This window comes from Mesorhizobium sp. ESP-6-4 (assembly GCF_020164735.1).
Taxonomy (GTDB): domain Bacteria; phylum Pseudomonadota; class Alphaproteobacteria; order Rhizobiales; family Rhizobiaceae; genus Mesorhizobium.
In genome coordinates this window covers 54921-107611 of record NZ_JAIUGS010000017.1, presented here as the reverse complement: position 1 = coordinate 107611, position 52691 = coordinate 54921, and the positions used below count along the sequence as shown (strand labels likewise).

Genomic DNA, 52691 nt, shown 5'->3' with positions numbered 1-52691 from the left:
CGCGATGCGCGAGCGGCGGGGAACGGATGACGACCGGCTGCTCTGCTCCGGTCCCGGCAAGCTCTGCCAGGCGCTGGACATCGACGGTTCGCATAATGGGCTCTCGCTTACCGCGCCGCCGTTCGAGTTCGCCCGTTCCGAGGCCGACCCGGCCGCAATCCTCGCCGGTCGCCGGATCGGCCTCACCAAGGGCGTGGAAGCCGAGTGGCGCTTTGGCCTCGGCGGATCGGCCTATCTCAGCCGCAGGTTCTGAGCCGCGACCTATCCGTTCCCTGTCCCCGTCACGGATCATTCGCGGCCAGCGCGCGTTTGAACAGATGACGGAGGATCGGACAATGGCGACCGACAAATACGAACGCATCAAGCGCCGCGCCTATGAGATCTGGCAACGCAGCGGCGAAGCGAATGGCCAGGACGAGGAGCACTGGCATCAGGCCTGCGAGGAAATCGAGCGCGAGGACAACGGCTTGGGCGAGCAGCCGGGTGCAGCGATGCCCGGCGCGGTCACGATACCGGCCGGCAATCCGGACCGGTCGGCGGCCGAGGCGCTGGCGCGCAAGGCGCTAGCAAATCGTCCGGACAGGCCGGCCGCCGACGATCCGGCGCCGAACAAGCGCAGCCGGCGCAAAGGCTGACCCGGCCATGGTCAAAAATGTCGAACAGGCATTGGACGACGCGTTGCTGGCCATGCGCATGCTGCGCAAGTCGATCGTCGATCACGGCCATCTGGAAGCGATGGCCGATCTGGATGCCGTGATGGAAACCGCTATCGCCGCGGCGGAGCAAAAACGCATCGACATCGAGCGGGCAAAGTCGATATGAGCAGCGACGCGGCCGCGATTCTCGGCGGCCGATCGTCCTATCTCGGCCGCGGGCTCAAACTTCCCTGCTGTCGAAGAGGAACATCTGGATGCCCGATTCATCGGGCGCGTAAAGCCGGCGGTCCGCCCCGGCCGCCTTTCCCTCCGGGCTTGCGAACGCCTTTTTCATCGCTTCGAGATCGTCAAAATAAAGCGTCCCGATCAGGTAGACATCGGACGGTCCGGCCACCACCGTGATCGGCCCCTGGCTGACCTCGTATTTCCTCAGACCCGGGATCTTCTTGGCCAGCGGTATGTGCGTCTCGAAATAATGCTTGTCGAACGCCTCCGCGTCAGCCGGCTGCTTGTAGATGACGACCATTCCAGCCATTGCGGTTTTCCTTTTTTGTTGGGACGGAACCAAGGACGAAATGGTGGGCGGAAACGGAACGAGACGTTGAAAAAATCTCGGGAGCGCCGAAGGACGACGATGGCGGCTGTCCCGCCCTGCCCGTTGCTTTTCGCAGCTATCTCGCTTGTGCGAAGGAGCGTTCTGTGTTCTCTCCGCCTTGAATTAGCAGGGACTCAAACGATGAGAATTGCGGTGCTCGTTGCGCTCTGCGCGGCAGTGGCTGGATGCGTGTCCTCTGCCGCCGATAATGGCGCTTCGCTGTCGCAGCAGGATCCGAAATGGTCATCGCCGGAATGCCAGCAGGCCCGCGCCGCGGCATCGGACTACGCCCAGCGCGAGAAGGACCATCCCGGCTGGGGGTTCGGTGTGCTGCTTGGCCCTTACAGCATGGGGATGGTGGCGGCGGTCAAGGAACATGAGCATCAGCAGCGACGGCTTCTTGCCCGCCAGATGCATCTGCAATGCTCGAGCAAGCCGCTGCCGAAGGAGCTCGATTTCGATCCGGCAAGCTACGCGCCGAAGAAAACGCATTATCCATAGAGGAAGGACCGCGGGTTCCGGTTATTCTGGCCGCTCCGCCGCGGCCTTGCCATCGAATGCATAAGTGAGGATCGCCACCCCCGTCGCGGTCGACACCTGGTTGGACAGCTTCAGCATCGAGGGCGCCTGCCCCGGCTCGAAAAGGCGCGAGCCTGTGCCCAGCACCAGAGGGTGGACCATCAGCACCAGCTCATCGACAAGCCCGTGCCGCATTAGCGCGCGCAGCAGCTTGCCGCTGCCGAACACAATCAGCACCTCGTCGTGACCTTGCTTCAGCGCGCGCACCGTCTCCCCGGCATCACCGGCAAGCAGCGCCGAATTCTCCCAGCGCGGCTCATAGCCGGCGTCATGCGAGGCGACGAACTTCCGTGCGCCGGTCAGCGCCCTGGTCATCGGACTGGCCGGCTGACGAACAGCCCAGGCTTCGTGAAGATCCTCATAAGTCGTGCGGCCGGCGAGCAACGACCAGCCGCCGGCCATGGCGTGGCCAATGACTTCCTGCATCTTCGGGTCGCTGCCTGGATTGCCCCAACCGCCGTGCGCAAAACCATTGCGTGTGTCTTCGTCGGCGCGCCCCGGCGCCTGAAAGACACCGTCCAGCGTCACATGCTCCATGGCGACGATGCTTGCCATTTCAGCCTTCGCTCCAGGCTTTCAGCAGCGGCCCGTCGCCGCCGAAGAGCGGATCCTTGTCGGGCCGGCCGACCTTCGGGATCGTGCGCAGCGCCTCGGCGTGCTGCTCCGGGCTCCGGCACAAATCATAGGTGCCGAAGGTCGGATAGGCGCCGACCACCAGAAGATCGGCCGAGCCGGACAGGCGCTGATGGCCGGTGCCGGCCGGCAGGACCGCCACGTCGCCCGCCTTGACCTCCAGCACCTTGCCTTTATCGCCGCCGAAGCGGACCTCGGCGGTGCCGCGCGCGATGCCCAGCACCTCGTGAATGCGCGAGTGATAGTGGACGAAGTCGTAGATGCCGTTGCGCCAGCTGTCGCCCCAGCCATTGGCGCCGAAAATATCCTCGAAAACGGCAGCCGGATCGCCTTCGTCCGGCAGCTGCACGGCGCCGGGATAGAAGAGCATGGGCCAGCGCGGATGATTGGGCACCAGCCCGTCATCTGCGAAGCGGAAGGCGAGCGGTTCCTGTTTGTCGACAGATTGTGCCATCCTTGCGGTTTCCTGCATGGTCTTAATGGGACCTAACGGTTTCCGGCGGGTTTTGCTCCGGCCGGTCTGAGGAGGTCACAATGGCTGCATTTCGTCTTCGGCAATCGGCCTTCTTGCATCGGCACTTGCCTTTGCCGCCGTCGCCGCCGGCAACGCCGAGACGAATGGCGGTGATCGTCGCAGCGCTTCGGCATCGAAACTGATCTAGGCCTGCCGCAGGCACATTCAGCCCGTAGCAAACCGCCACGTGGCGCGTCGCCCATTGATAGATTGCGTTCGGCTTCTAACTGACGTATAGATGTCGTTCGTAATCTAAATGGAGATCGACGATGCGCGTGAGCCGCATTCAGGCTGAGCAGAACCGGCAAACCGTGATCGATGTCGCAAGCCGGCTTTTTCGGGAGCACGGCTTTGACGGTATCGGCCTTAAGGATTTGATGAAGGGCGCCGGGCTGACCCAAGGCGCTTTCTATAAGCAGTTCGCATCAAAGGAGGACCTTGCCGCGCAAGCATCCAGGCGCGCGATGGAGAGCGCTGCCGACAGATGGACGGCGGCGACCGCAGCGAATCCCGGCGATCCGCTTGGGGCGGTGATCGAGTTCTATCTCAGCATGGGCCATCGCGAGGAAAGGATGGACGGCTGCCCGGTTGCGGCGCTCGGGTCGGATGTGGCCAGACAGGGGACCGAGGTAAAAGCGTCGTTCGAAGTCGGCATCAAAGCATATCTTGAAGTGCTCGGCAGGATGATTGCCAGGACTGAGAACGAAGAAACCGGTGAAAAAGCCATGGCCGTCCTCTCGACGATGGTCGGTGCGGTGGTTCTCTCGCGCGTCGTCAATGATCCCGACCTCGCCCAGGCCTTTCTGGATGCAGCGGCCGAACAGGTTCGCGACACCGTCAGCGTCTGACCGGCGCGGGCTGGCTACTCAGTTCGATAGGAGAATAGATGCGACGGATTGTTGTCACGGGCATGGGCGCGGTCACGCCCCTTGCCGCAAATATCGAGACGTCGTGGTCGCGTCTCCTGGCCGGCCGCTCGGGCATTCGAAGGCTTCCTGAGGACATGGTGGAAACCCTGCCGACAAAGATCGGCGGAACGGTTCTTTCCCTGGAGGAGGATCCTGAAGCCGGCCTCGATGCGAATGCCTTCCTGGCGCCGAAGGATCAGCGCAAGATCGATCGCTTCATCCTATTCGCGCTGGCGGCGGCGGAAGAGGCGCTTGCCCAGGCGGGATGGAAGCCGGAGTCGGAAAAGGATCGGCTTCGCACCGCGACGATCATTGCTTCAGGTATCGGAGGGTTCCCCGCCATAACCGAGGCGGTGCGGACCGTCGACCAGCGCGGCGTTCGACGTCTTTCGCCGTTCACGGTGCCGTCTTTCCTGGTGAACCTCGCCGCCGGCCACATCACGATCCGTTACGGCTTCAAGGGCCACATCGGCGCGCCGGTAACGGCGTGCGCCGCCGGCATTCAGGCGATCGGCGATGCGGCGCGCATCATCCGCGCCGATGAAGCCGACATCGCCGTGTGCGGCGGCACGGAAGCCTGCATGAACGTCGTCAGTCTGGGCGGCTTCGCGGCGGCGCGCTCGCTTTCAACCTCCTTCAATCACCGTCCCGATCAGGCCTCGCGTCCGTTCGACATGACGCGGGACGGTTTCGTCATGGGCGAAGGCGCCGGCATCCTGGTCATCGAGGAATTGGGCCATGCGCTGGCGCGCGGCGCGAAACCGCTCGCCGAGGTCGTCGGCTACGGCACGACGGCGGATGCCCATCACGTCACGTCCGGTCCCGAGGATGGGGATGGCGCGCGCCGCGCCATGGAGATCGCGATCGCCCAAGCCGGCATCTCACCGCGCGAGATCCGCCATCTCAACGCGCACGCGACCTCCACGCCGGTGGGCGATCTGGGAGAAATCGAAGCGATCAAAACCGTCTTCGGTACGGATTTTTCCATAGCCGTCAGCGGAACGAAGTCGGCGACCGGACACCTGCTCGGAGCCGCCGGCGGAATTGGCGCGATCTTCACCATCCTGGCGCTGAGGGACCAAATGGCGCCGCCGACCCTCAATTTGAGCGCCCCCGATCCGGCCGGCGACGGAATAGATTTCGTCGCAAACCGGGCCCGGCCGATGGAGATGGACTACGCGATCGCCAACGGCTTCGGCTTCGGCGGCGTCAATGCCAGCGTGCTGTTCCGACGCTGGGACGGGCACGGCGTAAACGGTCGAACCGCTCGTGATTGACGCTCTTTGCTCCAGCCTTTCCTGCCTTTCCAGTCCAACCCAAAGAAAGTGATCTCCATGAACAGGACCAATCCTGGCGTCGCCATCGTCACAGGGGCATCCAGCGGAATCGGGCACGCAACGGCCAAGGCCCTGCAGAGCGCTGGCTTTCGCGTGTTCGGAACCAGCCGTCGCGCGGCCTCCAAGAAAACCGACGGTATTACCATGCTGACCTGCGACGTGACCGATGACGCCTCCGTGGCGAAGCTGATCGATGAGGTGCTGGCCGATGCTGGGCGCATCGACGTGCTGGTCAACAATGCCGGCATCGGCCTGCTCGGCGGCGCGGAGGAATCCTCGACTGCACAGGCCCAGGCTCTGTTCGACGTGAACGTCTTCGGTGTCATCCGTATGATCAACGCGGTGCTGCCGATCATGCGACGTCAAGGAAAGGGCAGGATCGTCAACTTGAGCTCAGTGCAGGGGTTCATCCCCGCCCCCTATTTCGCGCTTTATTCGTCGACCAAACATGCCGTCGAAGGCTATTCCGAATCGCTTGATCACGAAGTGCGGCCGTTTGGAATTCGCGTCGCATTGGTCGAGCCGGCCTATACCCGGACTTTGTTCGAAGACAATTTGGCCAGGCCGGACCAGGTGCTCGATGTCTATGATGCCGCGCGCGCCGGCATGACCACAGCCGTGCGGAAGGCGATGGAAAAAGGCGATACACCCGAAGTGGTGGCCAACACCGTTCTGGCGGCTGCGATCGATCCCGCTCCGAAGCGGCGCTATGCGGCGGGAAAGACAGCGCGCCAAGTCAGTTTCCTGCGCCGTTTCGTCCCCGCATCCGCATTCGACAAGAGCCTGCGAAAGCAGCTCGGGCTGCCGGCCTGACAACGGAGCCTTTCACTCCAGCCACCCTGCCTCCAGGTCAAAGCGCCGGCAGCAATTAGCTGTTCGTCACTGACCGCATATAAGCATTCCCTATTGCAATCCCCGGAAGAAAAAGGTTGTTTAGAATCTCCGGGGGAAACGAAATCGTGAATAGAGGCGTGGTGCGGCTTCTTCCGAAGCCCAAGGTTTCAATATTCATTTGCGGATGCGGGCATACGGGGTCAACTTTGCTCGCCCGGATACTGGCTGCGCATCCGGAAATTTTCTCTATCCGCCGCGAGACAAGCGCGTTTGTCTCAAGCGATGGGGCGCGATGGACCAAGCTAAGCGCGGTTTTGCTGCAGGCAGCCATTTCACGCCGCAGCGTCTGGGTCGAAAAGACCCCGAACCATATCCACTATACGAGGCAGATCATCGAGACGATCCCGGGCGCGCGCTTCATCGTCGTCACGCGCGACGGCAGGGACATCGTGGCCTCGCTCGGGCAGCGTTACGAGGGCGATTTCGACAAAGCTTTCCAAAGATGGATCGCCGACAGCAAGGCCTCGATGGAGCGCATCGAAAAGGGCGAAAGCATCCTGTGGCGTTATGAAGACTTCATCGAATCGCCTGCGCTTTCCATCGAACGGCTATGCCGCTTCATCGGCGTGGCCTTCGATCCAGGCATTCTGAACTATCACCAGCAGCCCGTCATATGGGGGCGCGAAAAGGCGATGCGCACGCCCCATTCCGCTCGCCGGCACGCCCAGGTGAACCAGCCGATCACCGACTACCGGGGCAGCTGGCGATCCAGCCTGCCTATGGAAGTGGCTTGCCGTTTCGACGCCGGCGAAGCGCGGGAAATCATGGGCTATTTCGGATACGCGCAGGCCGAGCGTCCGGCGGGTGTCGATCACCAGACCTAAGCGTAGTCGAGAAGCGACTTTTGTGTGTGCTGCGACGATCGGAAGCAACCGTCCGAGAAGCAGCAGCCTGCGCCGACGAATTGGCGAGCGCCCGCGCCTGCCATGAAATGAGCAACGCCTTCAGCATGGATTTTGGCGCGCCCAACGGGCCGGTAATCAGCAGCGAGCGGCGAGAACTGGTGGCTGCCCGACTGATCCGCGAATTCGCACAACGGCCGGCTGCCGCGGCCGATTGCATAAAAGTCCAGGAAATTCGACCAATGCCGATCCGGTCAACGGCGGGAACGCGTATCGCAGGCCAAACTCGACGATGCGCCGATAAAGACGCTTGACTCACCCTCCCCCTTACGGACAAGTTGCGTTGTCAGACATCTTACATACCAGAGGGAGGTTTCGTGAGGAGATTTATCGCTTGTTTCGCGCTGGCTGCCGGCGCGCTCGCATTTGCGTCGGCAGCGTGGGCGGGAGAAACCCTGGATCGCGTCACAACCAAGAAGGCCATGGTGGTCGCGACCAACAGCGGCTGGCCACCGCAGAGCTTTCTCGACGAGAGCAACCAGTTGGTCGGCTTCGACATCGACGTTTCGAAAGAAATCGCCAAGCGCCTCGGCGTCGAGGTCAGCTTCGAGACGCCCGATTGGGCGACCATGACCGGCGGCCACTGGCAGGGCCGCTATGATCTTGGCGTCGGCTCGGTGACGCCGACCAAGGCCCGGGCCAGGGTGATCGATTTCGCCGGCATCTATTATTACAGCCCTTATGTCTATGTGGTCCACAAGGACAGCAAGGCAAAATCGGTGGACGATCTGAACGGCAAGGTGATCGGTGTCGAGACCGCCACCACTTCGGAAGATTTCATCCGCCGCCAATTGGAGATCGACGCTCCCGGCCTTCCGCCAATCGAATACAAGCTGCAGCCTGGCGAAATCCGGACTTTCGCCGATTCCATGCTGCCGTTCGACGATTTGAGACTTGGGGACGGCGTGCGGCTCGACGCGGTCATCGCGCCCGAGCAGACCGCTCAAAACGCCATCAAGAACGGTTATCCGCTGCGCATCATCGAGGGCGACTACGCCTTCCGCGAACCGCTGGTGGTGATCGCCGACAAGGGCGATGCCGAGTGGACCACCAAGATCGGCGGCATCATCGACCAGATGAAGAAAGACGGCACGCTCGCCACGCTGACCACCAAGTGGTACGGCAAGAACTACAGCGCCGATTGACGCTCATCGCGGGCGGCCCCTCAAGGCCGCCTGCTTCCGTCAGAACCTATCATGACTTATCCCGACACCTATTATCGCCGTACACTTGCCGACGAGAAGGTCAGACCACCGCTCGCGGGTCCGGCCGAATGCGACACGGTCATTGTCGGCGGCGGGCTGGCCGGTCTGACGACGGCGCTGCAGCTGGCGCGCGCCGGGCAGCAGGTCGTGCTGCTCGAAGCCGAGAGCATCGGCTTCGGCGCCTCGGGCCGCAACGGCGGCTTCGTCAGCCCCGGCTTCGCGACCGGCAGCGACAAGATCGCCGCGATGGCCGGCGCGGCGGCGGCACGAGAGCTGCATCGGCTGTCGATCGAAGGCGTCGATTTCGTGCGGCAGACGATCAAGGATCTCGACATCACGGCAGCGAAGCCTCGCCCCGGAATCATGGGCGTGCTGCGCCATGACGGCGGCGCCGAACTGAAGGCTCATGCAGAGAAACTGGCGCGGGATTTTGACTATCCGCTCGAATATCTCGAGCGCGACCAGGTGCGCGCTGTGCTGCGTTCCGAGCGCTACTACCAAGGCCTGCGCGATGGCAACGCCTTCCACATGCATCCGCTGAACTATCTGCGCGCCATTGGGGCGGAGATCGAGCGGCTGGGCGGCAGGATTTACGAGGGCTCCAGCGCAATCGAGGCTAAACTCGATGGCCCGCACAAGACGCTACGCACCGCAAGCGGCGAAGTACGCGCGCGGCAAGCGGTGTTTGCCACCGGCGGCTATACAGGACCGCTGGTCGGCCGGCTGAAGCGGGCCATGTTACCGATCGCGACCTATGTGATGCTGAGCGAGGAAGCCCCCGATCTCATCGCCGGCGCCATTGCGACGACGGATGCCGTCGGCGACAACCGCCGGGCCGGCGACTACTACCGCGTCGTGGAGGATGGAAAGCGGCTGCTCTGGGGCGGGCGCATCACTACGCGGGCCGCTTCGCCGGCGGCGCTGGCCAGGGAATTGCGCCGGGAGATGGTTGGAACCTACCCCCAGCTCGCTGCGCTCAAGACCGAACTCGCCTGGTCGGGGCTGATGGCCTATGCCCGCCACCTGATGCCCCAGATCGGGCAACTGCAGCCAGGCGCGTGGTATCTCACCGCATTTGGCGGGCACGGCATCAACACGACAGCCATAGCCGGCAAGGTGGTCGCCGAGGCGGTACTCGGCCAGTCGGACCGCCACCTTCTGTTCGCGCCGTTCGGACTGGCCTGGGCGGGCGGGCCGGTAGGGCTTGCCGCGGCGCAACTCACCTATTGGAAGCTGCAGGCGCAAGATTGGTGGCGCGAACGAGCCCGCTAACCAGAAGGGAGATCGACAGGTGATCGGCAGACTGCTGCTCAACTATCCGGACGCCGCACGCCGCATCGGCGTGTGCCTGGCGCTCGCCGCTTTCGCCGCGGGCCTCTACGGTCTCGGCATCAAGGCAGACTGGATCGGCAAGCTGATCCCGAGCTCGATCGAATGGCTTGCGACCAATCCCGTGGTGGCGCGAGCCGTCTCAGCGGTGCTGATCGCGCTGATCGTGGCCGCCAACTGGAAGGCGCTGCAGCAACTCGGGCGCAAGCAGCAGATCGTGGCGGTATGGATCGAGCTGTTCGTGCTGCTGATGCTGTTCTTCTATTCCTTTGATCTGTCCTTTTCTTTCATCGCCCGGAAGATCGGTTTCCTCATCTCGCAGGGCGTGGTGACCACGCTCTACATCTCCGCCATTTCGATCGCCATCGCGACAGTCATCGCCTTCATCGGCGCCATAGCCAAGCTCTCCAAGAACGGCATCGTCTATGGCCTGGCAACGTTCTACACTTCGCTGTTCCGCGGGCTGCCGCTGCTGATGCAGATCTACATCATCTATCTCGGCCTGCCGCAGGTCGGTTATGTGATCGGGGCCGTGCCTGCCGGGATCATGGCGCTGTCGCTTTGCTACGGCGCCTATATGACCGAGATTTTCCGTGCCGGCATCGAAAGCATCCCGCGCGGCCAGACGGAAGGCGCCACTGCACTTGGGCTCAGCCCCAATCAAACGATGTTCCTGGTGATCCTGCCACAGGCGATGCGCGTCATCGTGCCGCCGACGGGCAATCAGTTCATCGCGATGCTGAAGGATTCCTCCCTGGTCTCGGTGGTCGGGGTCTGGGAGATCATGTATCTGGCGCGCACGCAGGGCCAGACCGAGTTCCGGCATATCGAGATGCTGATCACCGCCTCGATGATCTATTGGCTGTTGTCCATCGGGCTCGAATTCCTGCAGTCCCGCATCGAGGAACGGTTCGGGCGATCGCTCAAACGCTGAGCTTCAATGGGGCATCCCCTCCTGGGGAAAGCCGCCGAGATGGCAGCAGGCCAGAGCGGCATGATCGCGGCCGCTTTCGAGGCACAGCAAGAGCGGCTTCCTCGCCAGCCAGGCATGCAGGAAACCGGCGATGAAACTGTCGCCGGCGCCGGTCGTGTCGACGACCTCGACCGGGCGGATGCCGGTCTCGGCGCGCTCGCGGGCCGTCAGCGCCATCGACCCCTCGGCACCGCGCATGACGACGGCGCAGCCTGCGCCGCGCGACAGGAGATCCGCGGCCATCGCTTCAGCCACGTGGCGATTTTGGCCGGTCGAGCAGAAAACTATGCTCAAACCCTCCACACCGAGATCGGCGGGATCGGCGTTGACCGAGATGTCCTGCGAGACGCTGACGCCTGCCCGCGACAGGCGCCTGCGCAAGGCGCCGCCATCATCCAGCCAGCCGATATGGACGTGATCCATCGTCGCCAGGATCGCCAGTTCGGCCTCGTCCGGCGCATAACCGGCGCAGACGCCGAAATCCTCGGCCGCAATCAAACGCTCGCCGGACGGCAAGACTTTGATGTCGGTCCAAGCGGTGTTGCGCTGGCCCACGCGCAGGTGCTTGACCGCCACCCGATTGGCTTCGAGCTCAGCGCAGGTGCGTTCGCCCTCGGCGTCGCGGCCGACCGCGCCGAAATAGAAGCTGTTATGGCCAAGCCGCGCGAGCTGGACGGCAACGTTGAGCGCGTTGCCGCCGACCAGCGAGCGGCCAATCGGCGCTCCGAGGCGGTCGATGCAGTTGTCGCCGACGGCGGCAAATCGAAGGCTGCTCATATCCTGCGCTGCGATCAAGCTGACGCCGAGAGCTAAGCTCAATAGGCAACGCGCTTATAGTAGCGGCGCGTCGTCAGCGGGTGGTTACGGATCACCTCGAGATGCGCGCTGACCCGTTCGAGGGCGGTCGCGAGCACGATCGGCGAAACCAGCGCGCGCACATCCGGCGAAATGCCGGGCAATTCAAAATCGGCCGTGTCGAGCACCGTCAACTTGTCCGTATAGGTAGGCGCGAATTTCTCGACGCGATCGGCCAGCGGCCGGGCGCTGTCCTCGCCCTTGAGGAGCACGACGCTGACGTCTTTGTCCACCAGCTCCAGCGTGCCGTGGAAAAAGTCTGAAGCATGCACGGGGCGGGTCCGGATCCACTGCATCTCCTCCAGGATGCACATGCCGTAATACCAGGCCTGCGGCCAGACATTCCCGGCGCCGGTTATGATGTGATAGTCGGAGGCGGCCAGTTTGTGCGCGAAGCCGGCGGCTTCCTGTTCATAGCTCCGCTTCACCTCCAGCAACAGTCGCGGCAACTGCTCCAGTTCGGCGAAAATCCGTTCGGATTCGGCGAGCTCGCCGCGATGCTTCAGCACTGCAAGCGCGATGAAGAGCGACTGGAGATAGAAGGACTCGCAGGACGTGTCGTCCTCGGCGAAGTTGACGAAAACATGGTCCCCGCCCTTGCCGAGCGGCGTCTCCTCATGTCCGACCAGTGTGATCACCGTCGCCCCGACGTCCTTGATCCGGGACAGCAGTGCCACGCTTTCCTTGGTGGTGCCGGAGAGCGAGGGCAACACGACGATCGATTTGTCGGTCAGGTGCACGGATTGGACAAGCTGCAGCTCGGCGGTGATGTCGACGAAGGCCGGAAAGCCAGATCGGCGCTGCAGCAGTTGCGCCGCCGGATGCATCAGGATCGCTGCACCGCCGGTGCCGAGAAAGAAGATGTTTTGCGCCTCGGCGGCGAGGCACTGCGCCACAACGACTTCAATGCGCTCGCGCAAGGCCACCGCCCCCGATTGGATGCGCATAAACCGGGCTTCATCGAAATTGAGCATCGTTCCCTCGATCAGTTAAGTTGTAAGACAACTGACATCTGAGGGAGCACATTTCAAGAGAAATTTTGCGTAGGTTGCATGCGTTGCCTATACGACACGCGATCGCCACCGCATGCCTCCGCTTGACCTGGGCGCGATTGTCCGACAACAAAAGGAGAGTTGGCACAATGGGGAAGAGGGACTTGGACGAGCCGCTTCGGGACGCGCGCACATTGGCGGTTCAGCTGCGCGACCGCATGGCCGACCTCATCAGGACCGAAGGGCTCAAGCCCGGCGACCGGCTGCCAACGGAATCCCAGCTGACGCAGCGCTTCCGCATCTCGCGCCCTGCCCTGCGCGAAGCGCTGAAGCTTCTCGAACAGGACGGCATCATCTCCGTCACTCATGGTCTCGGCCGCTTCGTGACCGCGAACTCCGCCGTCCAGGTCGACCGTCCAATCACGGTGTTCGAAAGCGTGACCGACATGTCGCGCCACTATGGCTACAACACCGTCAACAAGGTTCTTTCCATCGCCGAGGAAACGCCTGATCCATTTATCCAGCAGCAATTGCGGCTAGCGGACGGAGAGCGCGTCATCCGGCTTGAACGGCTGCGGCTGCACAACGATCTGCCCCTCATCTATTCGCTCGACTACGTACCGCGCAGCTTTTTGCCGGGGCGCCTTTTCGACATCGAATGGAGCGGCTCGCTGCTCGCCCTGCTGGAAAAGCACCGCCATCAGCCGCGTATGTCGGCCGCCTCCGTTGCAGCCGTAACGCTGCCCGAGGAAATCGTGCAGCGCAACGACTTGCGCGACTTTGGGCCAGCCCTGCTCATTACGGAAACCTGTTTCGATGGGACCGGAGCCCCGGTCGTCCATGCCGCCGTCTATCACCGCGGCAGCCATTTCACCTTCAGCTTCGCACGAAGGTGAAAGCTCAAATGGTCGCGATGACCAGTGTCAGGTGCCATGCAGATGTCGAGGGCCGTGACTAGCGCGGGAGCAGCCGGGAGACCTTGAGCCGCGGCGCGAAGAAGCAGCGCAGATAGGGCTGGTTGGTTATGACGTAATGGTTCTCGCAGATATGGTATCGGCCGTCCGGCGATTCCTGCACGCGGTCTGGCGGGATGTTGAAGCCATCGGGTAGATAGACATAGCCGCCGTCGGCCCCGGATTGCACGGCAGACTCGGGGATGGGGCGGCAATCCGTGCCGCCGCAACATTTAAAATTCGTCACCGGGTCGACCTTGTTTTCGTACCAGTCATGAGCATCGGCGCCTGTCGCGGCGACAATCCACATGGCTGTGACGATGACCCTTCGCATGGCGTTCCTCGGCGGTGCGGAGGCGCTGCTCATTCGAGCATCATCTATATTAGCGTTCCGCCGGAAACGCCATTGGCCGCGAAGGCCTGGAAGGCGACGCCGGCCCTTGTGGACGGCAATAGGTGAAGCCGGAACCTTCAAATCGAGGTCCGGCTCTACCGCTCACACCAGCCTTTGCCCGCCGTCGATGTGGACGGTCTCGCCGGTCATGAACTCGTTCTGCATGAGATAGAGATAGGCCGGCGCGATATCGGCGGGCCTGGCGATCTTTCCAGCCGGGATGCGGGAACCCATCTGCTCGAAATAGCCTGATTTGGCGGCGCCGACGATCTCGTCCCACATTTCGGTATCCACCCACCCGGGCGAGACGATGTTGACGCGGGTTGGCGCAAGTTCCAGCGCCAGCGCCCGGGCGAAATAGGTGAACGAGCCGGCGACCGCCGCGACGACAGAGCCGCCGGGGACCGGCGGACGGTCCTTGTTGATGCCGGAAGTGAAGATCATCGAGCCAGGCTTGTTCAGCGTGCGCACGGCGTGCTTGGCCAGCATCACTGCGCCAATCAGCTTGCCGTCGACAAAGCCGCGCACGAAATCCATGTCGGTCTCGCCGATCGGATAATTGGGCGGCGGCGTGCCGGCCGTCGCCACCAGATGATCGAAAGCGCCGGCTTGCTCGAACAAGCCGGACACCTCGGCCTCATTGGCCATGTCGGCGGCGATGCCTGTCACGCGCCCTGCCCCGCCGAGCCGCTTTTCGGCGGCCTTCAGCTTTTCGGCCGAACGGCCGGCGATCACCACCTCCGCGCCGCTTTCAAGCGCCGCTGCCGCGACGCCGAAGCCGATGCCGGAGCTGCCGCCGACGACGATGATCTTCTTTCCGTTGAGCGATGTCATGGGGAGATTGGTCACGGGTCTTCTCCGTCTTTCCGCGATGGGTTCAAAATCAGGCGCGGCCGGCGTGGGCTGCTTCGATATCGGCGAGGATGATCTTCTTCATCGAATACATCGCCTGACGCGCCCGGTCGGCCTTGGCGCGGTCGGGGTCGTTCATCAGGCGCAGCGCCGGTTCGGGAATGACCTGCCAATAGACGCCGAACTTGTCCTTCAGCCAGCCGCAGGGCTGCTCCGAGCCGCCGCCGGCGGTCAGCGCGTTCCAAAAATAATCGGTTTCGGCCTGGTCCTTGGTTTCGATGTAGAGCGAAATCCGCTCGTTGAAGGGCGGCACGCCGCCGGCGTTGAGCGCGGTAAAGCGCTGGCCTTCGAGCTCGAAATCGAAGATCGCATGCGGCTTGTCGGTGAACTCGATGGTCCGCAGCGCGCGGCTGTTCTTGAAAACCGAGAGATAGAAATCTCGCGCGGCTTCGGCATCGAGGTTGAACCAGAGGAAGGGATGAACGGTGGCCATGATGTCCTCGCAGGTTTGATCTTAAGTGAGTATTGATCACAAATTCTGTGAGGATTTTTGATTGGAAGAGGCTCGACGGGCAAACCAAAATTTTGGCAAGTATTTGTTACCATAACTCACAAATGGCTTTGTCGTCATGGCCCGGAGACTGCCGCCGCTCAACGCCTTGCCGGCCTTCGAGGCCGCTGCACGGCATTTGAATTTTTCGCGGGCCGCCGACGAGCTCAACCTCACCCATGGCGCGATCAGCCGGGCGATAAAACATCTGGAGGATCAGCTCGGCGTGCAGCTCTTTGAGCGCGCGACGCGTTCGGTGCGGCTCACCCCGGTCGGCGAGCCTTATGCGGTTGCCGTGCGCGAGGCGCTCGACCAGCTCGCGCTGGCGACGCAAACCGCGACCTCCCGCCATTCCGGCTCGACGCTCAACGTCAGCACCTCGGACGGCTTCGCCGGAAAATGGCTGGTGCCGAGGCTCTACCGCTTTCATCGCGCGCATGGCGATATCGACGTACGCGTCTCGACCACCGGGCGACTGACCAATTTCCGCGGCGACGGCATCGACGTCGCCATCCGCTACGGCGCCGGCCACTATCACGGGCTGACGTCGGAATTTCTCACCGGCGAGGAAGTCTTTCCGGTCTGCAGCCCGAAGCTTCTGGAAGGGCCGCATCCGCTCAAGCAGCCGCAGGACCTCAAGCACCACACGCTGATCCGCGATGGCTACCGCATCGACTGGGCAGCGTGGCTGGCCAGCGCCGGCGTCGAAGGCGTCGACCCGAACAGCGGGCTCACCTTCGATTCAGCCACTTTCGCTGTGGAGTCGGCCGTGCAGGGCGAAGGCGTGGTGCTCGGCCGGACCATGCTCGTCTCGGCCGATCTCGCCACCGGCAGGCTGGTGCGGCCCTTCGACCATGCGCTTAAGGCGGTCTCCAGCTTCTATCTGGTCTACCCGCCGGAGGCGATCCGCCAGCGCAAGGTGAAGGCGTTTCGCGATTGGTTGTTTTCGGAGATCGAGCCGCTTTAACGGGCGAGCTCCGGGCTCGACAGCCACAAGCCGGACGGCTTTCCGCCAGCTCGATTCGCCTTGCGAAGACCGCTGGGCGGATAATGCCGCCGCGAGTCAAAACCGAGTTGAAACTTTCGGCGGCCCTTCTAGTTCGGTTGGAAGGAGGATCTTTGATATGACTGAACCCGGTGAAGGGAGTTCCCACGGTCGAATTGACGACAAGCAGCTCGTCATTCTGCTGAAAGAGAAAACCGGCATCTCGGAGGCTCAAGCCAGAAGGCTGATAAAGGCCGTTGGGCGCGACCGACCGTCGCTTCTGCGAGAAGCACGCATCATAAGGGCGCGTGTTCAGACGTCCACCTCAAGCCGCGTGTGACCGGCTGAATGCGGCGGATGCCCGCCGGATCTGACGGCGGCATTTCGCGACCGGCTGCTTCGAAGATCGACCCGGCTGAAGCAAAGCTCGCCGGAAATTCCCTGCTTGCGAAGACGTGCTTGTTGCGCGATGCTCCGCAAAATGGCTGGCGAATATCTGGACCACAAACTGGAATGCCCGTTTTGCGGCACCATTCGTCTGCAGATCCCGGCCGATGCCCAGCCAGCAACACCGATCCATTGCGCCGAGTGCGGCGCATATCTCGGCACGTGGGACGAGCTTCAAACCGACTTCGAGCAGCAAGGCGGTACCGACGGCGTGTTCCGGCTGGATAAGGGACGTATCCAGAAGCTTAATTCCAGCCGATGATTAGCCGCAGCTGACGCAGCCGTCCGGGCTCAGAAAAGCGCGCAACAGGGCAACCGACGGCATGGGCGGGGGGGTGTTGGGGAGCCGCCGGTTACCAGGACAAGGGGCCATGGAATAAGAAAATGCGCAGGCCCTGAGACCATAATGCCAGTTCTCTGCATTCATGGGAACTGGTTTCCAGCTTAAAATTCAAATATATATGGGAGAAAGCGCACACTCGTGATGATCTTCGTGCGGCTCCTCGCGACAGGAACCACATCGGCCGTGCCGCGTCATAGAGACAGGCTCTTGCCGCGATCCTGGAGTGACGTCGATGATCAGGCTGCTTGTTATCGCTGGATTGGCGCTGGCGCTCGCGTGCGGCGGGACGCTGGCAGCCAAGCTCGACCTCGCCGCTGTCAACCAGGCGCAATTCAGCGAGGGCGAGCCGAAGGGCGTCGATCCGATGGTGCTCAGAGCGCAGATCCTTCTCGATCGCGCCCGCTTCTCCCCCGGCCTGATCGACGGCCGCCTTTCCGACAATTTCTCCAAGGGCGTCGCGGCCTTCCAGGCGGCCAACGGACTGCCCTCCGACGGCGAGCTTACGCGGGAGACCTGGGACAAGCTCGCGGCGACTTTCGCCGGGCCGGTGCTGATAAACTACGAGGTCACGGCCAAGGATGTGCGCGGGCCGTTCACCAGGCGCATCCCCGCCCGCATGGAGCGGATGGCGCATCTGAAGCGGCTCGGCTATCGCAATGCGCGGGAAAAACTGGCGGAGCGCTTCCATGTCAGCGAACAGTTGCTGAGGCTGCTCAATCCCAAAGCCGGCTTCAGGAAGGCTGACACCACATTGGTGGTGCCCGATGTCGGCCGTGGCGATCCTCCCGCGGCCGTCGCCAGCGTCGAGGTCGACAAAGGCGCCCGCCAGGTGCGCGCGCTCGATGCGTCGGGCAAAGCGCTCGCGGTCTATCCCGCCTCGATCGGCAGCGAGGAAAAGCCGGCGCCGAGCGGCACGGCCGAGGTCAAGCGCGTGGTGCACAATCCGACCTATCGTTACAATCCGAAATTCGCCTTCAAGGGCGTCAAGAGCAAGCGGCCCTTCACCATCGCCAAGGGGCCTAACAATCCCGTCGGATCGGTATGGATCGATCTCTCCATCGAGAGCTACGGCATCCACGGCACGCCTGACCCGGGCAAGATCGGCACCACCTTCTCGCATGGCTGCATCCGGCTGACCAACTGGGACGCCGAGGACCTCGCCGCCATGGTCAAGCCGGGCACCAAAGTCGACTTCAAGGACGAGACGGCGCAGGACGGGCAAGTGCAGTGAGATGCCGGGTCGCGATTCGCCAATCGCGGATCGCTGCATAAGCTCAATTTATCGTCATCCTCAGTTTTTCAGAACGTTACACCGCCTTGCCTCGCCTGTAGCTTCGACGGCGCGATTTGGAGAATGGTCCGGATTTGGTGGTTCGATGCAAGCACATGCGCGGGTGGTGATCGTCGGCGGCGGATGCGTTGGCGCGGGTATTCTTTATGGCCTGGCCAAGCGCGGCTGGACCGATGTCGCGCTCCTCGAGCGCACGCAGCTCACCGCCGGCTCGACCTGGCATGCGGCGGGGCTGATTCCGTCCTATTCCCGCAACATCAATGTTGGGCGGATGATCAAAAAGACGATCGAAATCTATGAGGGTCTCGAAGCGGAGACCGGGCAGCCGGTCGGATGGCACAAATGCGGACAGTTGCGCATCGCCAATTCGAGAGACCGACTCGACGAGTTCAAGAGCTATATGAGCGTGGCCGAGGTGCAGGGCATGCGGGCGCAATTGCTCACCCCCGATGAGGCGCACAAGCTCTGGCCGCTGCTCGACAACAAGGACATGCTGGGCGCGCTCTACCATCCCGATGACGGCCATATCGCGCCGGCCGATGTGACGCATGCCATGGCCAAGGGCGCGCGGGATCTCGGCGCAAAAGTCTATCTCAACACCGAGGTCACCGGCTTCAAGCGGACCGCTTCCGGCGAATGGCTGGTCGAGACCAACAAGGGCGACATCACCTGCGAACATATGATTTGCGCCACCGGCAATTACGCGCGCCAGACCGGCGCGCTGCTTGGCTTGGAGATCCCGGCGATCCCCATCCTGCACCAGTACTGGATCACCGAAGCGGTGCCGGAGGTGGTGGAGCGCAAGCGCGCGGGCCGCCCCGAAATGCCGATCCTGCGCGACGAAGGTTTCGAGGGCTATCTGCGCGAGGAAGGCGACGGGCTGATGTTCGGGCCCTATGAGCGCACCGAACACCTCAAGCTCTTCGCCGAGGACGGCGTTCCCGACTGGTTCGGCGCCGATCTGCTGGAAGAGGATTTCGAGGCGGTGTCGTGGAACTGGGAGCAGGCGCTGCAGCTGGTGCCTGCGCTCGGGCGCGTCGGCATCAAGGCCAATGTGCGTGGCCCGTTCCAGATGACGGCGGACGAGCTGCCCTTGATGGGGCAGGCTTGGGGCCTGCCCAATGTCTGGCTGGCCGAAGGCGTGCCGGGCGGCATCCTGTGGGGCGGAGCTATCGGCTACTATTTGTCGGAGCGGATCGTCGAAGGCGGCAACAGTATCGATACATCCGATCTCGACCCGCGCCGCTTCGGCGACTACGCCAACAAGGAGTGGACGCGCGAGAAGGTGCGCGAGGCCTGGGGCACGCATGCCGAACAGAAATACCCGGGGCAGGACATGCCTGCCGCGCGGCCGCAGAAGACCGCGCCTTCCTATGACCGGCTGACGGAACTGGGAGCGGTCTGGGGCGTGCTCAATGGCTGGGAAATGCCCAACTGGTTCGCGCGCGACGGCGTCGAGGCCAAGGACCAATATAGCTGGCGCTGGACGCCCAAGGGGAATCTTGTCGGCGAGGAAGTGCAGGCGGTACGCAGCGCCGTCGGCCTGGTCGAGATGACGCCGATGACCAAGTTCGAGGTGTCAGGTCCCAGCGCGGCCGCCTGGCTGGACCGGATCATCGCCAACCGCCTGCCGGCCGTCGGCAAGGTGACGCTGGCGCATCACCTCACCACCAGCGGTGGCGTGCAGGCGGAATACATGGTGGCGCGGCTTGGCGAGGACCTGTTCTACCTGATCTCGACGCCGCGTGCCGAACGCTGGAACTTCGACGACCTTTCCAGACTACTTCCCGCCGACGGCAGCGTATCCTTGAAGAACGTCACCAACGACCGCGGCTGCTTTACCGTCGTCGGGCCGAACGCGCGGGCCGTGCTGCAGCCCCTCACGGAGATCGACCTTTCCAACGAAAGTTTTCCCTGGTTCGGCGTCAAGACCGGCAGCGTCGCCTTGGCAGGCGACGTGCGGCTGCTGCGGGTGAACTATGAAGGCGAGCTCGGTTGGGAACTCTATCATCCCCTGCCCTACCAGCGGCGATTACTCGACGCGATCCTCAAGGAAGGCGAGAAGCACGGCATGCGGCTGGTCGGGCTGCACGCGCTGGAGTCGCTCAGGCTCGAGAAATCCTATCGCGCCATGTATCGCGACATGAACCCGGAGCTCAACGCGCTGGAGAGCGGGCTGGAGCGCTTCATCCGGCTCGACAAGGGCGACTTCGTCGGGCGCGACGCGGTTCTGAAATACAAGGAGCGAAACGACCAGCGGCGATCCGTGACGCTCAGGATCGAAACCGACGGCGCCAGCACGCTTGCCAATGAAGGGCTCTATAGCGACGGCGCGCTGGTTGGGCGCATCACGTCGGGCGGCTACGGCTACGCGCTCGGGCATGACGTGGCACTAGCGCTGCTGCCCGAGCGGTTTTCGAAGCCGGGCACCAAGCTCGACGTCGCGATCCTGGGCGACTGGAAGGCCGCCGAGGTGATCGCGGATTCGCCTTACGATCCGACCTCGGCCAGGGCGCGGATGTAGTAGGCGGGGCCTGCAAAGGCCCCGTTGCCGACGTGTCCTTCGGAGGGAAGCCCGTATGCGTATCGATCGGATCAACGTCTATTCGGCGCAATTGCCGGTCAAAGGCGGTGTCTACCGGATGGCCAGCGCCGATGTGGAGGCGCTGGATTCGACGCTGGTCGAGATCGTTACCGATGACGGTTTTGCCGGCTGGGGCGAGACCTGTCCGATCGGACCGGTCTACCAGCCGCATCATGCGCTGGGCGCCCGCGCGGCGATCGCCGAGATCGCGCCGGGGCTGATCGGTTCGGAGATCGCCTCGATCCGGCTTCTGGCCAAGCAGATGGACGAGCGGCTCAACGGCCACGGCTACGCCAAGGCCGCCTTCGACATGGCGTTCCTCGACCTGCTCGGCCAAAAACTCGGCGTGCCGGTCTCGACGCTGCTGGGCGGCGCGCTGACCGGCCGCGTGCCGGCCTATTATTCGCTGATCGTCGGCCCGCCGGAGGAGACGGCGAGGGTCGCCGCCGACAAGGTGAGCGCCGGTTACCGGCGCCTGCAGGTCAAGATCGGAGGCCGCAACCTGGAGGAAGACGTCGCCGTCATCCACAAGGTCTGGGAAGCGGTCGGTTACAAGGCTCGGCTAGCGGTCGACGGCAACCGAGGCCTGACGGTGGCCGCAGCGATCCATCTCGACCGGGTCTGCCAGCAAATTCCCTTCGTCTTCGAGCAGCCCTGCAACACGATGGACGAGATCGCGACGCTGAAAGGCCGCATGACGCATCCGGTCTATCTCGACGAGAGCACCGAGGATCAGAACGCGGTGCTGCGGGCCATCTCGCTGGGCATCGCCGACGGCTTCGGCTTCAAGGTGACACGTCTGGGTGGCCTGACGAAGATGACGACCGTGCGCGATCTCTGCGCCATCCGCTCGCTGCCGCACAGTTGCGACGACGCCTGGGGCGGCGACATCATCGCGGCGGCCTGCGTGCATCTGGCCGCCACCGTCGAGCCGCGCCGCATGGAAGGAGCCTGGATCGCCCAGGAATACATCAAGGGCCATTTCGACCAGAAGCAGCCGGTCGTCATCAAGCAAGGGCACATCGCCGTGCCGCAACGGCCGGGGCTCGGCGTAAAGCCGGAGCTAGGCATGTTCGGCAAGCCAGTTGCGATATACGGGCCGTAAGCAGGAAGCGGCGCAGCCAGCTTCGCGGTTTCGGGTCGAATGGCCGCGGCGTAGGCGACTCATCGGCGCCGTCCCCACTCCGTCTCGCCTTCGCCGAGCCACCTCTCCCCTCCGGAAGGAGAGGAAACGCAGACTGTTGAGGAAGCGATTGTCCTCGGGCTGTACGTTCGACCAAGCCAAGCATCCGATCACTTCGTGAACGACGCGGATCGTTCCGCCCTGTCCTGCGTTCTTGTGACACGCAAGGAGGAACGGCGATGGACGACGATCGGACCGAAAAGATCAGGCAGCGTGCCTATGAGATCTTTCAGCGCGAGGGCGGCATCCTTGGCAATCATGAACGGCACTGGCATCAGGCGGAGTTGGAGATCGACCGCGAGGCCGCCCTGCCGCTGACGGCAGACGATGCGCTGCCAGAAACGCGCGAGATCGACAGCGCCGATGTGCTGACGGTGGAGGCGCTTGCCATGCGCACCGGCATTTCGGGCGACGAGGCGCAAGAGCTGCTCGACAGGCTGGGCAACGACCGCGCTGCGATCGAGCAAGCGGCGCGCGATCTGCAAGCACGCAAGCGCGGTGTCGATTAGTGGCACTGCATTGAGATTTTGACCGGTCGGCTCTGTTTGTGTTGGCAGATGGCACGCGTTGGAGATTGGCCGAAACGCCCATCGCGATCGTTTGCAGGGCGGAGCGAAGTTCCGTCGCGAAGACCCTGGAATCCAGGCCGTTGCCTTCACCCAGGAATGCAACAGAGCAAAATTCTGCACCGTGGCGTCGCTTTCAAGTCACGGAATGATTTCTATGGTCTGCGCCGCGTCGCTTCGCTCCCTGCTCCGCCATAGAATGACGAGGTTGGGGCGGCCTCCAGCAATCCCGGCGTTTGCGCCGATTTCACGGAAATGAACGGAAAATTTTGCACCAAGAGGCGGTTGGCCAGCCAATCGGACCGGCCACAGGTGGCACTCTCCATCCGGGTTGACAGGTCAGACGCACCGTCCTAATTTTCGCGTTAGTGGCTACTAACGCGAAATACTGGACTGCGCTCGGCGATCAGACGCGACGCACGATCTTCGAACTGCTGGTCGACCGACCCAGTTCGGTCAGCGGGCTCGCCAATGCGCTGCCCGTGACGCGGCCGGCCGTCTCGCAGCATCTGAAGGTGCTCAAGGATGCCGGGCTGGTGGCCGATACGCGCTCCGGCAAGGAGCGCATTTACCGGATCGATCCGGACGGGCTCGCGGCGTTTCGCGCGGAGATCGACCAGTTCTGGGTGAAGACGCTTGCGGCCTACAAGCTGGCTGTCGAGCAACCGACAAAGGACGAGACATGATCAAGCAACCGGCACCTGCTCCCGTTAGGCATTCCGTCGTCGTCGAGGCTCCGATCGCGCGCGCCTTCAAAGTGTTCACCGAGGATTTCGGCAGCTTCAAGCCGCGCGAGCACAATCTGCTTGCCGTGCCGATCGCGGAAACGATCTTCGAGCCGCGCGTCGGCGGCCACGTCTACGACCGCGGCGTCGATGGCTCAGAGTGCCGCTTCGCCCGCGTGCTGGCCTACGATCCGCCCGACCGGCTGCTTCTGAGCTGGGACATCAGCCCGCGTTGGCAGATCGAAACCGACCTCGCCAGGACGAGCGAGTGGGAGGTCCGCTTCACGGCCGAGGCGGAAAACCGGACCCGGGTCGAAATCGAGCACCGCCATATCGAACGGCATGGCCAAGGCTGGGAAGGCGTACGCAGCGGAGTCGACGGCGATCAGGGCTGGCCGCTCTACCTGCAGCGGTTCCAGGCGCTTTTTTCCCGGGCGGCCTGACAGCTGCACCCCCTGGGGGCATGGCCCGCATGGTGGCGATCGGAGGAGCACTGGATACAATGGAAGCCTATTGGTTGAGCACCCTCGGCGTGCTTGCGCTCTGCCTCCTGTCGGTCGCGCTGGCGATCTACTCAGGCTCGTCCAAGGGTTTTGCAGGCAAGCTTTCAGGGCCGGTGATCCCGGCGGACGACGACAACTCTCTTTATCGGATCGATCGCGTCCACATGAACTCGGTCGAGGCGCTCGCGCCCTTCGTCGTGCCCGTGTTGCTGGCGATGATGGTCGGCGTCGAGCCGGTGACGCTCGCCGTGCTCGTCTGGGTTCACTTGGCGATACGTTTCGTCCACATGATCATCTACCTGCGCGGCGGCAACGCCGCCAAGGGCGGCAGCGTCAGGACGATCCTCTATGTCTCCGGAGCGGTGGTCACGCTTGTCCTCGTCCTCGTGACGGGCTGGGCAGCGCTTCGCTGAGCAGCGCTCGCTTTTCGCTCCGTCGGCGGAACCCTCGCCCCGATCAGAGGTTCATCCCTGTACAACCACAGGAGATGCGCCATGGACCACACCAGCCACGTAAGACTGACCAACGCCGAGCTGACGCCCGACATCCTCGAAGGCGCCACCATCTACGGCCCGGATGACGAGAAGATCGGCTCGGTCGACCACCTGCACGGCAGCCAAGTCGTCATCGATGTCGGCGGCTTTCTCGGCATCGGCGCCAAGCCGGTGGCCGTCACAGCCAGCCAGCTCGATTTCATGCGCGACGAGGACGGCGACGTGCATGCAGTCACCAGCTGGACGAAGGATCAGCTCAAGGCGATGCCGGAGCATCGCGACTGAACAGGGACGCTTCGCGACTGTGAATCAATCAAGAGAATCCGGCCCGGCAATTGCCGGGTCGGGTTTTTTGCGCGGCGCGGTACTCGTTTGTCGCCTGACGAGCGTCACGCGGATTGCCGTCGCGTCAAAAATGTGTGGCGGGTTCCCTCTGGAGCGGCGAGAAAGCCCGGGACAGGTCGGCGATTTCGTGGGGCGATGAACCGCTTCAAGGATCAGCGGCGCATGCTCGCAAGCAGGCAAATACACAGCCCCGCGTTGAGCGTTGCCGCGAGCGCCAGCGTGGCCAGGACAAGATTGGCGCCGCCCGTGCCAAGAAGCAGCGCTCCAACGGACGGAGCCGCCGCCTGGACGATGAGGCTGGGCGTCGCGAGCTTGCCCATCAGCACCGCGTATTGCTGCGGGTCGAACAGCACCAGCGGCAGCGCGCCGCGCGCGATCGTATGGATGCCGTTACCCGCGCCATAAAGGATCAAGGCGAGAGCAACAAAAGTCTGGCTCGTCAGCAGCAGCCAGATTCCGGCGGCAAGCAGCGTCACGGATGTCAGCATCGTCCAGATCGGATGGTGCCGGTTGCGGCCGATCAGCAGCTCCGCCACTCTAGCGCCGACTTGTGAAGGGCCGACCAGCGCGCCAAGTCCGACGGCGGCTGCCAGGCTCGCGCCGCGCAATTGCAGCAGCGTCAGCAGATGCACGGAGAGCATGGACGCGACCAGTGCGGCCAAGGTCTGAATGGAGGCCAGCAGAATGAAGCGCGCCCGCGCTCTGCCGGTGGTCGATGCCTCTTTCGACCTGTCTTTGACCGGCGCAGGCGCGGCGGCCGGAGGCGACGGTATTATCCACAGATGGAGCGGCAAGCAGATTGCCAAATGGATCGCGGCATAGGCAAGGCAGGCGGTGCGCCAGCCGCCTTGCTCGACAAGGAAGGCGCTGATCGGCCAGCAGACGGTGCTGGCAAAGCCGCCGAAAAGCGTCAGGTTGGTGATGGCGCCGCGCGCGCCCTGTCCAAAGAGGCGGCCGAGTGTGGCGAAGCCGGCATCGTAGAGGCCGCTCGACATGCCCAAGCCCATGAGCAGCCATGCAGCCAGATAAAGAGGATAGTCGGTCGCCGTCGCTAACAGCGAATGCGCGGCCGCCAGCAGCAGCGAGCTCGCGGCAAGCACCGGCCGTCCACCGTGGCGCTGGATCAGCCGCCCGGTGACGGGGGACACCAGCCCGGCAAGCAGGAGCCCGCAGGATAGCCCGGCAACGACCGAGGCGAACGACCAGCCGGTATCCCTAGCAATCGGCGCGGCAAGCACCGCGGGCAGGTAGTAGGATGATCCCCAGGCGAGAATCTGCGTGATGCCAAGAGCCGTAACGAGGACGCGGCGGTTGTGTGCGATGGGCGCGGTGGCTTCCAATCAGGCTTGCCCTGGTGGATAGGCGACCTTCTCGCCATCCTCCTTGACGAACTCCCGCACCGGATTGTCGAGCAGCGGCAGCACCGCTTCCGACGGCCGGCACAGTTTTGTCCCTTTCGGAGTCTCGACGATGGGCCGGTTGATGAGGATCGGATGGGCGAGCATGAAATCGATCAGCTCATCGTCGCTCCATTTCGGATCGGCGAGGCCGAGTTCGGCGTAAGGCGTGCCCTTCTCCCGCAACAACTCGCGCGCAGAAATCCCCATCGCGGCGATCAGTTCGAGCAGCCTTTCGCGGCCCGGCGGCGTCTTGAGGTATTCGATCACGACAGGGTCTTCGCCGCTGGCGCGGATCATGGCGAGCGTGTTGCGGGAGGTGCCGCAGTCGGGGTTGTGATAGATCGTGACCGTCATGGCTCTGCTTTCAAGGGTTGTGGGTTGGCCGCGGGCCGCAGCAGCCAGCCCATCAACGCGAGCGCGGTCAGGGCACCGAGCAATTCGGCGACGACGAAGCCGGGCAGATCGAGCGGCCTGATGCCGGAAAAAGTGTTGGTGAGTGAGCGCGCCACGGCGACGGCGGGATTGGCGAAGGAAGTGGATGCCGTGAACCAATAGGCCGCTGTGATATAGAGCCCGACCAGCCCCGGCACGGCCCGCCGCTCGAAGCGGAGGCCAGCGAGAATGACGGCGACAAGGCCGAATGTCGCGACCACTTCCGAGAACAATTGCGCCGGCCCGGCACGCAGTTTCGTCGCGACCTCCAGCGCCGGCAGGGCGAACATGAGATGCGCGGCGATCGTGCCGGCGATTCCACCGACGACCTGTGCGAACAGATAGGCAGGGAGATCGCGAGCAGGCAGCGACCGGTTGAGACAAAACACCAGCGAAACGGCCGGATTGAGATGCGCGCCGGAGATCGGCCCGAGCACGGTGACCAACACCACCAGCATGGCGCCGGTTGCTAGCGTGTTGCCAAGCAGCGCCAGCGCGGTGTCATGCGTCAGCGTCTCGGCCATGATGCCGGAACCGACGACGGTCGCCACCAGTAGACCGGTGCCCAAAGCTTCAGCCGCAAACCGGCGCGGCAGATCGAAAGTGTTCATCGGTCGACCCTGGATTGGACAATGGGGAGTTGGGTAGCGGGCGTGACGGTCATTGCCGGCTCTCCTCGCCCGGCTGGCAGCAAGGTGCCGCAAGCGCCGGCGCGCAGATTTCCGGCCGGCCCGAGCAGCAGTCCTCCATCAGGAAGCGGATCAATCCGGACAGCGCGTCGAACTCGGCGCTGTAGACGATCGAGCGGGCATCACGCCGCGCGGTCACGAGACCGGCGCGTTCGAGTTCCTTGAGGTGGAAGCTGACATTGGACGGCGAGACCTCGACCTGCTCGGCGAGCGACCCGGCGGCAATGCCTTCCGGGCCGGCAACGACCAGCAGCCGCAGCAGGCGCAGCCGTGTTTCCTGCGACAGCGCGCCAAAGGCGGTCAGGGCTTGACGTTCATCCACGTTTCAACAATCCTTGAAATATTGAAATGAGGAATAGCCGACATGCTCTCTTCTGACAATCGGAAAAACATCGCTCCTATGGACCCCTCCGACCTGACCATCGGCGATCTGCTGATGGCGCTGGCCGATCATAAGGACAGGCCACTGGTGTTCCGCTATGACGGGCGGCCGGTAAAGCCTGGCTACCACGTCACCGAGGTGAAGGCTGGACAGTTCTCGGCGCTGGATTGCGAAGCGAATCCGGAATCCTGGTCGGAGATATTCGTCCAGCTGTGGGACGTGGACGAAGGCGGACCGGTCCATATGCCAGCCGGCAAATTCGCCGCGATCATCCGCAAGGTTTCGGACCATGTCGCTCTCGATGGGGCTGCTAAGCTGACCTTCGAGGTCAGCGACGGCGTGCGCCCCATCGAACTGCACCGGGCAGCCCAGCCGAGCCTTGTTGGCGGGACGGTTGAGGTCGAGCTGTCGCCACGGCCGTCAAGCTGCAAGCCGCGCGACCGCTGGCTGGAAGACAGAAGGCAGCGAGCGGGTGCGGAGGGAGTCGCTGCTGTTGAGCCCGCTAATGGTGACGCGCCGCCCTGATCAGAACCGGATCATGCCATTGGCCTGCAACAAATAGAGGCCCACGAGAACGATGGCGATCAGCGCCACCCAAACGGCTGTCTTGCTCATCCGCGCAATCCCTGTCGATCGGCGACAGTGAACGCGCGCGCCACGGTTGTGTTCCCGATATGCCAGGCTGCACATCGCCTAGACAGGATCAAGTCACGAATTGCTGGACGATGCGCGTCCGTGCATAGTGGCGGCAATGGCGCCTGGTCGATGAAGATGGCTGTGGATGACAAAGCGGACAATCCGGGCGTGGCGGTGTTTCCGCCGCTGCTCTTTCTCGTGGCGCTGATCGCGATGCTGGCGCTGCGCTATGTCTGGCCGCTGGCGATCGGCGGCCGCCCGCTGACCATCGTGCTCGGCATAGTGCTGGCAGCACTGGCGGTTGCGATCATCGCCTGGGGACGCTCGACGATGTTGCGCGGCGGCACCAATGTGAACCCGACGCTGCCGACCACCGCGATCATCACCGGCGGCCCGTTCGGCTTCACCCGCAATCCGCTTTATGTCGGCCTGATGGGACTGCTTCTCGGGATCGGGCTGCTGTTTGACAGTTGGTGGGCCGTCATCGCGACCATCGCGAGCTTCCCCATCCTGCATTACGGCGTGGTGCTGCGCGAGGAGGCCTATCTGGAACGCAAGTTCGGCGAACCCTACCGCGCCTACAGGGCGAGCGTGCGCCGCTACCTTTGAGCATCAGTCCTTCGGCGCGTTGCTGTAGAGCGCCACGCCGACGCGGTCGTTGCGCCGCCACCGCACCAAAGCGCGATAGGCCGTATCGTCGGCCGGGACCTCAAGCAGAAAGCGGTCCGGGATCTCCACATTGGCGCCGACACGCAATTCCGCGCCCTGCTCGTGCTGATTTCTGACCGAGCAGCCGATCCTGACGCCGGCGGCGATGATCGTGGCTTCCTTGAGCACGAATTCGCGCGCATGAAGACGACGTTCGGTCTCGGGATAATCGGCCATATCCGGCGGGCTCCTCAGGCAAGGCTCTCCTCGCCACGGGGCCGCACTATAGCAGCGAGGCGTTTCCGTTCCGTTAGCGATTGCTGAAACAGTGGTGTGCCGGCTTGATATGCCGGCCGGGTTCACGGATGGAGCGTTCACGCCTGGGCGTTCAGCCGGCGACAGTGATGCCGCTCGCGCGCAGCACCCAGCGGCGGCCGTCGCTGCGGAACTCGGTGAGCGACAGCGGCTCGATGTCGATCTTCCAGACTGAGGAAAGCGGCGCGCCGAGCACATGCGCCATGGCGGCGCGGATCGGCATGGCATGCGTCACCGTGACGATGTGACCGCTTTCGCCGGCCAGCCGCTCCATCAGCGCAGCACCCCGCCGGGCGACGTCGGCGAGCGATTCACCGCCATGGGGCGCCGCGTCTGTACCGGCGAACCAGGCCGCCATGCCTTCCGGATCCTCGGCCTGCACCTCTTCGAAGCCTTTGCCGGCCCAGCGCGCGAAATCCTGCTCGGCAAGCAGCGGCTCGACCGTCGCGTCAAGGCCGAGCGCCTCGGCCGTCCGCCGCGCAGCCAGCGCCGGACTTGTCCAGACACGGTCGGCGCGACGCAGCGAAGCGGCCAGCGCGCCGGCGCGATCGAGGGCGCGCGGCTCCGGCGGCTCATCGTTCGGAAAGCGGCCCTTGCGCATGCCGGCCGTCGCTCCGCTTGCGATCATCGTCAGGCGGACAAGCATGAAAAACTCCGTGGCCCAGCGAAAAACAGGCCTCACGAAGCCGTGCCGCCATTACATGTCGTTGACAGGCGAACGAAGTGCTGACAAGTGTCTTAGTGCTATACGGGATTGGAAGCCGGTGCGAGTCCGGCACGGTCGCGCCACTGTAATCGGCACCAGCCGAAAGTCAGGCCTTATTCCGCAGCACTCGATCAACGGGACGCAGTATCCCAAGGGAGGTCAATATGTCCGACACCACCTTCGCCCCCAGCTACGGCCCGGTTGCGATTCCGGTCCGCGAGCTTCTGCCCTGGGCCATCCTCGGCGGGCTGCTTTTGATGCTGGCGATCTATTTCGTCGGCGCGGAAGAAGGCGCCACCTCGCTGATTCGCGGCACCTATGTGCACGAATTCGTGCATGACGGCCGCCACCTGCTCGGCTTCCCCTGCCACTAAAGCGGTTCAGCATCGCTGAACCTGCTTTCGATTCTGATCCAACGCAATTCCGGACGGAAAACCGCTGCGCACTTTTCCTGGAATTGCTTGGTTGGCTTAACGCAATTCCGGACGGAAAACCGCTACGCACTTTTCCTGGAATTGCTTGGAGGGATTGGTGACATGGTTGGAAAACTTTTGCTGCGCGGCATGCTTGTCGGGCTGGTCGCCGGGATTCTGGCGTTCGCCTTCGCCCGCGTCTATGGCGAGCCGCAGGTCGACAAGGCGATCGCCTTCGAGGAACAGCAGGCCCAGGCCGCCGGCGGGGCGCCGGAGCCCGAGATGGTCAGCCGCGCCACGCAAGCCGGCATCGGCCTGGCAACCGGCGTGCTGATCTATGGCGCCGCGCTTGGCGGGCTGTTCTCGCTGGTCTTCGCCTATGCCCATGGCCGGCTGGGCTCGCTCGGACCGCGCGGCACCTCGGCGCTGATCGCGGCACTCGGCTTCCTGGCCGTGATCGTGGTCCCCGGCCTCAAATACCCGGCCAGCCCGCCGGCGGTGGGCAACGCCGAGACCATCGGCTACCGCACCGAGCTGTTCTTCATCATGATCGTCGTCTCGATCGCGGCGATGGTAGCGGCGGTCGGCCTGGCGCAGCGGCTGTGGAACCGGCTCGGCGCCTGGAACGCCTCGATCGTCGCGGGCCTCGCCTTCCTCGTCGTCTTCGCGCTGGTGAAGGCGGCGCTGCCCGACATCAACGAAGTGCCGGAGAACTTCTCGGCGACCGTGCTGTGGCAATTCCGCGTCGCCTCGCTCGGCATCCAGCTGGTGCTGTGGACCGTCGTCGGGCTCGGCTTCGGCGCGGTTGCCGAACGCGTGGTCGCGGTGCGCGACCAGCGCAGCCCGGCACGCCGCTACGCCTGAAATCCGATGCGTTGGCCGCCACGGTTCTGCGCCCTGGCGGCCAAAGCGGCTCAACGGTCGGTACGACCGCAGAGCCACTTTGGTCTTTCGTTTTCTCGCAATTCCGGACGGAAAACCGCCGCACACTTTTCCTGGAATTGCTCGGTTGCGGCGCTGCTCGCATTTCTGGCCGCCACATCCGCGCAGGCGCATGGCGGATCCTCGGCCCCGCCTCCTCCCGGCATCCAGATCCCCAGCCTGACCCACGGCCAGATGGCCGTCATCGCGCGCTATCGCGGCAAGATCCTCGACCTCGCCCAGCGCCAGACCGCGACCGACCCGACCTTCCGGCGGCTCTACAATCACGGCAATCTGCAATTCACCTATTGCCTCTGGGGCTTGATGCCGGGCAGCCTCGGCGACGAGGAAAGCCCGTTCAACGAATGCAGCCACGCCTATCTCGCCGCCGCCAAGGCGCTGCTCACCTATATGGCCACAATGCCCTCTACCGAACGCAACGCGAAGGCGCTGATCTCGGACATCGATGCCGAGATGGTGCGCAGCGGCGCGGCGTGGATCCTGTGCCAGTATAGCGGCGAGGCCTCCAGCACCGGCGCGGTCGTCGAGCCCAGATGGCGCGACATCTTCTTCCACTTGCCGAGCCTTGCGGTGATCCTCGCCACGGTGGCGGCGCTCGGCGCCGCTGCATGGTCGATTTTCCGTTCACCCGCTCTGCGAGCCGGCGCTGCTTAGAACGGTTCAGCGTTTCACGGAATCACCGAACCGCTCCCGGTCTTGCGTGTGATCGTTTTCAGGAAAGCCTGAACGCGCAACCATGTCAGCTCGGCTGCGGACGCATCGTAATCCGGCAGCGCTTGATCGGTGTAGAAATGGCCGATCCCCGGATAGGTGAAAATTTCTGCCCTGACGTGGCAGCGCTTCGCCGACGCCGACCAGTCGGCAACGTGTTCTGGCTGAGCAAATGCATCTGGGTCGGCGACGTGGACCGCGACCGGGATGTGTCGGCGAACATTGCTGGGAATGTCAGCAAGGCCATGCAGCAGCACAATGCCGGCGGCAGCGATTCTTTCTGACCAAACAGCACTGATCACGCCAGCTCCCATGGAATGGCCAGCGAGCACCGCGTCTGGAGAAGTCTGGAGGAGCGCCTCCCTGGCGCGGTCGCAGATGGTTTCCCACCCAACATTGCTCATCAAGTCAAGCCCGTCGTCGACCGATGCCGCAGTCAGCCCTGCGTAGAGGTCCGGCATCACAACATCGTACCCCGCGCTTCGCATGCGCTCAGCAGCTTGATGCTCCACCGCCCGAAGGCCCAGCGCCGAGTGAAAGAGTACAATAGCAGCCATCCGCTTTCCCTCCGGCGTCGCCTGGCCGATCGCGTTGAGTTCGGGCAATGATCGTCTTTTATCCGGCTTATAGAATCCCCATCACCAGCCATGCCCCTTTCCGAAGCCTTCGCCGTCACCCTATCATCCATGCGCGCGCTCGTGATGGTGGCCTTCCGGTTCGGCCATGGCGAAGGGCAAATCCTCGGTGTCGGGACCGGCTGCCAGTTGCAGCCTGGCGCTGAATTCGTGTGGTTCGGCAGGTGCGACCAGGCTCTGCAGATAATGATGGTCGCCGCCGACCGGAGACAGCGGCAGGCTTTCGACCGCACCGTCCGCCCTTTCAATGGCGACGTTCGCCCGCAGGCCCTCGGCGTGACGCGACAGGCGCAGCCGCATGCGCTCGCCCTGCGGCGTGTCGACGATTTCGAGCAGCCCGCTGGCTAGCTTGCCCGAGACCAGGAATGAATCCGGCGCATGATGGTGGCCGGCTTCCGTCTCTGGCTCGGCAAAGTGCACCGTGGCGACGTCGAGTGCCGGGATGTGCGCGAAGAGCTCGGCCTTGAGCGATGCGGCGATGTTGTTCGCGGCGGCAAGCAGCAGGCCGTCATTGACAGCGATCGTAACATCGACATGCAGCTTATGGCCGAGCCAACGGGCTTTGGCGTCAACCACTTTTTCGATCCCGGCGACATGGTCGGCGGCGTGGTGAATCCCGTCAACGAGGCCGGGCTCAACGCCGTCCAGCATGCGGGTCAGCACCGAGCGCGCCGATTGCCAGACGATAGCGAAAATGGTGACGGTGATAAGCAGGCCGATGATCGGATCGGCGAGCGGAAGGCCGAGCCAGACGCCGGCCGCGCCTGCGACCACGGCAAGGCTGGTGAGGCCGTCGGTGCGGGCGTGATAGCCGTCAGCAACCAGCGCCGCGCTGTTGATCTGGCGACCGACGCGGATGCGAAAAACCGCCACCGCTTCATTGCCGAGGAAACCGATGATGCCGGCGAGGGCCAACCAGCCAAGGAAATGCACCGGCTGCGGGTTGAACAGGCGATTGATCGCCTCGTATCCGGCCACCAGCGCGCTGGCCAGGATGATGAGCACGATGATGATACCGGCGAGATCCTCGACCCGGCCGAGGCCGTAGGTGAAGGCCCTTGTCGGTTTGCGGCGCACGAGCACAAAAGCGATCCAAAGCGGGATGGCGGTGGTCGCGTCGGCGATGTTGTGGATGGTGTCGGCAAGCAGGGCCACGCTGCCCGAAAGCACCACGACGACGCCCTGCAGCGCGGCCGTGACCGCGAGGATCACGAACGACCACTTGATCGCCCAGATGCCGCGGTCTGTGGTGGCGATGGTCGCGTCGATCACGCCATGAGTATGGCCATGCGGCCCATGGTGGTCGTGGCCGTGGCCGCCATGATGTCCGTGCGCACCGAAGCCGAACCAGTCGAGCGCTTTTTCCCACATCGCCGCCTCACAGATATTTGGTGAGCTGCTTCAGCTCTTTGAGCGTGTCCCTGGTCGGTTCGCCGCCTTCGACAAGGCAATGCTCCATATGGTCGTGGATCAGCTCGCGCTTGGCATTGCCGACCGCGCTTTCGACGGCATGGAGCTGTTGCGCGAGGTCAAGGCAGGACCGGCCCTGCTCGAACATGGTGAGCACGGCGGCGAGATGGCCATGCGCTCGCTTGAGCCGGGCGATGATATCGGGATGGGAGCTGTGTATCGTCATGCAAACATCCTATCCCCCTGGGTAGGATATTGCCAACAGATAATATGCCTCGAACTCTCGAGGCTAGCCCGCGGCAGGGCTGGACTCGCCGCCCAGCCCAGCGTGCCCGCTGGCAGATGCTCGCCGACGCAGCAGGTCCTTGGCCCGTGGGGCAGTCTCTGCCGCGAAATCCCGTTTTCATTTGATCAACCGGCTGCGGCGAGCGGCAGCCCCGCGGCAACCAAATGCTTGGTTTGCCGTTTATTTTAGCGGCTGCCGCCACCTCCCGTGGGGCCAGGCGGCTCCGGCGGCCAGAGACCACGCGAAAGGAGGCCGCAATGACACGGCCCGCAGTGGAGATAGGCGACCGGGTGGCTGTCATCGCCACCGTGGTCGAGCGCATCAGGGACCGCGTGATGCTGAAGCTCGACGGCGATGGTCATAATTATTCGATGGCCGAGCCCAATGCCAAGCCAGGCGACAAGCTCAGACTCGAAGGCGACGTCGTGCATGTCGACGAGGATCTCGGACGCACGACCGTGCAGGTGCTGGGACGCGTGACGGTCGACACCAACTCGGTCGAAATGGTGACGAGGCGTTGCGACCTCGACCATATCGGCTCGAACGTGCCCGGCCACCCTCGCCCGCGCACCCCGCCGAGACCACACGGGTAAGACCGGTGGCTGAGGCGCGATCCTCCTCGCCGCGAAGCGGTGGACTGCCTTAGTGACGCTTGAAATACTGCACCTCGCGTTCGTGCTTTTCTGCCGCTTCGCGGGACTTGAAGGTGCCCAGGTTGCGGCGCTTGCCGGTTCTGGGATCGACTTTGCGCGAATAGAGCCGGTATTCACCGGATTTCAGCTTGCGGATCATGGCGGTCTCCTTGTGAACCAGGACTCTAATCCGCCTGGGGCCCTCGCGGTTCCGAGCAGGACCTTGCCGCCCAGTCACGGCCCGCCGGCAAAAAAAGCGCTGCTGTCGGTGAACCATTTCACGGACGCAAACGACCCAATGTCGGAAGCGACACCGTAACGACACGATTGAGTCGGATTATTTGTATTCAAATGACTTTCGCGACGTTATGCCGATGTCGCTGAAGTGCCGGATCTGAGGAGGGTGAGATGGTTACGGCGAAGCTTCACGGTGTTGAACTCGTCAGGGGCCAGAAGTGGACGGTGCGCGTCACCGCCTACGGCACAACGCTCATCTTTCCATTCGAAGCCGAGCAATATGCGCGCTCCTATGCCGATGGCCAGGCCTTCCGCCTCGGCGTCGAGGTTGTCGAACTGAAGGATTGCGCCTGAGGGGCCGAGCCGGCCATCGCTGAATGGCCTCAAGACCCGCACAGCTATAGAATAGGCGCATGTCGGCTTTCGACTCGGCAAAGCAATGGGCGCGAGGGATCAAGCGCGATGTGATGGCGCTGTGGATTGCGGCCCGCGATCCGCGTGTCCCCTGGTATGCAAAAGCCACAGCGGGTGCGGTTGCGGCCTATGCGCTGAGCCCCGTCGATCTTATCCCGGACTTCATCCCCATCATCGGCTACCTGGACGACTTGGTGATCGTGCCTGTCGGCATCATGCTCGCGGTCAGGCTGGTCCCGCCCGATCTGATGCAGGAATTCCGCGAAGAGGCGGTGCGACGCGAGAAGCCGGTGAGCAAGGCCGGGCTCGCCTTCATGATCGCGCTCTGGGTGCTGGCGGCGCTGGCGCTCACTTGGCTGTTCTGGCCAAAGCCAGCCTGAACGCTTCGGGGCCCGACCAGACGGCGTCGATTGCATTGGCCTGGCACGGCCATCTTTAGATTAGCGACATTTTGTATTTGTTGTAAATCAGGGTCATGCTTTTGGCGCGCGCGAAGCCACATGCGCAGTGTGCAGGGTCAAAAAGGGTCAGGCGTGATGCAATTCGCAGTTTGCTACGACCACAGCGGGTTCGATCTGGCGCGGTCGATCCTCTTCGATGTCACGGCGTTCTTTGCGCTGATGGCGCCATTGGCGATCGCGCGACTGATCGAGATATCGCGACAGGACGCCGCCCGGTTACAGCCAGCCTGAAGCCTGAAAAGCACGGAATTCCTAACCGTCGCCGGCGACCTTTCGGATCGGCAGGTCGCCGAGCAATGCCGAACAGTCGATCACCTCCTGGAAGTGAGCCTGCGGATCGAGCACGAGCCATGAAGCGTGGGTGCGAAGATCCTTCAGCCTGGCATTCTTTTGCGCACGCGCCAAGCGCTCCGCCTCGGAAGCCTGAAAAGGGCTTTCGGCCTTGTGATGGTGAGGAGTCCTCGACATCGCGGCGGAAAACGCGCCGACTCCCCTTTTCGTTCCGCGAAAGCGGATGACCCTCTGCGCATTGCAATGACCCGTGGGGCCAGGCTGGCGGCACCGCGCAACGCTGCTACCGATGCGACAAACGAGCGGAAAGTGCCGGACCGGCGGTTGGGGTAGCCCGGCTTGCCTTGGCGGTAAAAGAGTACGGCTCTTTGACTGGCAAGCCGGGCTGAAGCGCCGACCTTTGGGTTTCCTTGGGGGGAGCCGGCGCAGGGATAGAGTGTCGGTTTCCCGCTGCGCCCGCAATTGTTGCTGAGGTCCTACGCGCCGGCGCAATGGTCCGACCGGTTGGAAGCCGGGTGCCGCAATTCCAAGGCTGAAAACCGCGCCGACCTTCCTGGAATTGCTTCAGGCGCCCGAGCGCTCAAACTCGTGTAAGACGGCCGTCTTCTTGAAGCGCTCTTTTGACGAAAAGCTCGGCGTGTTGCGCCCATTCCGCTTCCGCGACGTCATTCTCGCGAACGGACTGCCTGAAAGCTTCCCGCAGTGCCTCGAGCTCAAAAATCGACAACCGCTGGTTTGTTTTTTGCTTTTTTTTGCCGACGTCCATACTGCGTTGCCAACAGCGTGATGAAGCCCATTGTATATGCGGCGGTTGTTCGACCCATCAACAGCTTGATCCTGACTTCTTTTGGGGGCAAATTTTTGCCGCGACGTCCGCAGTTCATGTCGGGAAAGAGCGGCCCGCCCGCCGATATGGACGGGTTGCAAGCCGGGCCGCCCGCGAGAGGTCGCCGCTATATGTCTACATCCACAACGATCGATGAAGAGACCGCGCCAGGCCAAGGCATCAGCGGTGTGGCGCTATATCCCGCGGGGCATATGCCATTGGTCCGGAGCCGGGGCTTGATTGGTGGTTGTGTCGGCATTGCAAAAGAACCCGTAATTTCAGGTGGCAGCCGGCCCGCGTCTCCTCCGTCAACAGGAATGGCGCTGGCTTTGCCGCCCGGCGGAGCAAGCAGCCTCCTCGCTTGCGAATCAAAGCCCGCCCGTCGGCGTGCGCCCAAACCTGCTCTGCCATTAACCTTTCCCATGGGCACGGACCAAGGTCGGTGTCGCAATTGCCTCCCCTCACCTATACTGTCGCGGACGGGTGGGTGAATGGTGCCGATGTTTGGGAGGTATTTAACACGACCTGCACGAATCTGGAGCGGGCTCTCTCTGGCCTGGCAGTTCGTGATCGCGGGCGGTATCGGCCTTCTGGCGGTGATGCTCGTGGTCGGGCTGTGGGTGACATCGCAGATCCGTGACGGGGTCCTGCACAATTCCGCCGCCACCACCGCGCTCTATGTCGACAGCGTGATCGCACCCTTGCTGCCCGATATGCGCAAGAGCCAGGAACTTGACGACACCGTCAAGCGCGCGCTGGACGAGACGCTGGGCCAGGGCGCGCTCGGGAAAAGGCTGGTCTCGTTCAAGCTGTGGCGGCGCGACGGAACGATCCTCTACTCCAAGGATGCCAGCCTGATCGGCAAGCAGATCAGGCCCAACGCCAACCTCATCGCCGCTTTCGCCGGCAACGTCATGGTCAAATACAACAGGCTCGAGGACGAGGAAGACGACAAGGAGCGGTCGATGGGCGTTCCGCTCCTCGAAATCTACAACCCGGTGCGCGAGCCGTGGTCCGGCGAGGTCGTGGCGGTCAGCGAATTCTACGAATTATCCGGCGACTTCGAGGAATCGCTCCACTCAGCTCTGCTGTGGACATGGCTGGTGGTGGCGGCCGCCACCGCCGCGGCGCTTGCCCTGCTCTCCGGCATCGTTTTCCGCGGCAGCCGCACCATCGTCACGCAGCAGGCTGCGCTCGAGGCCAAGGTTTCCGAATTGCAGACGGCCCTGGCGCAGAACTCGTCGCTGCGCCAGCGCGTTCAACGCGCCTCGCGCCGCGCCACAGCGATCAACGAGCGGTATCTGAGGCGCATCGGCGCCGACCTGCATGACGGACCGGCGCAACTGGTGGCGCTTGCCGCGCTGAGGATGGACAGCCCGGCGCTGGTCGACCCGGCCACGTCCAGCCAGCTGCGCGAAGCCGAGATCGCCGGCATACACAAGACGCTCGGCGAAGCGATGCGCGAGATACGCGGCATCTGCAACGGGCTGGTGCTGCCACAGATCGAGGCGCAGGCCATCGCAGACATTTTGCGGCTGGCGGTAGCCGAGCATGAGCGCCGCACCAGCACCAAGGTGTTGCTAACCCTGCCTGAGCGCTTGCCGGAACTCGGCACCTCGGAAAAGATAAGCGTCTATCGCTTCGTGCAGGAAGGCCTGAACAACGCCTTCCGGCATGGCAAGGGCAAGGGCCAGCAGGTCAGAGCCACGACGAAAGGCGGCAAGCTTTTGGTCGAGGTGATGGATTCGGGTCCCGGCTTCGACCCGGCCCGAAGCGAGGGCCTTGGGCTTGCGGGCCTCAGGGAACGCATCGAAAGCATAGGCGGGCAGTTCGAGACGCTGTCCGGCCCGGAAGGAACAAGACTGGTGATTGCCTTGTCTGTCGAGGAGCAACCGTGAGCACATCCATCCGCATCGCAATAGTGGACGACCACCCCCTGTTTCGCGAGGGCGTGGCGCGCAGCCTCGGCGAAATCGGCGGCTTCGAGCTTGTCGGCGAAGGCGCCAGCGCCGAGGACGCCGAAAGGCTGGCGCGCGCCAGCGCGCCCGATATTCTCCTGCTCGACATCAGCATGCCGGGCGGCGGTCTCAACGCGCTCGCCAGTATCCTTTCAGCGATGCCCGAACAGAAGATCGTCATGCTCACGGTATCGGAGACCAATGCCGATGTCGCCCAGGCGCTGAAGGCCGGCGCGCGCGGCTATGTACTGAAAGGCGTGGGCTCCAAGGCGCTGGCCGAGATCCTGCGCGATGTCGCCAACGGCCAGAGCTACGTATCGCCGAGCCTTTCGGCCAGGCTGCTCTCCGACCTTTTGCAGCCCACCGGCAGCAAGCCCGATCCGCTCAGTCAGCTCACCGGCCGCGAGGCCGAGATCCTGAAACTGGTCGCCGAAGGATTGAGCAACAAGGAGGTGGCCGCCCGGCTGTCGCTGCAGGAGAAGACGGTCAAGCATCACATGACCAGGGTGCTCGCCAAGCTCAACGTGCGCAACCGCACCGAGGCGGCGCTGCTGATGCATGAGGCGAGGGAAAGGCACTAAGGTACTGGGGAATTGAAGAATTGAAGAACTGAGGAATTGAGGAATTGAGGAATCGGGGAACTGGATAAGAGAGGACTCTTCAGTTCTTCAGTTCTTCAGTTCTTCAATTCTCAACGCTCACAAGTTCAGCAGGCGCGACAGGTCCTCCTCCGTCGCTTGCCGTTCGATGATGGTGCGGCCTTGCGCATCCGTCATCTCGAAACGGCCGTTCTGGACCTGCTCCTTCATACCGTTGCGATGAATGACGGTGACCTTATCGCCGTCGATCGAAAGCGTGTCGCCGGTCGCGGCATTGGTGTAGCTATTCTTGCCGCCGGGATTGGTATTGCCCTTGCCGCTGTTGTTGCCCGGCCCGGCATTGGGGTTGCTCGCGCCAGCATTGCTATTGCCGTTGTCGCCCTGGCCATTGCTGTTGCCGTTGTCGCCACTATTGCCGGAATTCGAGCCGCCGGCCGAGCCGGAATTACCGCTGCCGCCGCCTCCACCACCGCCGTTCCCCCCGTTGCCGCCATTGCCGTTACCGGCGGCGGTGGCTGCGGCAATCCTCGGCGCGCCGTCAAAGGTGATGTGCCAGGGCGCAAAGATCAGCGCCAGCGCGCTAAACACACGCAGCGCGAGCCAGGCGAGCCTGCTGAAGGGGCGGTTTCGCATATCTTCTCTTCGTTCCGGTCCCACTTCCGCATGGCTGAAGCTCCGCTCACGGCACAGACGAGGCGGAACCGGTGTGTTGATCCGGGCGAGAATTCACATTCCGGCGGGGCGACGAAAGCGGCCCACGACCCTTGCCCCCACCCGTCGGACCATTTCCGGCGCCATAGCTGACCAATGTCGCAACGGACAGGCTTTCCCGGCGCAAAAAATTACCCCCGCACGAAGGCGGGGGCAAGGTGAGTAGCCAAGTTCCATCGCAAGACGATCAGGACCGCAGAGACGAAGCAAAAGGTGGCAACCTGATTTTGCAGCGCTGACCTTCGGTCCCTTAAGATCTAATCCGGATAAAACCTCACTCCCACAAACTCTGTCTCACAAGTTCTTCAGGCGATTGAGATCGGCCATGGTAGCCCTGCGGTCGACGATGGTGCGTCCGTACTTGTCTTCCATCCTGAACCGGCCGTTCTCGATCGTCTCCTTCATTCCATTGCGGTGCGTGACCTGGATGCTGCTGCTAGTGGCCTCGACCTTGTCGCCGGTAACGGCGTTCACATGACTATCGACATCCGCGGTGCCTGCCGCGCTGCTGCTCGCGCCGTTATTGCTCTTGCCGTTGTTGCTGCCGCTATTGCTGTTTCCGTTGTTGCCGCCGCTATTGCCGTTTCCACTGTTGCCGCCGCTATTTCCGCCACCGTTCCCGCTGTTGCCGCCGCCGCTTCCGTTTCCACCACCGCTGCCGCCATGACCACCGCCGCCTTTGTCGGCATAGGCCTTGGTCACGACGAGACCATCGACGGAGAGACTGACAGGCGCGACGACAAGCGCCAACGCAGCCAGCGCTGGCAAGACTAGCCTGCAGCCCCCGCGCGATGTGCGCATTCGGTTCTCCCCATGCCAGCCCTTCAGCCCGTCGGCCGAACTACCCCACCGGCAATATCGCAGCATAAGCATCCCCAATCAGCAGTGCATAAGGAAGTGGCCCACGACCCATGTCTTGTCCATTCGGACCTATTGCAATTTTGTTATAGGACTTAGGTCTTATTTCAACCACCGGATGCGGTCGGATGTTGCCGCCACGGGGGTGTTTTTCCAAAGCCAACCAACCCCTTAACGAGCTGCGGGTGCCGAAGCGGTTCACCGTTTCACGGAAACGGCAAACCATCGCACGTCCTTGTTTCGAAGCAGCTCAGGATGGATTACCGCTGCGAGGCGCCGAGCCTGCCGTCTCGCGCATTTTCCGGGATTGCCCCGGTCCGAGATGGATTCAGGCCGGCAAAGATACCGGCCGCCGCGCCGCGACCGCGGTGCCGAAGGCGGCGGCAATGACGGCGGCAACGCCCGCGCATTGCAAAAGGTTGAGCTTCTCATGCAGAAACAGGAAGCCGGTCAGCGCGCCGCCCGCCGGCTCCAGGCAAACCAGCATGCCGTAGACCTTGGCCGGCATGCGCGCCAGCACCAGCATTTCCAGATAGAAGGGCAGCGCGCTGGAGAACAGGCCGACCACGGCCGCGCCCGCCATGATGTGCGGGTCGGCGAGATAGGGTTGAGCGGCGCTGAAGCCGAAAGGCAGCGCCAGCACAGCGGCGATCGCCATGCCATAGGCGGAGGTGCGCACGCCGAGCTCGGCGCCGGCCTTCTGCGCGAAGATGATGTAGAGCCCCCAGCAGGCGCCCGCTGCGAGCGCCAGCACCACCCCCAGCGGATCGAGCCCGCTTCTGGCATCCGCAAAAGGCGAGAGCAGCACGATGCCGGTTATCGCCAGCGCCACCCAGACGAGGTCGAGCAGGCGCCGGGAGCCGAGCATAGCGACGAACAGCGGCCCGGTGAATTCGAGCGCCACGCAGATGCCGAGCGGAATGCGCTGGAGCGCTGCGTAGAACAGCATGTTCATGGCACAGACCGTGATGCCGTAGGCGGCGAGCCAAGGCAGGGTTTTCCGCGAGGGCAGCACCTTCCAGGGCCTCAGCACCGCAGCCAGCATCAGCGCGCCGATGGCGAGCCTCAGCATGGTCGTGCCTTCCGAGCCCAGCACCGGGAACAGCCCCTTGGCAAAGGCGGCGCCGACCTGAACGGACAGGATGGCGCCGAGCAGCCCCAGAACGGGCATTGCGCCGACATGGGTTTCCGGCTTCGCGGTCTGCGTCGAGGTCAATCCTGGCTCCATCCCTGGTTCGGGAATGGAGATAGGGCGCGGGCACCACGCTGTCGTGAGGCAGTACGGGGCGGGTGGTGGGACAAGAGAGTGAGGTTTACGCCTTCGTCATCCTGGCGCGGAGCAAGGAGCGAAGCGACGCGCGCAGGGTCCATACCATAGCGCTAACGTATTGCAACGCTTACGGAATTCAGTACCGCCGCCTCCAAGTCGAAGGTAACGGCGTGGATTTTGGGGTCAAGCCGAGGACGACGAAGCGTTGGCGCAGGCCCGCACTCCGGCCGCTGTGGCCACCTCTCCCCCGCCTTTGGCGAGGGAGAGAAAATGCGCCCGGCGTTATCCCGCCATGGCGAGCGGCGCGGCGCTCTTGTTGGGGATCTGGATGTCGATCTCCAGCGTCGACATGGTTGCGCCGCGGTCCATCGAGACCTGGAGGTAGTCCTGGTCGATCTGCACATGCTTGGCGATGACCGCCATGATCTCCTCGCGCAGGATGGAGACGAGATCCGGCTGGCCGCGGCTCTGGCGCTCATAGGCGAGCAGCAGCTGCAGCCGCTCGCGCGCCACCGGCGCGCTGGTACGCCGCTTGAAGAGATCGAGGATGCTCATGCGGCCCTCCTTCCGAGAAGCCGGTCGAGGAAGCCCTTGCGTTCGAAGGGGACGACCACCGGCAGGTCCTCGCCTTCCAGGCGTCTTGCCGCTTCGAGGTAAGCCTTTGCGGCACCATTGAGCGGTTCCGAGAGCGTGACGGGCGAACCGAGATTAGAGGCCCGCAGCACATCCTGGCTTTCCGGGATGATGCCGAGTAGCGGCGTCGAGAGGATCTCCAGCACGTCGTCGATCGACAGCATCTCGCCGCGCGCGGCGCGCGCCGCGTCATAGCGCGTGACCAGCACGTGTTTTTGCACCAGCTCGCCCTGCTCGGCCTTCATGGTGCGAGCGTCGAGCAGGCCGATGATGCGGTCGGAGTCGCGCACCGACGAGACTTCCGGATTGGTGACGATGACCGCCTCGTCGGCGAAGCGCATGGCGAGCTGGGCACCGCGCTCGATGCCGGCCGGGCTGTCGCAGAAGACATAGTCGAATACCGATCGCAGCCGGGCGATGACTTCCGCCACACCCTCTTCGGTCAGCGCGTCCTTGTCGCGCGTCTGCGAGGCGGGCAGCAGGTAGAGAGTCTCCAGCCGCTTGTCGCGGATCAGCGCCTGCGAAAGCTTCGCCGTCCCCTGGATAACGTTGACGAGGTCGAACACCACGCGGCGCTCGGCGCCCATGATGAGGTCGAGGTTTCTCAGGCCGACGTCGAAATCGACCAGCGCCACCTTCTTGCCTGTCCTGGCCACGGCGGCGCCGAGCGCGGCCGTCGAGGTTGTCTTGCCGACGCCCCCCTTGCCCGATGTGACCACGACTACCTTGCCCATATATCCAGCCTCCATTGGCGGTTTTTATTCTCTGGCCGTGCCAGGCACGGCGGGATCTTTCGCTTTTGGTGCACATCGTTCTCCCAAGACCGCTGCAACTGGGGGCGACATGCACTGATAACCTTCGCACGCGAAACCGGTCCGAAGCTTGCGGCCAAGAACTCAGCCGAGCGGCACCACGCACAACGCATCATTGTCGAGGAAGGCCTGCACGGCCTTGCCGCGCGACACCCCTTCCATCTCCTCGGCCGTGGTGTACCAGCCGTCGACGGCGAGCAGCTCGGCCTCGTTCTTGCGGCAGAAAATGCGCGCCGAAATATTGCCTTCCGAGCCGGCGATCGCCCGGCCGCGCAACGTGCCATAGACATGGATCGAACCGCCGGCGACGATTTCCGAGCCGGACGCGACCGAGCCCAGCACGATCACGTCGCCATGCGGATGGAAGACCGACTGCCCGGAGCGGATCGGCGCCTTGATCATCAGCGTGCCGGCGGCAGGCGCCGGCACGGCGCCCTGCCCTGGCTTTTCCGGTTCGGCCTGAGCCGGCTCGATCCTGACCGCTTCCAGCCTTGCCAGTTCGGGATCCACCGGCTCATCGCCGGTCGCCTGCAGAACCTCGGCGGGCGCCGCCTGGATCGTTTCCCGGGTCACTTCGGCCCGCTCCCCGGCGACGGCCATTTCCAGCTCTTCCGCCCGCGCCTTGCGCGCGGCCCGGCCAAGCAGCCCCTCGGCGGTCGCCTCCTTGGCGCCGGCCAAGAGCGGGGGCAATTCAGACCCGAGCTCGGCGCCTTCGAGCTCGATGGCATAGACGCGGATGCCGCGCGAACCGAGCACGCCGACAAGCGCTGCGATCTCCTCCGGCCCCGGCTGCAAGGTGTTCAAATCCAGCACCACCGGGCGGCCGTTGAAATAGCCGGGCGAATTGGCGATCCAGTGATCCAACCCCTCCAGCCAGTCGGCGATCGGCGCTTCCGGCGTCAGCGTGAAAGCGACGAAGGAACGGGCGCGAAAGCGGATCGATTTGTTGTGCAAAGGGGCGGCGAAGGTCACGTCCGGGCGAATCCTTACTCAATGGTTAAAGGGTGCCGGGCTAATGGTTAACAAAAGGTTAATTTTGGGGATTGGAGCCGTTAATAGCTGACGCGGCTAACTGCTGTGGCCGGGCGGTCACAAGACCAGCCGCCGCCCCGCAATTCGCCGAAGATCGAGGCTCCGACGAGCCAGGCGTGTGAAGCGCCTAATATACGAAGCGACGCGCGCGAACCATCTTCTTACCCGGAACTTTCCACTCTCTTCAGGGAGGAGACGGGCATGGGCATTGACCGGCTAGACAGCAAGCGAGCAGGCAAGACAGGTGCCGCAATGGCAGTCCTGATGGTGTTTGCAGGATGCATGACGCACCAGCCGAGCGGAATAGACGTATACCAGACGAGCAGCACAGACCAATGGCTGACGACCGCCGACGCTGACAAGGTCGTCAGCGCGATGAGCGCCAAGGGAATGATGCCGGCGACCATCGACTGCCGGTTCGACAACACCGCGCAAGGCCAGGTGGCCTACCGCTCGAAATTCACCTGGAAGCAGGCGCCTGCCAACACGCGCTACCACTGGGAAGTCGGCGACCCAACCTACCTCGCAAGCAAGGACGTCGCATCCAACAGGGCGGGTCTGAGGCCGGTTTTCGCAAAGACCGCGCGGGACCCGGCGACGGGGCAGAAGGTCGGCTGCTCGATCTGGGCGAGCAGCAGCTAGAGAAGCGAATTGCCGATCGGCGATCGAACCTCTGCACAAGTCGCGGTCGGCAGCTCAACGGCTCTCATTTGCTGCGGTTTTGCTGGCCAGACAGGAAACAAAGGCGCACGATACGATTTCGCTGGTGCGGCGAGGACAGTCCGGCTTGATCTCTTGCTGAGTAGGTCGGGCTGTCCAGGAGCCTCTCCTTGGTCTTGCATGCGAGTGGGGCCTTTGCTTGCGGCTGGTTTCCCGCCGACTGCCTCGTGTCGTATCACTCAAGCCTATCTTTGCGTTCGCCCACCCGTTCGCCCACAACAAACAGTGCTTGCCATGTTGCGCGCCGCGGCCTAAGCGCAGTGATGGCAAATGAAAAATTCGACCAGTCGGTGACAATCATCGTTGATCCGGCCGGCGGACGGGAGGCAATCGGCGATGCCGCCGCCTGCCTGGACTTCCTGCTTCGAAGATGGCGCGGCAAGCGAAGCGACAAGCACCGCGCAGCCATTCAGGCCTGCACGGATGTAAACAGCGGGCGCCGACCGGCTTCATTCGCGCGCAAGGCGTTCATAGCAGCCGCCCGCGAGGCGGCCATTCTCGTGACGCCTTAAGGCTGCTCGCGCGGTCTGAAATTCTTACTTTCGATGTCGATGATCTCGCCGCAATTTTCACACTCCATCTGGGTGTGAGCGCGTATCCAGCCCACACGCGTTTTCGCCTGGTGATGGCACCGCGGGCACTCCACATCGATTTCGAAGTGATCGGACTCTCGTTGTGTCATTGCGGTTCCAAGGCCGGCCTGCCTAACGCGACATTATCCGTTATCAGTGCTCCCCTCCCGCTCGTCTTCCGGATCCACCACTTTCTCTTTCGCCACCTTGGCCGCGAGCTTCGCCTCTTTCTTTGCCGCCTTCGCCTGATCGCGTTTGCTGCGCTCGTATCGGTAGTTGGGTTTCATCGCCATGGTGTTTCTTCCGGTTTAGGCAATTGCGCCTTGGGATTTGGACATGCCCAGGAGCGGGAAAGACAGTTCGCGAGACATAAGGCCCAAGCAAGAGTCAGGCGGCCATCATGTCAAATCAGGCGATTGCGTTCTGCGATCTGACGTGCCCGCCGCAAGGTGCCGTCAGTGTCGGCGAGCTTGCGCCTTGCTGCCTCGTCCTTCCTGACCGTCAGCCGCGCGGACATGATGCTTGAGGACCTGACGATCGGCTTGATCGCGGCGGGCGGCGCCTCGGGGGTTTTCATGAAACGCATCGGCATTATCCTTTCTTGTAGCAGCCAGGGCTAAGGCTATTCGCGACTGCGGGTTTTCCCTGCGACATTGGCTTCCTGCCTATCGGAAGCCGGAAGCCGTGAGCGTGTAGGAGTTTCGGCGCTCGCGCGCATATGCTTTGCTGGCGGCGTTCTGGATGGAGCTGCGCAAGGCGTCGAATGCTGAAAGATATGCCATCTCGGCCGTTTCCTTGCCCCCAGCATCGCCAAATGTCCCAAGGACCTCGACCTCGACGAAGAAGCGGACCTGGAACATACCGTCATGGCCAATGAAGCAGACGGCGCGGCGCGTTTGATCGAAACTCCGGCTGGGATTTGGAAAGGCGAGCGTCATGGGTTGCCCACCCGTGTTTCAGGGTGTTCAGCTGCCTGCCGGGTTCTATTCCATTCCTTTCGAGCCTCGACGTTGCGACGGTTGAGATTCAGCATGCTCGTCGTCGCATGCGCACGCGTCAGCCCGACCATCGGAGCGCCGTCGACATGCGCCGGAATCCCGGTGAAGACATGGTAGACGGTCCAGGAATGATCCGCTTCGACGCGGCGGCCGTATTGATGATCCCTGAAGGCATGACCCGACAAGCCTCTGTTGTTTGGGGAACAGCCGGATACGGCCTTGTGGCCCGCCTCGGTCTCGCCGTTGGCCATGGACCTGTTCATACCTGTCTTTCCTCGCCTTCCCGCGCGGCGATAATCTCCGAATAAAGCGCCGCGCCGTCAGCTTCGGAGATCGTGACCGCATCCGGCCACTGCGGCATGTTCAGCGTCCTCGCCAAAAGCCGCGCGATCTCGATTGCATCGTCGAGATCGGTTGCCAGCACCGTCTCGCGACCGATGACGGCATGCGCGTCATCGCTGACGCGCGTGCGATAGAATTCGATCACGACCTTCATCGAGACCCGCCGCGCGATGGCATCGAGCCCTTCGCGCCGAAGGCCGGGCTCTCAGGCCTGGTGGGAATTCTTCCCTGCTTCGGCGTCCTCATTTCGCGATTGGAGCGCTGCTGTCCCTTGGCCATGTCCGAACGTCCTTTCGATCAGCATCAGCCCGGGATCCGAGGCCGGGGTTCCGGCCGATTCCAACCTATCCTCGGTCACCACGCGCTCATGCGGTTCGGTGTCGCTGCGGATGCGGTATTGAGGCGAGTTTTCTTTTGGCGGCAGCGTGCCGGTGACGTGGTAGACTTCCGCGGTCAATGTCCGGAAATCTCCCTTCAGACGGACCGCCTGTCCGATGTCGAACAAGCGCGGCGGGGCGCCGTGCCGTATCGGCCGTGTGTTGCGCTGCATAAGGCTTGTCATGATTGTCTCCGGTCGTCTTCGAGCGCCGCCTCGAGAGAGGCCGGTTGATCGACGCTTTTACAGTGCGAACCCCATTGTGCGGAGGATCGCCGGCAGGTGAATGAAAGAGGCCGCGTCGCGGGAAAGACCCTTCCGGGCCTCCTCGTCGAGATCGGTAGATACTCTGCGGTCGCGGCGCGCCTGAAGCGCGGCAGCACCAAGGAGAGCCGAAGCAGACGACGACGGTGGACGCGATGCGAATGGCCACGATTGCAGCTTTCCCGTGAAAACATGCTAGGATGGGCTTCCGCTTTATTTCAGTCGAACCGCTGGAACGATTTTCGGTGCTGCCAGTACATCCGTGGTCAGCGCCCTGCGTCGTTCCAGGGTTCAAACGAGCAAGCTGCCGCGCCGGACCGGCGCAACGCTTCGCTATCGAAAATTCGGAAAGGATTGGCGCGGCTCCGACGGGGCGAAAGCCAAACTCAACCAAATCAACACTTTTTGTATGCGCCTCAATTGCGCTCAAAGCAAGACTTACGCGTCTATTATTTTTTTCCCGGGTAAATAGAAATCTCGGGTCCGGGCCTGAAAAGCGGCAAATCGATTTGCAGGCGCTTACCAAATTCCTGAAATCTTCGGATTATTTCGCCCAAACATTTTTGAGCTTCCCTGGGATTATTTTTTCACTCCCATCCGCCACAACCAAAGCCGTCTACACGACGACAGGCTTGGCCCAGAAAAAGGCCACCGAAAATCCGGGCACATAGCGGCTATATCGTCGTTCGACCACCGCTTCCTCCGAGGCGTTTGCGTTAAACGGCGAACGGCTACAGGTCACTCCCCGGACGCCACCTTGGGCTCCGCGCGAGATCCGCGACCCTCCGGCCGGGCCAAGCCGCGGATGGCAGGGCCGTTGAGCACCGTACCGTCCGGCGCGAACTGCGAGCCATGGCAGGGGCAATCCCAGCATTGCTCGGTCGAATTCCAGTGCACGAGGCAGCCGAGATGCGTGCAACTGGCCGAATGCCGGTGCAGCTTGCCGTCGCGGTCGCGGCATACGGCGAACTTGCTCAAGCCGTCCTGAAGGATGCCGCCTTCGCCAGGCTTGAGGTCGTCGGCCGACTTGACCTCACCGGGCAGCAAGTAGCCGGCGAGGTTCTTCACTGTTGTAAGGTTCTCATTGACGTAGTGCGCGAGCGCGGCGGGCGGCTTCCGGTCGGGGGCGTAGACGGCTTCCCAGGGGTTTGATCCGTCCACGATCAGATCGCGGATCAGCAGTCCGGCCAATGCACCATGCGTCATGCCCTGGCCGGAATCGCCGGTGGCCATGAAGACGTTGCCGTTGCCGGGGCTTCGGCCGATGAAACCGCAATAATCGATCGTTTCGAGAACCTGACCGGACCACCGCGCTCTTTCTGCGCCAAGATCGGGTACCAATGCCCTGATCCATGCTTCAAGCGCGGCAAAGCGTGCCTCGCCGTCATCCGCTTCGCCCGATTTGTGATCGCGGCCGCCGGCGATGAGACAGTCCGTCTTGCCGGGGCCGGGATTGAGGCGGACGTAATAATAGGGATCGTCCATGTCCCAGTAGAGGGCATCCGGGAGGGTTCCCCTGGCGATCTCGAAAGCCATGGCATAGGTGCGGTAAGGCGCCATCTTGCTATGGATCTTGACCCATGTGTTGATCGGGGAATTGGTGGCAAACACCGCGTTCGAAGCCGTGACGGTGTAGTCGCCGTCGCATTTCAGGCAAATCTGCTCCCCCTCCTCGATCTCGATGACGGCGCTGTCGGCGAATGCCTTGCCGCCTCGCTTCTCGAAATCAGCCAGCAGGGCGCGCAAATATTTCAGCGGGTGGAAGGTGGCCTGTCCGGGGTAGCGCAGGATGGGCGCCGATTCATGACCCTTGAGAGGCACGCCTTTGCCATGTTCAGCCTCGGCGCCGATCTTAGCCGCAGCCGCATACTCCTTATTGCATTCTCTGGCGGCCTGCTTCTCGTCCATCCATGCGGCCGGGAAAAGGAAGCCGTCCAGCCGCCGGAAATCGCAGTCGATCTCCAGGCTGGCAACGTGCCGCTCGATGCGGTTGACGGCGGCTTGCTGGCTCTCCTGAAATCCGCGCGCCAGAGCCTCGCCGCGCATGTCGATCAGCGCGCTCAAGCCATCGTCGCAGATCGGCGCCAGATGGGCGGTCGTGCGCGATGTCATGCCTCCGAGCAACGGGCCGCGATCCACGAGCACCACCTTGCGCCCTGCCAGCGCCAGTTCATAGGCAATCGAAATCCCGGCGATGCCGGCTCCAACGACGGCCACGTCGCAATGCTCGTCTTGCTCGAGGCGGGGAGCGCCGGGCAAGCTGGCGTCGAGCATCCAAAACGATCTGGTCGCTTCGCTGCTGACGTTCATCGCGCGCCCCGTCGAGACGATATCGGATGGCCAGCGACCAATGCTGCGCAGCGCGGGTTGTAGGTCATCGTGACCGGCTCCATCCTCGCGGCTAGGTGCTCTTGAGCGTTCCGTTCATCCCGTTCGGGTAAAAGCCGCCCTTGCTGACACCCGATTGGTCGGTCAGATAAACAATGCGCAGCACCTCCTGCGGCGTCCTTGTGAAGGCAATCGCATCGGGCGTTGAAGGAACGAAGTTGGCCTTGCCGTCGACGCGAATGCCCTGGTCCTTGTCATCGGGCCCGTCGATCTTGTCGCGTGCGTCGGAAATCGCATTCGCCGCCTTCCAGGCCTTCTCGCCCATGCGATAGAGCGACGACCGCGCCATCCCCATGTGGTAGGCCTCGACCGCGAGAATTCCAGCCGCGGCTGCCAGGAATTCCTTGTTCTTCAGGACGGTTGCCGCACCGGCGTAGGCGGTGACGCCGACATCCTCGAACAGCATGCCGCCAAGCACGAAGTTCATCTGGTTGCCGAAGGGGTCGAAGTCGGCACCGAGCCCGGCCGCCTTGGCGACCGCGGCAAAGCCGGCATCAAAATCGATCGCCGGCCGGTCCACCGCATTCGACGCCAGGGTCTTGCGGTAGAACCTGACATGGGCAAGTTCATTTTCCGCGACTTCCCGCAAAAATTCAGCCAGTGCGGGTGTTTCGAAGGGAACCTTCTTGCCGCCGACGACGTCGCCGGGCTTGGAACCGGCATCTGAATCGTCGATGCCTTTTCCTGTGGTGCCCCGGAGGTAGTATTCGGCCTCCATATATTCCAGGTTCAGCGCGAACCGGAAAATGTCTTCGTCCTTTATGTCATCTTGTGCGAAAGCAGGCGAAACGGGGGCGACGCCGGTCGCTGAAGCGAGCGTCGCTCCAAGACCAATTTGCAATGCGCCGCGGCGAGAAACATGAAGTGAAGGGGTGGCATGGATCATAGCTTCCTCCCGAAGCCCGCCATGAACCGGTGTGGCCTCAAACGAGCGGGCCGTCCTGTCAACTCCGCCAAACGCGGAATGTTCCTGAACCGAGCCGGTATGGTTGTGGACCCGGGCGATTCGATGGGCGTGCCGGCGTGACTCCCGGGCTGCGGTTCCTCTATAGGACGAGCTTCACGTCCGACGCCGGATCCATTTCATGGCCCTCCTCCCCTCTCTCCGCGCCGCCCTCCCCAACGCCACCATCTGGGACGCCGCCGAGCTCGCCTCGCGCGATCCTGGCTTCGACACCCGCAATTTCGGCGCCTCGGCTCTGGTGCGTCCGCGCGATGTCGAAGAGGTCGCGGCGCTGGTGAAATTCTGTTCGGAGCGTGGCATCAGTCTTGTCGCGCAGGGCGGGCGCACCGGGCTGGCGGGCGGAGCAGCCACTTCCCAAGGGCAGGTGATCTGCGACCTTGGCGGGCTTAACAGAATAGAGGACATCGATCCGTTCACGCGCGTGGCGATCGTGCAGGCGGGCGTGACGCTGGGCGCGCTGCAGGAGGCGGCAGCCCAGCATGGGCTCGACCCGGGCATCGACCTTGCCGCGCGCGGCAGCGCCACGATCGGCGGCATGGTTTCCACCAACGCCGGCGGCATCATGGCCTTTCGCAACGGCACAATGCGCCACCGCGTGCTTGGCTTGGAGGCCGTGCTGCCGGACGGGCGGTTGTTTTGCGATCTCACCCGGGTGCTGAAAACCAGCGCAGGCTACGATCTGAAGCATCTCTTCATCGGCGCGGAAGGCACGCTCGGCATCGTCACCCGCGTGGCGCTGCGGCTCGATCCGGTGGCCGGGGCGAGTGCCACCGCGCTTGTCGGCGTGCCGAATGCGGCCAGCGCCCAGCACATCGTGCGGCATTTTTTGACCTCGACCAGCGCGAGGCTCACCGCCGCCGAGATCCTGTGGCGTAATTTTGCGTCCCTCATGCAGCGGTCGCTGAACTATGCCTCGGGCAGCCTGCCGCTCGATGCGCCCTGTCTGCTGGTGCTGGGCCTAGGCGCCGACTCGATCGAGGCGGCGAGAAGCGCGCTCGAGGGCGGGCTGGCGGCCATCTGGGAAGAGGTCGGCATCGTCGACGGGCTGGTCGCGAGCTCCGAGGGCCAAGCCGCAGCGATGTGGCGGCTGCGCGAGGAGACTGTTGAGATCGAGCGCGCGCACCCTATGGCGCCCTCGTTC

General features: G+C 63.3%; 71 protein-coding genes and 1 riboswitch (2 of these 72 cut by a window edge). Of the genes, 37 read left to right on the top strand and 34 right to left on the bottom strand.

Going from position 1 to position 52691, the window contains the following annotated elements; genetic code table 11:
• From LB523_RS23800 to LB523_RS23790, 3 genes are all read left to right on the top strand, one after another.
• Positions 1-253 carry the 3' end of a DNA-3-methyladenine glycosylase gene (locus tag LB523_RS23800; RefSeq protein WP_095768239.1) on the top strand. The gene continues 305 nt to the left of window position 1, outside the view, so the window shows 253 of its 558 coding nt (coding positions 306-558); its start codon lies beyond the left edge, outside the window; it ends in the stop codon at positions 251-253.
• A gap of 82 nt (positions 254-335) precedes the next feature.
• Positions 336-635, top strand: coding sequence for a DUF2934 domain-containing protein (locus tag LB523_RS23795; RefSeq protein WP_224607495.1), 300 nt, complete (start codon positions 336-338; stop codon positions 633-635).
• 7 nt (positions 636-642) lie between these two features.
• Positions 643-822 (top strand): hypothetical protein, encoded by a 180-nt coding sequence (locus LB523_RS23790; protein WP_224607492.1) that lies wholly within the window; start codon positions 643-645, stop codon positions 820-822.
• Positions 823-876: 54 nt separating this feature from the next.
• Here the strand turns inward: LB523_RS23790 and LB523_RS23785 are convergent, their stop codons facing one another.
• Positions 877-1191 (bottom strand): EthD family reductase, encoded by a 315-nt coding sequence (locus LB523_RS23785; protein WP_224607491.1) that lies wholly within the window; start codon positions 1189-1191, stop codon positions 877-879.
• 201 nt (positions 1192-1392) lie between these two features.
• On the opposite strand from LB523_RS23785, the gene LB523_RS23780 reads away from it, so the two are divergent.
• The gene (locus tag LB523_RS23780; RefSeq protein WP_224607489.1) at positions 1393-1752 is read left to right on the top strand and encodes a hypothetical protein; all 360 of its coding nucleotides are present in this window, start codon (positions 1393-1395) and stop codon (positions 1750-1752) included.
• A 21-nt stretch (positions 1753-1773) separates the two neighbouring features.
• Here the strand turns inward: LB523_RS23780 and LB523_RS23775 are convergent, their stop codons facing one another.
• Both LB523_RS23775 and LB523_RS23770 read right to left on the bottom strand, forming a co-directional pair.
• Positions 1774-2385 (bottom strand): dihydrofolate reductase family protein, encoded by a 612-nt coding sequence (locus LB523_RS23775; protein WP_224607487.1) that lies wholly within the window; start codon positions 2383-2385, stop codon positions 1774-1776.
• Position 2386: 1 nt separating this feature from the next.
• Entirely contained in the window at positions 2387-2917 is a 531-nt protein-coding gene (locus LB523_RS23770; protein WP_224607485.1) for a cupin, read from the bottom strand.
• Between the two features lie 329 nt (positions 2918-3246).
• Between LB523_RS23770 and LB523_RS23765 the strand changes: the two genes are divergently transcribed.
• From LB523_RS23765 to LB523_RS23735, 7 genes are all read left to right on the top strand, one after another.
• Positions 3247-3825, top strand: a complete 579-nt coding sequence (locus LB523_RS23765) for a TetR/AcrR family transcriptional regulator (protein WP_224607483.1) — start codon at positions 3247-3249, stop codon at positions 3823-3825.
• 38 nt (positions 3826-3863) lie between these two features.
• On the top strand, positions 3864-5162 hold the full coding sequence (gene fabF, locus LB523_RS23760) for a beta-ketoacyl-ACP synthase II (RefSeq protein ID WP_224607480.1): 1299 nt from the start codon (positions 3864-3866) through the stop codon (positions 5160-5162).
• A gap of 57 nt (positions 5163-5219) precedes the next feature.
• The gene (locus LB523_RS23755) at positions 5220-6035 is read left to right on the top strand and encodes an oxidoreductase (protein ID WP_224607478.1); all 816 of its coding nucleotides are present in this window, start codon (positions 5220-5222) and stop codon (positions 6033-6035) included.
• Between the two features lie 146 nt (positions 6036-6181).
• Positions 6182-6940 carry a sulfotransferase gene (locus tag LB523_RS23750; RefSeq protein WP_318011991.1) on the top strand — a complete coding sequence of 253 codons (759 nt, stop codon included), beginning with the start codon at positions 6182-6184 and terminating at the stop codon, positions 6938-6940.
• Between the two features lie 395 nt (positions 6941-7335).
• On the top strand, positions 7336-8163 hold the full coding sequence (locus LB523_RS23745) for a transporter substrate-binding domain-containing protein (RefSeq protein WP_224607476.1): 828 nt from the start codon (positions 7336-7338) through the stop codon (positions 8161-8163).
• Positions 8164-8214: 51 nt separating this feature from the next.
• Positions 8215-9495 carry an NAD(P)/FAD-dependent oxidoreductase gene (locus tag LB523_RS23740; RefSeq protein WP_224607464.1) on the top strand — a complete coding sequence of 427 codons (1281 nt, stop codon included), beginning with the start codon at positions 8215-8217 and terminating at the stop codon, positions 9493-9495.
• A gap of 19 nt (positions 9496-9514) precedes the next feature.
• The gene (locus LB523_RS23735; protein ID WP_224607461.1) at positions 9515-10486 is read left to right on the top strand and encodes an amino acid ABC transporter permease; all 972 of its coding nucleotides are present in this window, start codon (positions 9515-9517) and stop codon (positions 10484-10486) included.
• A 3-nt stretch (positions 10487-10489) separates the two neighbouring features.
• On the opposite strand, the gene LB523_RS23730 is transcribed toward LB523_RS23735, so the two are convergent.
• Both LB523_RS23730 and LB523_RS23725 read right to left on the bottom strand, forming a co-directional pair.
• Positions 10490-11302 (bottom strand): PfkB family carbohydrate kinase, encoded by an 813-nt coding sequence (locus LB523_RS23730; protein ID WP_224607459.1) that lies wholly within the window; start codon positions 11300-11302, stop codon positions 10490-10492.
• 38 nt (positions 11303-11340) lie between these two features.
• Positions 11341-12354 (bottom strand): SIS domain-containing protein, encoded by a 1014-nt coding sequence (locus LB523_RS23725; protein ID WP_224607457.1) that lies wholly within the window; start codon positions 12352-12354, stop codon positions 11341-11343.
• A 182-nt stretch (positions 12355-12536) separates the two neighbouring features.
• Here LB523_RS23725 and LB523_RS23720 point away from each other — a divergent pair, with 182 nt between their 5' ends.
• Complete coding sequence (locus LB523_RS23720) at positions 12537-13268, top strand: GntR family transcriptional regulator (protein ID WP_318011992.1); 732 nt, start codon at positions 12537-12539, stop codon at positions 13266-13268.
• A gap of 58 nt (positions 13269-13326) precedes the next feature.
• Here the strand turns inward: LB523_RS23720 and LB523_RS23715 are convergent, their stop codons facing one another.
• The 3 genes from LB523_RS23715 to LB523_RS23705 all read right to left on the bottom strand — a co-directional run bounded on the left by LB523_RS23715 (position 13327) and on the right by LB523_RS23705 (position 15064).
• On the bottom strand, positions 13327-13692 hold the full coding sequence (locus LB523_RS23715; protein ID WP_224607453.1) for a hypothetical protein: 366 nt from the start codon (positions 13690-13692) through the stop codon (positions 13327-13329).
• Positions 13693-13821: 129 nt separating this feature from the next.
• Entirely contained in the window at positions 13822-14568 is a 747-nt protein-coding gene (locus LB523_RS23710) for an SDR family oxidoreductase (RefSeq protein WP_224607451.1), read from the bottom strand.
• 34 nt (positions 14569-14602) lie between these two features.
• Positions 14603-15064, bottom strand: coding sequence for a VOC family protein (locus LB523_RS23705; protein ID WP_224543930.1), 462 nt, complete (start codon positions 15062-15064; stop codon positions 14603-14605).
• Positions 15065-15200: 136 nt separating this feature from the next.
• Between LB523_RS23705 and LB523_RS23700 the strand changes: the two genes are divergently transcribed.
• The 10 genes from LB523_RS23700 to LB523_RS23655 all read left to right on the top strand — a co-directional run bounded on the left by LB523_RS23700 (position 15201) and on the right by LB523_RS23655 (position 24527).
• Entirely contained in the window at positions 15201-16088 is an 888-nt protein-coding gene (locus LB523_RS23700; protein WP_224607449.1) for a transcriptional regulator GcvA, read from the top strand.
• Positions 16089-16587: 499 nt separating this feature from the next.
• Positions 16588-16815, top strand: a complete 228-nt coding sequence (locus tag LB523_RS23695; RefSeq protein WP_095768463.1) for a hypothetical protein — start codon at positions 16588-16590, stop codon at positions 16813-16815.
• Positions 16816-17128: 313 nt separating this feature from the next.
• A complete protein-coding gene (locus LB523_RS23690; RefSeq protein ID WP_224607447.1) occupies positions 17129-18127 on the top strand; it encodes a L,D-transpeptidase in 999 nt (332 codons plus the stop codon).
• Between the two features lie 145 nt (positions 18128-18272).
• On the top strand, positions 18273-20711 hold the full coding sequence (locus LB523_RS23685) for an FAD-dependent oxidoreductase (protein ID WP_224607442.1): 2439 nt from the start codon (positions 18273-18275) through the stop codon (positions 20709-20711).
• A gap of 55 nt (positions 20712-20766) precedes the next feature.
• Positions 20767-21876, top strand: coding sequence for a mandelate racemase/muconate lactonizing enzyme family protein (locus LB523_RS23680; protein ID WP_224607440.1), 1110 nt, complete (start codon positions 20767-20769; stop codon positions 21874-21876).
• Positions 21877-22133: 257 nt separating this feature from the next.
• Positions 22134-22463 (top strand): DUF2934 domain-containing protein, encoded by a 330-nt coding sequence (locus LB523_RS23675; protein ID WP_224607437.1) that lies wholly within the window; start codon positions 22134-22136, stop codon positions 22461-22463.
• A 425-nt stretch (positions 22464-22888) separates the two neighbouring features.
• Positions 22889-23206: an ArsR/SmtB family transcription factor gene (locus LB523_RS23670; RefSeq protein WP_181175242.1), complete on the top strand. Its 318-nt coding sequence runs from the start codon at positions 22889-22891 to the stop codon at positions 23204-23206.
• The gene (locus tag LB523_RS23665) at positions 23203-23688 is read left to right on the top strand and encodes an SRPBCC family protein (RefSeq protein ID WP_140847962.1); all 486 of its coding nucleotides are present in this window, start codon (positions 23203-23205) and stop codon (positions 23686-23688) included. The genes LB523_RS23670 and LB523_RS23665 overlap by 4 nt, the downstream gene beginning before the upstream one ends.
• Before the next feature lie 59 nt (positions 23689-23747).
• Positions 23748-24161: an MAPEG family protein gene (locus LB523_RS23660; RefSeq protein ID WP_224607435.1), complete on the top strand. Its 414-nt coding sequence runs from the start codon at positions 23748-23750 to the stop codon at positions 24159-24161.
• Positions 24162-24242: 81 nt separating this feature from the next.
• Complete coding sequence (locus tag LB523_RS23655; protein ID WP_040980340.1) at positions 24243-24527, top strand: hypothetical protein; 285 nt, start codon at positions 24243-24245, stop codon at positions 24525-24527.
• Between the two features lie 212 nt (positions 24528-24739).
• Here LB523_RS23655 and LB523_RS23650 read toward each other — a convergent pair whose 3' ends face one another.
• From LB523_RS23650 to LB523_RS23635, 4 genes are read right to left on the bottom strand one after another with little or no spacing between them, the layout of a single operon-like run.
• Complete coding sequence (locus LB523_RS23650) at positions 24740-25927, bottom strand: MFS transporter (protein ID WP_224607433.1); 1188 nt, start codon at positions 25925-25927, stop codon at positions 24740-24742.
• On the bottom strand, positions 25928-26341 hold the full coding sequence (arsC, locus tag LB523_RS23645; protein WP_140544977.1) for an arsenate reductase (glutaredoxin): 414 nt from the start codon (positions 26339-26341) through the stop codon (positions 25928-25930).
• Positions 26338-27030, bottom strand: coding sequence for an aquaporin (locus LB523_RS23640; RefSeq protein WP_224607430.1), 693 nt, complete (start codon positions 27028-27030; stop codon positions 26338-26340). The genes arsC and LB523_RS23640 overlap by 4 nt, the downstream gene beginning before the upstream one ends.
• Before the next feature lie 49 nt (positions 27031-27079).
• A complete protein-coding gene (locus LB523_RS23635; protein ID WP_224607428.1) occupies positions 27080-27430 on the bottom strand; it encodes an ArsR/SmtB family transcription factor in 351 nt (116 codons plus the stop codon).
• Between the two features lie 42 nt (positions 27431-27472).
• Between LB523_RS23635 and LB523_RS23630 the strand changes: the two genes are divergently transcribed.
• Both LB523_RS23630 and LB523_RS23625 read left to right on the top strand, forming a co-directional pair.
• A complete protein-coding gene (locus LB523_RS23630; protein WP_224607426.1) occupies positions 27473-28015 on the top strand; it encodes a DUF6428 family protein in 543 nt (180 codons plus the stop codon).
• A gap of 252 nt (positions 28016-28267) precedes the next feature.
• The gene (locus LB523_RS23625; RefSeq protein ID WP_224607424.1) at positions 28268-28735 is read left to right on the top strand and encodes a methyltransferase family protein; all 468 of its coding nucleotides are present in this window, start codon (positions 28268-28270) and stop codon (positions 28733-28735) included.
• A gap of 3 nt (positions 28736-28738) precedes the next feature.
• Here the strand turns inward: LB523_RS23625 and LB523_RS23620 are convergent, their stop codons facing one another.
• Positions 28739-29011, bottom strand: coding sequence for a PilZ domain-containing protein (locus tag LB523_RS23620; protein ID WP_224524721.1), 273 nt, complete (start codon positions 29009-29011; stop codon positions 28739-28741).
• 151 nt (positions 29012-29162) lie between these two features.
• Entirely contained in the window at positions 29163-29735 is a 573-nt protein-coding gene (locus LB523_RS23615) for a histidine phosphatase family protein (RefSeq protein WP_224607422.1), read from the bottom strand.
• Positions 29736-29816: 81 nt separating this feature from the next.
• Positions 29817-29968, top strand: a riboswitch (adenosylcobalamin (AdoCbl) riboswitch).
• Between LB523_RS23615 and LB523_RS23610 the strand changes: the two genes are divergently transcribed.
• The 3 genes from LB523_RS23610 (at position 29960) to LB523_RS23600 (ending at position 31804) form a co-directional block, all read left to right on the top strand.
• Entirely contained in the window at positions 29960-30169 is a 210-nt protein-coding gene (locus tag LB523_RS23610) for a CbtB domain-containing protein (RefSeq protein ID WP_095770085.1), read from the top strand. Its footprint overlaps the riboswitch before it by 9 nt.
• A gap of 162 nt (positions 30170-30331) precedes the next feature.
• The gene (locus LB523_RS23605; protein WP_224607419.1) at positions 30332-31072 is read left to right on the top strand and encodes a CbtA family protein; all 741 of its coding nucleotides are present in this window, start codon (positions 30332-30334) and stop codon (positions 31070-31072) included.
• Between the two features lie 252 nt (positions 31073-31324).
• Positions 31325-31804 carry a hypothetical protein gene (locus tag LB523_RS23600; RefSeq protein ID WP_224607416.1) on the top strand — a complete coding sequence of 160 codons (480 nt, stop codon included), beginning with the start codon at positions 31325-31327 and terminating at the stop codon, positions 31802-31804.
• Positions 31805-31818: 14 nt separating this feature from the next.
• Here LB523_RS23600 and LB523_RS23595 read toward each other — a convergent pair whose 3' ends face one another.
• From LB523_RS23595 to LB523_RS23585, 3 genes are all read right to left on the bottom strand, one after another.
• Positions 31819-32466, bottom strand: coding sequence for a dienelactone hydrolase family protein (locus tag LB523_RS23595; protein WP_224607413.1), 648 nt, complete (start codon positions 32464-32466; stop codon positions 31819-31821).
• Positions 32467-32541: 75 nt separating this feature from the next.
• Positions 32542-33867 (bottom strand): cation diffusion facilitator family transporter, encoded by a 1326-nt coding sequence (locus LB523_RS23590; RefSeq protein ID WP_224607408.1) that lies wholly within the window; start codon positions 33865-33867, stop codon positions 32542-32544.
• Positions 33868-33874: 7 nt separating this feature from the next.
• Entirely contained in the window at positions 33875-34132 is a 258-nt protein-coding gene (locus LB523_RS23585; protein WP_040973109.1) for a metal-sensing transcriptional repressor, read from the bottom strand.
• A 317-nt stretch (positions 34133-34449) separates the two neighbouring features.
• Between LB523_RS23585 and LB523_RS23580 the strand changes: the two genes are divergently transcribed.
• Positions 34450-34785: a hypothetical protein gene (locus LB523_RS23580; RefSeq protein ID WP_224607405.1), complete on the top strand. Its 336-nt coding sequence runs from the start codon at positions 34450-34452 to the stop codon at positions 34783-34785.
• Positions 34786-34834: 49 nt separating this feature from the next.
• Here the strand turns inward: LB523_RS23580 and LB523_RS23575 are convergent, their stop codons facing one another.
• Positions 34835-34984, bottom strand: a complete 150-nt coding sequence (locus tag LB523_RS23575; RefSeq protein WP_095770090.1) for a hypothetical protein — start codon at positions 34982-34984, stop codon at positions 34835-34837.
• A gap of 248 nt (positions 34985-35232) precedes the next feature.
• Between LB523_RS23575 and LB523_RS23570 the strand changes: the two genes are divergently transcribed.
• The 3 genes from LB523_RS23570 to LB523_RS23560 all read left to right on the top strand — a co-directional run bounded on the left by LB523_RS23570 (position 35233) and on the right by LB523_RS23560 (position 36167).
• On the top strand, positions 35233-35415 hold the full coding sequence (locus LB523_RS23570) for a hypothetical protein (RefSeq protein ID WP_036258067.1): 183 nt from the start codon (positions 35233-35235) through the stop codon (positions 35413-35415).
• A gap of 59 nt (positions 35416-35474) precedes the next feature.
• Entirely contained in the window at positions 35475-35855 is a 381-nt protein-coding gene (locus tag LB523_RS23565) for a YkvA family protein (RefSeq protein ID WP_224607402.1), read from the top strand.
• Positions 35856-35975: 120 nt separating this feature from the next.
• The gene (locus LB523_RS23560) at positions 35976-36167 is read left to right on the top strand and encodes a hypothetical protein (protein ID WP_224607399.1); all 192 of its coding nucleotides are present in this window, start codon (positions 35976-35978) and stop codon (positions 36165-36167) included.
• 21 nt (positions 36168-36188) lie between these two features.
• Here LB523_RS23560 and LB523_RS23555 read toward each other — a convergent pair whose 3' ends face one another.
• Positions 36189-36341, bottom strand: coding sequence for a hypothetical protein (locus LB523_RS23555; RefSeq protein WP_224607397.1), 153 nt, complete (start codon positions 36339-36341; stop codon positions 36189-36191).
• Positions 36342-36807: 466 nt separating this feature from the next.
• Entirely contained in the window at positions 36808-36993 is a 186-nt protein-coding gene (locus tag LB523_RS23550) for a hypothetical protein (RefSeq protein ID WP_224543959.1), read from the bottom strand.
• Positions 36994-37553: 560 nt separating this feature from the next.
• Between LB523_RS23550 and LB523_RS23545 the strand changes: the two genes are divergently transcribed.
• On the top strand, positions 37554-38951 hold the full coding sequence (locus tag LB523_RS23545) for a sensor histidine kinase (protein ID WP_224607395.1): 1398 nt from the start codon (positions 37554-37556) through the stop codon (positions 38949-38951).
• On the top strand, positions 38948-39592 hold the full coding sequence (locus LB523_RS23540) for a response regulator (RefSeq protein WP_224524745.1): 645 nt from the start codon (positions 38948-38950) through the stop codon (positions 39590-39592). Before LB523_RS23545 ends, LB523_RS23540 begins: the two co-directional genes overlap by 4 nt.
• A gap of 117 nt (positions 39593-39709) precedes the next feature.
• Here LB523_RS23540 and LB523_RS23535 read toward each other — a convergent pair whose 3' ends face one another.
• The 6 genes from LB523_RS23535 to minC form a co-directional block, all read right to left on the bottom strand.
• A complete protein-coding gene (locus tag LB523_RS23535; RefSeq protein ID WP_224607393.1) occupies positions 39710-40267 on the bottom strand; it encodes a hypothetical protein in 558 nt (185 codons plus the stop codon).
• 348 nt (positions 40268-40615) lie between these two features.
• Positions 40616-41122: a hypothetical protein gene (locus tag LB523_RS23530; RefSeq protein ID WP_095770097.1), complete on the bottom strand. Its 507-nt coding sequence runs from the start codon at positions 41120-41122 to the stop codon at positions 40616-40618.
• 385 nt (positions 41123-41507) lie between these two features.
• Positions 41508-42395 carry an EamA family transporter gene (locus tag LB523_RS23525; RefSeq protein ID WP_224543961.1) on the bottom strand — a complete coding sequence of 296 codons (888 nt, stop codon included), beginning with the start codon at positions 42393-42395 and terminating at the stop codon, positions 41508-41510.
• Positions 42396-42731: 336 nt separating this feature from the next.
• Positions 42732-43004, bottom strand: a complete 273-nt coding sequence (gene minE / locus LB523_RS23520; RefSeq protein WP_042638296.1) for a cell division topological specificity factor MinE — start codon at positions 43002-43004, stop codon at positions 42732-42734.
• Complete coding sequence (gene minD / locus LB523_RS23515) at positions 43001-43816, bottom strand: septum site-determining protein MinD (protein ID WP_095770099.1); 816 nt, start codon at positions 43814-43816, stop codon at positions 43001-43003. Before minD ends, minE begins: the two co-directional genes overlap by 4 nt.
• A 162-nt stretch (positions 43817-43978) precedes the next feature.
• Entirely contained in the window at positions 43979-44866 is an 888-nt protein-coding gene (gene minC / locus LB523_RS23510) for a septum site-determining protein MinC (protein ID WP_224607391.1), read from the bottom strand.
• 261 nt (positions 44867-45127) lie between these two features.
• On the opposite strand from minC, the gene LB523_RS23505 reads away from it, so the two are divergent.
• A complete protein-coding gene (locus tag LB523_RS23505) occupies positions 45128-45568 on the top strand; it encodes a hypothetical protein (RefSeq protein ID WP_224607389.1) in 441 nt (146 codons plus the stop codon).
• 188 nt (positions 45569-45756) lie between these two features.
• Complete coding sequence (locus tag LB523_RS23500) at positions 45757-46158, top strand: DUF982 domain-containing protein (RefSeq protein ID WP_224607387.1); 402 nt, start codon at positions 45757-45759, stop codon at positions 46156-46158.
• A 203-nt stretch (positions 46159-46361) separates the two neighbouring features.
• On the opposite strand, the gene LB523_RS23495 is transcribed toward LB523_RS23500, so the two are convergent.
• The 6 genes from LB523_RS23495 to LB523_RS23470 form a co-directional block, all read right to left on the bottom strand.
• On the bottom strand, positions 46362-46511 hold the full coding sequence (locus LB523_RS23495; RefSeq protein WP_095770103.1) for a hypothetical protein: 150 nt from the start codon (positions 46509-46511) through the stop codon (positions 46362-46364).
• A gap of 110 nt (positions 46512-46621) precedes the next feature.
• A complete protein-coding gene (locus tag LB523_RS23490; RefSeq protein WP_224607385.1) occupies positions 46622-46804 on the bottom strand; it encodes a hypothetical protein in 183 nt (60 codons plus the stop codon).
• A 79-nt stretch (positions 46805-46883) separates the two neighbouring features.
• Positions 46884-47156, bottom strand: coding sequence for a DUF1488 domain-containing protein (locus LB523_RS23485; RefSeq protein WP_224607383.1), 273 nt, complete (start codon positions 47154-47156; stop codon positions 46884-46886).
• A complete protein-coding gene (locus LB523_RS23480) occupies positions 47153-47467 on the bottom strand; it encodes a hypothetical protein (protein WP_224607380.1) in 315 nt (104 codons plus the stop codon). Before LB523_RS23480 ends, LB523_RS23485 begins: the two co-directional genes overlap by 4 nt.
• Positions 47468-47475: 8 nt before the next feature.
• Entirely contained in the window at positions 47476-47712 is a 237-nt protein-coding gene (locus LB523_RS23475) for a hypothetical protein (RefSeq protein WP_224607377.1), read from the bottom strand.
• A gap of 51 nt (positions 47713-47763) precedes the next feature.
• Positions 47764-48108, bottom strand: a complete 345-nt coding sequence (locus tag LB523_RS23470; protein ID WP_224607510.1) for a hypothetical protein — start codon at positions 48106-48108, stop codon at positions 47764-47766.
• A gap of 290 nt (positions 48109-48398) precedes the next feature.
• Between LB523_RS23470 and LB523_RS23465 the strand changes: the two genes are divergently transcribed.
• Positions 48399-48869 carry a hypothetical protein gene (locus LB523_RS23465; RefSeq protein WP_224607374.1) on the top strand — a complete coding sequence of 157 codons (471 nt, stop codon included), beginning with the start codon at positions 48399-48401 and terminating at the stop codon, positions 48867-48869.
• 67 nt (positions 48870-48936) lie between these two features.
• Here the strand turns inward: LB523_RS23465 and LB523_RS23460 are convergent, their stop codons facing one another.
• Together LB523_RS23460 and LB523_RS23455 are read right to left on the bottom strand one after the other, a co-directional pair.
• Positions 48937-50508: an FAD-dependent oxidoreductase gene (locus LB523_RS23460; RefSeq protein ID WP_224607370.1), complete on the bottom strand. Its 1572-nt coding sequence runs from the start codon at positions 50506-50508 to the stop codon at positions 48937-48939.
• 91 nt (positions 50509-50599) lie between these two features.
• On the bottom strand, positions 50600-51472 hold the full coding sequence (locus tag LB523_RS23455; RefSeq protein WP_224513233.1) for a ferritin-like domain-containing protein: 873 nt from the start codon (positions 51470-51472) through the stop codon (positions 50600-50602).
• A 199-nt stretch (positions 51473-51671) separates the two neighbouring features.
• Here LB523_RS23455 and LB523_RS23450 point away from each other — a divergent pair, with 199 nt between their 5' ends.
• On the top strand, positions 51672-52691 hold the 5' portion of the coding sequence (locus LB523_RS23450; RefSeq protein WP_224607367.1) for an FAD-binding oxidoreductase. It continues 360 nt past the right edge of the window; only the first 1020 of its 1380 coding nucleotides appear in the window; the start codon lies at positions 51672-51674; the stop codon falls past the right edge of the window.

Bases quoted from the DNA above. Each gene is read 5' to 3' on its own strand.
- LB523_RS23755 (WP_224607478.1), top strand. From the start codon at position 5,220: ATGAACAGGACCAATCCTGGCGTCGCCATCGTCACAGGGGCATCCAGC.
- LB523_RS23640 (WP_224607430.1), bottom strand. From the start codon at position 27,030: ATGAACACTTTCGATCTGCCGCGCCGGTTTGCGGCTGAAGCTTTGGGC.
- LB523_RS23685 (WP_224607442.1), top strand. From the start codon at position 18,273: ATGCAAGCACATGCGCGGGTGGTGATCGTCGGCGGCGGATGCGTTGGC.
- LB523_RS23765 (WP_224607483.1), top strand. From the start codon at position 3,247: ATGCGCGTGAGCCGCATTCAGGCTGAGCAGAACCGGCAAACCGTGATC.
- LB523_RS23460 (WP_224607370.1), bottom strand. From the start codon at position 50,508: ATGAACGTCAGCAGCGAAGCGACCAGATCGTTTTGGATGCTCGACGCC.
- LB523_RS23605 (WP_224607419.1), top strand. From the start codon at position 30,332: ATGGTTGGAAAACTTTTGCTGCGCGGCATGCTTGTCGGGCTGGTCGCC.
- LB523_RS23455 (WP_224513233.1), bottom strand. From the start codon at position 51,472: ATGATCCATGCCACCCCTTCACTTCATGTTTCTCGCCGCGGCGCATTG.
- fabF (WP_224607480.1), top strand. From the start codon at position 3,864: ATGCGACGGATTGTTGTCACGGGCATGGGCGCGGTCACGCCCCTTGCC.
- LB523_RS23665 (WP_140847962.1), top strand. From the start codon at position 23,203: ATGATCAAGCAACCGGCACCTGCTCCCGTTAGGCATTCCGTCGTCGTC.
- LB523_RS23790 (WP_224607492.1), top strand. From the start codon at position 643: ATGGTCAAAAATGTCGAACAGGCATTGGACGACGCGTTGCTGGCCATG.
- LB523_RS23490 (WP_224607385.1), bottom strand. From the start codon at position 46,804: ATGCGTTTCATGAAAACCCCCGAGGCGCCGCCCGCCGCGATCAAGCCG.
- LB523_RS23795 (WP_224607495.1), top strand. From the start codon at position 336: ATGGCGACCGACAAATACGAACGCATCAAGCGCCGCGCCTATGAGATC.
- arsC (WP_140544977.1), bottom strand. From the start codon at position 26,341: ATGACGGTCACGATCTATCACAACCCCGACTGCGGCACCTCCCGCAAC.
- LB523_RS23675 (WP_224607437.1), top strand. From the start codon at position 22,134: ATGGACGACGATCGGACCGAAAAGATCAGGCAGCGTGCCTATGAGATC.
- LB523_RS23580 (WP_224607405.1), top strand. From the start codon at position 34,450: ATGACACGGCCCGCAGTGGAGATAGGCGACCGGGTGGCTGTCATCGCC.
- LB523_RS23785 (WP_224607491.1), bottom strand. From the start codon at position 1,191: ATGGCTGGAATGGTCGTCATCTACAAGCAGCCGGCTGACGCGGAGGCG.
- LB523_RS23475 (WP_224607377.1), bottom strand. From the start codon at position 47,712: ATGAAGGTCGTGATCGAATTCTATCGCACGCGCGTCAGCGATGACGCG.
- LB523_RS23780 (WP_224607489.1), top strand. From the start codon at position 1,393: ATGAGAATTGCGGTGCTCGTTGCGCTCTGCGCGGCAGTGGCTGGATGC.
- LB523_RS23470 (WP_224607510.1), bottom strand. From the start codon at position 48,108: ATGCAGCGCAACACACGGCCGATACGGCACGGCGCCCCGCCGCGCTTG.
- LB523_RS23565 (WP_224607402.1), top strand. From the start codon at position 35,475: ATGTCGGCTTTCGACTCGGCAAAGCAATGGGCGCGAGGGATCAAGCGC.
- LB523_RS23660 (WP_224607435.1), top strand. From the start codon at position 23,748: ATGGAAGCCTATTGGTTGAGCACCCTCGGCGTGCTTGCGCTCTGCCTC.
- LB523_RS23575 (WP_095770090.1), bottom strand. From the start codon at position 34,984: ATGATCCGCAAGCTGAAATCCGGTGAATACCGGCTCTATTCGCGCAAA.
- LB523_RS23615 (WP_224607422.1), bottom strand. From the start codon at position 29,735: ATGCTTGTCCGCCTGACGATGATCGCAAGCGGAGCGACGGCCGGCATG.
- LB523_RS23585 (WP_040973109.1), bottom strand. From the start codon at position 34,132: ATGACGATACACAGCTCCCATCCCGATATCATCGCCCGGCTCAAGCGA.
- LB523_RS23550 (WP_224543959.1), bottom strand. From the start codon at position 36,993: ATGGACGTCGGCAAAAAAAAGCAAAAAACAAACCAGCGGTTGTCGATT.
- LB523_RS23545 (WP_224607395.1), top strand. From the start codon at position 37,554: ATGTTTGGGAGGTATTTAACACGACCTGCACGAATCTGGAGCGGGCTC.
- LB523_RS23690 (WP_224607447.1), top strand. From the start codon at position 17,129: ATGATCAGGCTGCTTGTTATCGCTGGATTGGCGCTGGCGCTCGCGTGC.
- LB523_RS23485 (WP_224607383.1), bottom strand. From the start codon at position 47,156: ATGACGCTCGCCTTTCCAAATCCCAGCCGGAGTTTCGATCAAACGCGC.
- LB523_RS23740 (WP_224607464.1), top strand. From the start codon at position 8,215: ATGACTTATCCCGACACCTATTATCGCCGTACACTTGCCGACGAGAAG.
- LB523_RS23715 (WP_224607453.1), bottom strand. From the start codon at position 13,692: ATGAGCAGCGCCTCCGCACCGCCGAGGAACGCCATGCGAAGGGTCATC.
- LB523_RS23480 (WP_224607380.1), bottom strand. From the start codon at position 47,467: ATGGCCAACGGCGAGACCGAGGCGGGCCACAAGGCCGTATCCGGCTGT.
- LB523_RS23770 (WP_224607485.1), bottom strand. From the start codon at position 2,917: ATGGCACAATCTGTCGACAAACAGGAACCGCTCGCCTTCCGCTTCGCA.
- LB523_RS23730 (WP_224607459.1), bottom strand. From the start codon at position 11,302: ATGAGCAGCCTTCGATTTGCCGCCGTCGGCGACAACTGCATCGACCGC.
- LB523_RS23600 (WP_224607416.1), top strand. From the start codon at position 31,325: ATGGCCGTCATCGCGCGCTATCGCGGCAAGATCCTCGACCTCGCCCAG.
- LB523_RS23570 (WP_036258067.1), top strand. From the start codon at position 35,233: ATGGTTACGGCGAAGCTTCACGGTGTTGAACTCGTCAGGGGCCAGAAG.
- LB523_RS23725 (WP_224607457.1), bottom strand. From the start codon at position 12,354: ATGCTCAATTTCGATGAAGCCCGGTTTATGCGCATCCAATCGGGGGCG.
- LB523_RS23560 (WP_224607399.1), top strand. From the start codon at position 35,976: ATGCGCAGTGTGCAGGGTCAAAAAGGGTCAGGCGTGATGCAATTCGCA.
- minE (WP_042638296.1), bottom strand. From the start codon at position 43,004: ATGAGCATCCTCGATCTCTTCAAGCGGCGTACCAGCGCGCCGGTGGCG.
- minD (WP_095770099.1), bottom strand. From the start codon at position 43,816: ATGGGCAAGGTAGTCGTGGTCACATCGGGCAAGGGGGGCGTCGGCAAG.
- LB523_RS23530 (WP_095770097.1), bottom strand. From the start codon at position 41,122: ATGCGCACATCGCGCGGGGGCTGCAGGCTAGTCTTGCCAGCGCTGGCT.
- LB523_RS23705 (WP_224543930.1), bottom strand. From the start codon at position 15,064: ATGGCCACCGTTCATCCCTTCCTCTGGTTCAACCTCGATGCCGAAGCC.
- LB523_RS23495 (WP_095770103.1), bottom strand. From the start codon at position 46,511: ATGGCGATGAAACCCAACTACCGATACGAGCGCAGCAAACGCGATCAG.
- LB523_RS23620 (WP_224524721.1), bottom strand. From the start codon at position 29,011: ATGGCCGATTATCCCGAGACCGAACGTCGTCTTCATGCGCGCGAATTC.
- LB523_RS23700 (WP_224607449.1), top strand. From the start codon at position 15,201: ATGGCCCGGAGACTGCCGCCGCTCAACGCCTTGCCGGCCTTCGAGGCC.
- LB523_RS23775 (WP_224607487.1), bottom strand. From the start codon at position 2,385: ATGGCAAGCATCGTCGCCATGGAGCATGTGACGCTGGACGGTGTCTTT.
- LB523_RS23610 (WP_095770085.1), top strand. From the start codon at position 29,960: ATGTCCGACACCACCTTCGCCCCCAGCTACGGCCCGGTTGCGATTCCG.
- LB523_RS23680 (WP_224607440.1), top strand. From the start codon at position 20,767: ATGCGTATCGATCGGATCAACGTCTATTCGGCGCAATTGCCGGTCAAA.
- LB523_RS23465 (WP_224607374.1), top strand. From the start codon at position 48,399: ATGGGCTTCCGCTTTATTTCAGTCGAACCGCTGGAACGATTTTCGGTG.
- LB523_RS23630 (WP_224607426.1), top strand. From the start codon at position 27,473: ATGCTCTCTTCTGACAATCGGAAAAACATCGCTCCTATGGACCCCTCC.
- LB523_RS23505 (WP_224607389.1), top strand. From the start codon at position 45,128: ATGGGCATTGACCGGCTAGACAGCAAGCGAGCAGGCAAGACAGGTGCC.
- LB523_RS23590 (WP_224607408.1), bottom strand. From the start codon at position 33,867: ATGTGGGAAAAAGCGCTCGACTGGTTCGGCTTCGGTGCGCACGGACAT.
- LB523_RS23655 (WP_040980340.1), top strand. From the start codon at position 24,243: ATGGACCACACCAGCCACGTAAGACTGACCAACGCCGAGCTGACGCCC.
- LB523_RS23695 (WP_095768463.1), top strand. From the start codon at position 16,588: ATGGCTGGCGAATATCTGGACCACAAACTGGAATGCCCGTTTTGCGGC.